This is a genomic window from Bacillus sp. LSHTCR4, from assembly GCF_057197025.1.
In genome coordinates this window covers 2,538,581-2,595,146 of sequence record NZ_JBXUNO010000001.1, presented here as the reverse complement: position 1 = coordinate 2,595,146, position 56,566 = coordinate 2,538,581, and the positions used below count along the sequence as shown (strand labels likewise).

62 protein-coding genes and 1 pseudogene (1 of these 63 only partly in view) are annotated in these 56,566 nt (G+C 35.4%); 45 read left to right on the top strand and 18 right to left on the bottom strand.

Features of this window, described 5'->3' with window-relative positions; translation table 11 throughout:
* Positions 1-167 precede the first annotated feature (167 nt).
* From AC2CGR_RS13275 to AC2CGR_RS13265, 3 genes and pseudogenes are all read left to right on the top strand, one after another.
* A pseudogene (locus AC2CGR_RS13275) lies at positions 168-311 on the top strand (peptidase T).
* A 16-nt stretch (positions 312-327) separates the two neighbouring features.
* Positions 328-1,035 (top strand): cytochrome c-type biogenesis protein CcdA, encoded by a 708-nt coding sequence (gene ccdA / locus AC2CGR_RS13270; protein WP_001152683.1) that lies wholly within the window; start codon positions 328-330, stop codon positions 1,033-1,035.
* A gap of 90 nt (positions 1,036-1,125) precedes the next feature.
* Entirely contained in the window at positions 1,126-1,632 is a 507-nt protein-coding gene (locus AC2CGR_RS13265) for a CcdC family protein (RefSeq protein WP_001028639.1), read from the top strand.
* A 130-nt stretch (positions 1,633-1,762) separates the two neighbouring features.
* Here AC2CGR_RS13265 and AC2CGR_RS13260 read toward each other — a convergent pair whose 3' ends face one another.
* Positions 1,763-2,194, bottom strand: a complete 432-nt coding sequence (locus tag AC2CGR_RS13260) for a DUF2621 domain-containing protein (protein ID WP_000889382.1) — start codon at positions 2,192-2,194, stop codon at positions 1,763-1,765.
* A 103-nt stretch (positions 2,195-2,297) separates the two neighbouring features.
* Positions 2,298-2,594: a hypothetical protein gene (locus AC2CGR_RS13255; RefSeq protein ID WP_000262403.1), complete on the bottom strand. Its 297-nt coding sequence runs from the start codon at positions 2,592-2,594 to the stop codon at positions 2,298-2,300.
* 244 nt (positions 2,595-2,838) lie between these two features.
* Here AC2CGR_RS13255 and AC2CGR_RS13250 point away from each other — a divergent pair, with 244 nt between their 5' ends.
* Together AC2CGR_RS13250 and AC2CGR_RS13245 are read left to right on the top strand one after the other, a co-directional pair.
* Positions 2,839-3,426, top strand: a complete 588-nt coding sequence (locus AC2CGR_RS13250) for an AAA family ATPase (protein WP_131100572.1) — start codon at positions 2,839-2,841, stop codon at positions 3,424-3,426.
* Positions 3,423-3,995 (top strand): DJ-1/PfpI family protein, encoded by a 573-nt coding sequence (locus AC2CGR_RS13245; protein WP_087967218.1) that lies wholly within the window; start codon positions 3,423-3,425, stop codon positions 3,993-3,995. Before AC2CGR_RS13250 ends, AC2CGR_RS13245 begins: the two co-directional genes overlap by 4 nt.
* Before the next feature lie 13 nt (positions 3,996-4,008).
* Here AC2CGR_RS13245 and AC2CGR_RS13240 read toward each other — a convergent pair whose 3' ends face one another.
* Positions 4,009-4,956: a class I SAM-dependent methyltransferase gene (locus tag AC2CGR_RS13240; RefSeq protein WP_087967220.1), complete on the bottom strand. Its 948-nt coding sequence runs from the start codon at positions 4,954-4,956 to the stop codon at positions 4,009-4,011.
* Between the two features lie 194 nt (positions 4,957-5,150).
* On the opposite strand from AC2CGR_RS13240, the gene hutP reads away from it, so the two are divergent.
* The 12 genes from hutP (at position 5,151) to AC2CGR_RS13180 (ending at position 19,498) form a co-directional block, all read left to right on the top strand.
* Positions 5,151-5,591 carry a histidine utilization transcription antiterminator HutP gene (hutP, locus tag AC2CGR_RS13235; RefSeq protein ID WP_087967222.1) on the top strand — a complete coding sequence of 147 codons (441 nt, stop codon included), beginning with the start codon at positions 5,151-5,153 and terminating at the stop codon, positions 5,589-5,591.
* Between the two features lie 104 nt (positions 5,592-5,695).
* Positions 5,696-7,213, top strand: a complete 1,518-nt coding sequence (hutH, locus tag AC2CGR_RS13230) for a histidine ammonia-lyase (protein ID WP_087967224.1) — start codon at positions 5,696-5,698, stop codon at positions 7,211-7,213.
* Positions 7,214-7,236: 23 nt separating this feature from the next.
* Complete coding sequence (gene hutU, locus AC2CGR_RS13225) at positions 7,237-8,895, top strand: urocanate hydratase (protein WP_000416952.1); 1,659 nt, start codon at positions 7,237-7,239, stop codon at positions 8,893-8,895.
* A gap of 12 nt (positions 8,896-8,907) precedes the next feature.
* On the top strand, positions 8,908-10,179 hold the full coding sequence (hutI, locus tag AC2CGR_RS13220) for an imidazolonepropionase (RefSeq protein ID WP_000887529.1): 1,272 nt from the start codon (positions 8,908-8,910) through the stop codon (positions 10,177-10,179).
* Complete coding sequence (gene hutG, locus AC2CGR_RS13215) at positions 10,158-11,129, top strand: formimidoylglutamase (RefSeq protein ID WP_087967226.1); 972 nt, start codon at positions 10,158-10,160, stop codon at positions 11,127-11,129. The genes hutI and hutG overlap by 22 nt, the downstream gene beginning before the upstream one ends.
* A gap of 282 nt (positions 11,130-11,411) precedes the next feature.
* Positions 11,412-11,873, top strand: coding sequence for a CarD family transcriptional regulator (locus AC2CGR_RS13210; protein WP_205687608.1), 462 nt, complete (start codon positions 11,412-11,414; stop codon positions 11,871-11,873).
* 565 nt (positions 11,874-12,438) lie between these two features.
* Positions 12,439-13,566: an alkene reductase gene (locus AC2CGR_RS13205; protein ID WP_087967230.1), complete on the top strand. Its 1,128-nt coding sequence runs from the start codon at positions 12,439-12,441 to the stop codon at positions 13,564-13,566.
* A 67-nt stretch (positions 13,567-13,633) separates the two neighbouring features.
* The gene (locus AC2CGR_RS13200) at positions 13,634-15,208 is read left to right on the top strand and encodes an FMN-binding glutamate synthase family protein (protein WP_131100569.1); all 1,575 of its coding nucleotides are present in this window, start codon (positions 13,634-13,636) and stop codon (positions 15,206-15,208) included.
* Between the two features lie 112 nt (positions 15,209-15,320).
* The gene (locus tag AC2CGR_RS13195; protein ID WP_131100566.1) at positions 15,321-15,809 is read left to right on the top strand and encodes a cytochrome c biogenesis protein CcdC; all 489 of its coding nucleotides are present in this window, start codon (positions 15,321-15,323) and stop codon (positions 15,807-15,809) included.
* Between the two features lie 296 nt (positions 15,810-16,105).
* Positions 16,106-17,584, top strand: a complete 1,479-nt coding sequence (gene putP, locus AC2CGR_RS13190) for a sodium/proline symporter PutP (protein ID WP_131100562.1) — start codon at positions 16,106-16,108, stop codon at positions 17,582-17,584.
* A 339-nt stretch (positions 17,585-17,923) separates the two neighbouring features.
* Complete coding sequence (locus AC2CGR_RS13185) at positions 17,924-18,862, top strand: ring-cleaving dioxygenase (RefSeq protein WP_029439730.1); 939 nt, start codon at positions 17,924-17,926, stop codon at positions 18,860-18,862.
* A 24-nt stretch (positions 18,863-18,886) separates the two neighbouring features.
* Complete coding sequence (locus AC2CGR_RS13180) at positions 18,887-19,498, top strand: alpha/beta hydrolase (protein WP_484480900.1); 612 nt, start codon at positions 18,887-18,889, stop codon at positions 19,496-19,498.
* Between the two features lie 55 nt (positions 19,499-19,553).
* On the opposite strand, the gene AC2CGR_RS13175 is transcribed toward AC2CGR_RS13180, so the two are convergent.
* A complete protein-coding gene (locus AC2CGR_RS13175) occupies positions 19,554-21,086 on the bottom strand; it encodes a BA3702 family sensor histidine kinase (protein ID WP_131100559.1) in 1,533 nt (510 codons plus the stop codon).
* Positions 21,087-21,320: 234 nt separating this feature from the next.
* Here AC2CGR_RS13175 and AC2CGR_RS13170 point away from each other — a divergent pair, with 234 nt between their 5' ends.
* A complete protein-coding gene (locus AC2CGR_RS13170) occupies positions 21,321-21,692 on the top strand; it encodes a VOC family protein (RefSeq protein WP_071722565.1) in 372 nt (123 codons plus the stop codon).
* A 20-nt stretch (positions 21,693-21,712) separates the two neighbouring features.
* Here the strand turns inward: AC2CGR_RS13170 and AC2CGR_RS13165 are convergent, their stop codons facing one another.
* The gene (locus AC2CGR_RS13165) at positions 21,713-22,522 is read right to left on the bottom strand and encodes a YitT family protein (RefSeq protein ID WP_087967243.1); all 810 of its coding nucleotides are present in this window, start codon (positions 22,520-22,522) and stop codon (positions 21,713-21,715) included.
* Positions 22,523-22,648: 126 nt separating this feature from the next.
* Here AC2CGR_RS13165 and AC2CGR_RS13160 point away from each other — a divergent pair, with 126 nt between their 5' ends.
* Genes AC2CGR_RS13160 through AC2CGR_RS13150 form a run of 3 tightly spaced genes read left to right on the top strand, consistent with a single transcriptional unit; the run spans position 22,649 to position 24,206 of the window.
* Positions 22,649-23,470, top strand: coding sequence for a protein phosphatase 2C domain-containing protein (locus tag AC2CGR_RS13160; RefSeq protein WP_131100556.1), 822 nt, complete (start codon positions 22,649-22,651; stop codon positions 23,468-23,470).
* Positions 23,471-23,484: 14 nt separating this feature from the next.
* Positions 23,485-23,943, top strand: coding sequence for a peptidoglycan recognition protein family protein (locus tag AC2CGR_RS13155; RefSeq protein WP_087967247.1), 459 nt, complete (start codon positions 23,485-23,487; stop codon positions 23,941-23,943).
* Between the two features lie 11 nt (positions 23,944-23,954).
* Complete coding sequence (locus tag AC2CGR_RS13150) at positions 23,955-24,206, top strand: DUF2164 domain-containing protein (protein ID WP_131100553.1); 252 nt, start codon at positions 23,955-23,957, stop codon at positions 24,204-24,206.
* 127 nt (positions 24,207-24,333) lie between these two features.
* Here the strand turns inward: AC2CGR_RS13150 and AC2CGR_RS13145 are convergent, their stop codons facing one another.
* Positions 24,334-24,762, bottom strand: coding sequence for a cytidine deaminase (locus tag AC2CGR_RS13145; RefSeq protein ID WP_087967251.1), 429 nt, complete (start codon positions 24,760-24,762; stop codon positions 24,334-24,336).
* Positions 24,763-25,292: 530 nt separating this feature from the next.
* Here AC2CGR_RS13145 and AC2CGR_RS13140 point away from each other — a divergent pair.
* Complete coding sequence (locus tag AC2CGR_RS13140; RefSeq protein ID WP_131100550.1) at positions 25,293-26,771, top strand: DUF4822 domain-containing protein; 1,479 nt, start codon at positions 25,293-25,295, stop codon at positions 26,769-26,771.
* A 135-nt stretch (positions 26,772-26,906) separates the two neighbouring features.
* On the opposite strand, the gene AC2CGR_RS13135 is transcribed toward AC2CGR_RS13140, so the two are convergent.
* Complete coding sequence (locus AC2CGR_RS13135; RefSeq protein WP_000160409.1) at positions 26,907-27,119, bottom strand: CsbD family protein; 213 nt, start codon at positions 27,117-27,119, stop codon at positions 26,907-26,909.
* Positions 27,120-27,290: 171 nt separating this feature from the next.
* A complete protein-coding gene (locus AC2CGR_RS13130) occupies positions 27,291-28,103 on the bottom strand; it encodes a GNAT family N-acetyltransferase (RefSeq protein ID WP_087967255.1) in 813 nt (270 codons plus the stop codon).
* A gap of 152 nt (positions 28,104-28,255) precedes the next feature.
* Here AC2CGR_RS13130 and AC2CGR_RS13125 point away from each other — a divergent pair, with 152 nt between their 5' ends.
* The 8 genes from AC2CGR_RS13125 (at position 28,256) to AC2CGR_RS13090 (ending at position 36,306) form a co-directional block, all read left to right on the top strand.
* On the top strand, positions 28,256-28,459 hold the full coding sequence (locus AC2CGR_RS13125) for a hypothetical protein (protein WP_000810212.1): 204 nt from the start codon (positions 28,256-28,258) through the stop codon (positions 28,457-28,459).
* A 448-nt stretch (positions 28,460-28,907) separates the two neighbouring features.
* The gene (locus tag AC2CGR_RS13120; protein WP_087967257.1) at positions 28,908-29,696 is read left to right on the top strand and encodes a helix-turn-helix domain-containing protein; all 789 of its coding nucleotides are present in this window, start codon (positions 28,908-28,910) and stop codon (positions 29,694-29,696) included.
* A 46-nt stretch (positions 29,697-29,742) separates the two neighbouring features.
* Entirely contained in the window at positions 29,743-30,594 is an 852-nt protein-coding gene (locus tag AC2CGR_RS13115) for an ABC transporter ATP-binding protein (RefSeq protein ID WP_087967259.1), read from the top strand.
* A complete protein-coding gene (locus tag AC2CGR_RS13110; protein WP_484480899.1) occupies positions 30,595-31,245 on the top strand; it encodes an ABC-2 transporter permease in 651 nt (216 codons plus the stop codon).
* Positions 31,246-31,380: 135 nt separating this feature from the next.
* Positions 31,381-32,994 (top strand): long-chain fatty acid--CoA ligase, encoded by a 1,614-nt coding sequence (locus AC2CGR_RS13105; RefSeq protein ID WP_087967262.1) that lies wholly within the window; start codon positions 31,381-31,383, stop codon positions 32,992-32,994.
* A 123-nt stretch (positions 32,995-33,117) separates the two neighbouring features.
* Positions 33,118-33,693, top strand: coding sequence for a biotin transporter BioY (locus AC2CGR_RS13100; RefSeq protein ID WP_001093341.1), 576 nt, complete (start codon positions 33,118-33,120; stop codon positions 33,691-33,693).
* 65 nt (positions 33,694-33,758) lie between these two features.
* Entirely contained in the window at positions 33,759-35,222 is a 1,464-nt protein-coding gene (locus AC2CGR_RS13095; protein WP_484480898.1) for an acyl-CoA synthetase, read from the top strand.
* Positions 35,215-36,306 carry an acetyl-CoA C-acyltransferase gene (locus AC2CGR_RS13090; protein ID WP_087967266.1) on the top strand — a complete coding sequence of 364 codons (1,092 nt, stop codon included), beginning with the start codon at positions 35,215-35,217 and terminating at the stop codon, positions 36,304-36,306. Before AC2CGR_RS13095 ends, AC2CGR_RS13090 begins: the two co-directional genes overlap by 8 nt.
* 8 nt (positions 36,307-36,314) lie before the next feature.
* On the opposite strand, the gene AC2CGR_RS13085 is transcribed toward AC2CGR_RS13090, so the two are convergent.
* Positions 36,315-36,896, bottom strand: coding sequence for a DUF6434 domain-containing protein (locus AC2CGR_RS13085; protein ID WP_484480897.1), 582 nt, complete (start codon positions 36,894-36,896; stop codon positions 36,315-36,317).
* A gap of 104 nt (positions 36,897-37,000) precedes the next feature.
* On the opposite strand from AC2CGR_RS13085, the gene AC2CGR_RS13080 reads away from it, so the two are divergent.
* A complete protein-coding gene (locus AC2CGR_RS13080; RefSeq protein WP_029439711.1) occupies positions 37,001-37,444 on the top strand; it encodes an NUDIX hydrolase in 444 nt (147 codons plus the stop codon).
* A 44-nt stretch (positions 37,445-37,488) separates the two neighbouring features.
* On the opposite strand, the gene AC2CGR_RS13075 is transcribed toward AC2CGR_RS13080, so the two are convergent.
* Complete coding sequence (locus tag AC2CGR_RS13075; RefSeq protein WP_165507112.1) at positions 37,489-38,691, bottom strand: alanyl-tRNA editing protein; 1,203 nt, start codon at positions 38,689-38,691, stop codon at positions 37,489-37,491.
* 137 nt (positions 38,692-38,828) lie between these two features.
* On the opposite strand from AC2CGR_RS13075, the gene AC2CGR_RS13070 reads away from it, so the two are divergent.
* A complete protein-coding gene (locus tag AC2CGR_RS13070) occupies positions 38,829-39,236 on the top strand; it encodes a hypothetical protein (RefSeq protein ID WP_000965133.1) in 408 nt (135 codons plus the stop codon).
* A gap of 68 nt (positions 39,237-39,304) precedes the next feature.
* Positions 39,305-40,543 (top strand): MDR family MFS transporter, encoded by a 1,239-nt coding sequence (locus tag AC2CGR_RS13065; protein ID WP_131100547.1) that lies wholly within the window; start codon positions 39,305-39,307, stop codon positions 40,541-40,543.
* Positions 40,544-40,592: 49 nt separating this feature from the next.
* Here the strand turns inward: AC2CGR_RS13065 and AC2CGR_RS13060 are convergent, their stop codons facing one another.
* Together AC2CGR_RS13060 and AC2CGR_RS13055 are read right to left on the bottom strand one after the other, a co-directional pair.
* Complete coding sequence (locus AC2CGR_RS13060; protein ID WP_000516744.1) at positions 40,593-40,973, bottom strand: Hsp20/alpha crystallin family protein; 381 nt, start codon at positions 40,971-40,973, stop codon at positions 40,593-40,595.
* Positions 40,974-41,097: 124 nt separating this feature from the next.
* Positions 41,098-41,220 carry a small acid-soluble spore protein P gene (locus AC2CGR_RS13055; RefSeq protein ID WP_000517649.1) on the bottom strand — a complete coding sequence of 41 codons (123 nt, stop codon included), beginning with the start codon at positions 41,218-41,220 and terminating at the stop codon, positions 41,098-41,100.
* Between the two features lie 121 nt (positions 41,221-41,341).
* On the opposite strand from AC2CGR_RS13055, the gene AC2CGR_RS13050 reads away from it, so the two are divergent.
* Together AC2CGR_RS13050 and pdaB are read left to right on the top strand one after the other, a co-directional pair.
* Positions 41,342-41,605 carry a hypothetical protein gene (locus AC2CGR_RS13050; RefSeq protein ID WP_001146294.1) on the top strand — a complete coding sequence of 88 codons (264 nt, stop codon included), beginning with the start codon at positions 41,342-41,344 and terminating at the stop codon, positions 41,603-41,605.
* 46 nt (positions 41,606-41,651) lie between these two features.
* Entirely contained in the window at positions 41,652-42,377 is a 726-nt protein-coding gene (pdaB, locus tag AC2CGR_RS13045) for a polysaccharide deacetylase family sporulation protein PdaB (protein ID WP_131100545.1), read from the top strand.
* Between the two features lie 40 nt (positions 42,378-42,417).
* Here the strand turns inward: pdaB and sspO are convergent, their stop codons facing one another.
* Positions 42,418-42,567 (bottom strand): acid-soluble spore protein SspO, encoded by a 150-nt coding sequence (sspO, locus tag AC2CGR_RS13040; protein ID WP_000518052.1) that lies wholly within the window; start codon positions 42,565-42,567, stop codon positions 42,418-42,420.
* Positions 42,568-42,860: 293 nt separating this feature from the next.
* Between sspO and acnA the strand changes: the two genes are divergently transcribed.
* Positions 42,861-45,584 carry an aconitate hydratase AcnA gene (gene acnA / locus AC2CGR_RS13035; RefSeq protein WP_087967273.1) on the top strand — a complete coding sequence of 908 codons (2,724 nt, stop codon included), beginning with the start codon at positions 42,861-42,863 and terminating at the stop codon, positions 45,582-45,584.
* A 116-nt stretch (positions 45,585-45,700) separates the two neighbouring features.
* On the top strand, positions 45,701-47,350 hold the full coding sequence (locus AC2CGR_RS13030) for an ABC transporter ATP-binding protein (RefSeq protein ID WP_484480896.1): 1,650 nt from the start codon (positions 45,701-45,703) through the stop codon (positions 47,348-47,350).
* Positions 47,351-47,373: 23 nt separating this feature from the next.
* Here AC2CGR_RS13030 and AC2CGR_RS13025 read toward each other — a convergent pair whose 3' ends face one another.
* Entirely contained in the window at positions 47,374-47,631 is a 258-nt protein-coding gene (locus AC2CGR_RS13025) for a hypothetical protein (RefSeq protein ID WP_001083879.1), read from the bottom strand.
* 249 nt (positions 47,632-47,880) lie between these two features.
* Between AC2CGR_RS13025 and AC2CGR_RS13020 the strand changes: the two genes are divergently transcribed.
* Both AC2CGR_RS13020 and AC2CGR_RS13015 read left to right on the top strand, forming a co-directional pair.
* The gene (locus AC2CGR_RS13020) at positions 47,881-48,456 is read left to right on the top strand and encodes a TlpA family protein disulfide reductase (protein ID WP_087967277.1); all 576 of its coding nucleotides are present in this window, start codon (positions 47,881-47,883) and stop codon (positions 48,454-48,456) included.
* Between the two features lie 117 nt (positions 48,457-48,573).
* Entirely contained in the window at positions 48,574-49,521 is a 948-nt protein-coding gene (locus AC2CGR_RS13015) for a 3'-5' exonuclease (RefSeq protein WP_087967279.1), read from the top strand.
* Positions 49,522-49,769: 248 nt separating this feature from the next.
* Here the strand turns inward: AC2CGR_RS13015 and AC2CGR_RS13010 are convergent, their stop codons facing one another.
* Complete coding sequence (locus tag AC2CGR_RS13010; protein WP_087967281.1) at positions 49,770-50,267, bottom strand: DAPG hydrolase family protein; 498 nt, start codon at positions 50,265-50,267, stop codon at positions 49,770-49,772.
* 588 nt (positions 50,268-50,855) lie between these two features.
* Here AC2CGR_RS13010 and AC2CGR_RS13005 point away from each other — a divergent pair.
* The 3 genes from AC2CGR_RS13005 to tlp all read left to right on the top strand — a co-directional run bounded on the left by AC2CGR_RS13005 (position 50,856) and on the right by tlp (position 51,474).
* Positions 50,856-50,999, top strand: a complete 144-nt coding sequence (locus AC2CGR_RS13005) for an FbpB family small basic protein (protein WP_001254697.1) — start codon at positions 50,856-50,858, stop codon at positions 50,997-50,999.
* Positions 51,000-51,042: 43 nt separating this feature from the next.
* Positions 51,043-51,177 (top strand): acid-soluble spore protein SspN, encoded by a 135-nt coding sequence (gene sspN / locus AC2CGR_RS13000; RefSeq protein ID WP_000527987.1) that lies wholly within the window; start codon positions 51,043-51,045, stop codon positions 51,175-51,177.
* A gap of 99 nt (positions 51,178-51,276) precedes the next feature.
* Complete coding sequence (tlp, locus tag AC2CGR_RS12995; protein ID WP_001133509.1) at positions 51,277-51,474, top strand: small acid-soluble spore protein Tlp; 198 nt, start codon at positions 51,277-51,279, stop codon at positions 51,472-51,474.
* Between the two features lie 28 nt (positions 51,475-51,502).
* Here tlp and AC2CGR_RS12990 read toward each other — a convergent pair whose 3' ends face one another.
* Positions 51,503-52,795, bottom strand: coding sequence for a glycoside hydrolase family 18 protein (locus AC2CGR_RS12990; protein ID WP_000614836.1), 1,293 nt, complete (start codon positions 52,793-52,795; stop codon positions 51,503-51,505).
* Between the two features lie 109 nt (positions 52,796-52,904).
* Here AC2CGR_RS12990 and AC2CGR_RS12985 point away from each other — a divergent pair, with 109 nt between their 5' ends.
* On the top strand, positions 52,905-53,324 hold the full coding sequence (locus tag AC2CGR_RS12985) for an acyl-CoA thioesterase (protein WP_000495816.1): 420 nt from the start codon (positions 52,905-52,907) through the stop codon (positions 53,322-53,324).
* A gap of 27 nt (positions 53,325-53,351) precedes the next feature.
* Here AC2CGR_RS12985 and AC2CGR_RS12980 read toward each other — a convergent pair whose 3' ends face one another.
* Together AC2CGR_RS12980 and plsY are read right to left on the bottom strand one after the other, a co-directional pair.
* Entirely contained in the window at positions 53,352-53,642 is a 291-nt protein-coding gene (locus AC2CGR_RS12980) for a HesB/YadR/YfhF family protein (protein ID WP_001054449.1), read from the bottom strand.
* A 108-nt stretch (positions 53,643-53,750) separates the two neighbouring features.
* Entirely contained in the window at positions 53,751-54,347 is a 597-nt protein-coding gene (gene plsY / locus AC2CGR_RS12975; RefSeq protein ID WP_000258966.1) for a glycerol-3-phosphate 1-O-acyltransferase PlsY, read from the bottom strand.
* Between the two features lie 225 nt (positions 54,348-54,572).
* Between plsY and AC2CGR_RS12970 the strand changes: the two genes are divergently transcribed.
* Positions 54,573-56,429 (top strand): anaerobic ribonucleoside triphosphate reductase, encoded by a 1,857-nt coding sequence (locus AC2CGR_RS12970; protein ID WP_087967283.1) that lies wholly within the window; start codon positions 54,573-54,575, stop codon positions 56,427-56,429.
* On the top strand, positions 56,426-56,566 hold the 5' end (the start) of the coding sequence (nrdG, locus tag AC2CGR_RS12965) for an anaerobic ribonucleoside-triphosphate reductase activating protein (protein WP_087967285.1). It continues 312 nt past the right edge of the window; the window shows 141 of its 453 coding nt (coding positions 1-141); the start codon lies at positions 56,426-56,428; its stop codon lies off the right edge, out of view. Before AC2CGR_RS12970 ends, nrdG begins: the two co-directional genes overlap by 4 nt.

Below are 56,566 nucleotides of genomic sequence, written 5' to 3'. Positions count from 1 at the left end.
AATAGAAGTATTGTAAAATCAGGTTTGTATTGTATAAAGACAGCATTTGAAAAAAATATTTTTTTAATCAATATGTATATAGATACATACTAGTAACATGCTAATCATTTGAGAAACTATGTTACCTTTGTTATGTTAATAACAATTAGAGGAGTTTTATAATTTAATTGAGATTTTTCTATATAATAGAAGGAAATGAAAACGTTTTTTTAGAAAGTGAGTGAAAGGGTGTTTTTTCTTATTGCCACGTTGGAAAAGTGATTTCACGAATTGTTCATAGTATTTTTACGTATTTTTGCTACAATATGTAAGGAGAGGAGTGGAATAATGCAAGATATTAGTATTTTTTTAGCGTTTGGCGCCGGGTTTTTATCATTTATTTCCCCATGTTGCTTACCGCTGTATCCGGCATTTTTATCGTACATAACAGGTATGTCGGTTTCTGAGTTGAAAGAAGAAAATGCAATGCTTCGCAAAAGAAGTATGATACATACAGCGTTTTTCTTACTTGGATTTTCAATTATATTTATTGCAATTGGATTTGGTACAAGCTTTATTGGAGGCATCTTTACAAATTATAAAGATTTAATTAGACAGTTAGGTGGTATATTTATCATCGTGTTCGGTCTTATTATTGTCGGTGTGTTTAAGCCGAAGTTTTTAATGCAAGACCGTAAATTTACGTTTAAAAATCGTCCGAGTGGTTATTTTGGATCTGTTTTAATTGGTTTAGCATTTGCTGCAGGATGGACGCCTTGTACAGGACCTATTTTAGTGTCTGTAATCGGATTAGCGGCAACAAATCCAGAATCAGCAATGATTTATATGATCGCATACATACTTGGATTCGCTATCCCGTTCTTCGTATTATCATTCTTTATTACGAAAATGTCTTGGATTAAAAGAAATAGTATGAAATTCATGAAAATCGGGGGATACGTTATGATTATCATGGGTATCTTCTTATACTTTAACTGGATGACGAAAATTATCGTATATTTCTCAAGTTTATTTGGTGGTTTTACCGGTTTTTAGTATTATTCTGTGAAACTGTTGGAAATACTAACGGAAAAGCATATAATGAAAGTATATTTTGCATATAGCCACAAAAAAGGATGAGAAAATATGAACATAGTTGTTTTATCCAGTATCGTTGCTGTTTGTATGGCTGTTGGTGCGATGTTTATTCGTTTAAAAGCAGCTAAGAAACCTGCAACATTGAAAAAAATTATACTTCCACCATTTTTTATGAGTACGGGAGCATTGATGTATGTTTTTCCTGAATTTCGATTAACTCCAGCAGAAATGTTAGAAGCAATTGGCGTTGGTTTGTTTTTCTCTATTTTTCTTATTAAAACATCTAAATTTGAAATTAGAGGACAAGAGATTTATTTGAAGCGTTCAAAAGCATTTGTTTTTATATTAATTGGATTACTTGTCGTGCGGATTGTATTCAAAACATACTTAAGTCAATCCCTTGATTTAGGACAACTTAGCGGCATGTTCTTCTTACTCGCGTTCGCGATGATAGTGTCATGGAGAATTGCAATGTACCGTTCCTTTACGAAATTACAGAAGGAAATGGAAAAAGAAGATGGTTTTTATAATGAAAAAGATATGAAATTAACGTGAAGTATATATCTGTACAGAAAAAACAGCGTCAAAGACGCTGTTTTTTTATTGATATTATTAATAATTTTTTGTTCCAATTTCAACCTATAAATTGTTTAGTCTTGCGGTTAACTTGTTTGAAAAATGAAGATTATTTTGCTAATAAAGTTTTATAATTTGAATAATCAATCTCTTTTTCTTGTAGTTTTTTTACTAAAAATTTATGATCACGTTTCGGTGTAGCGATAATATACCCTTTAATAATTAAATCTTGTGTAATTTGAGAGGCTTTTTCTTGTAATGCTAGTTCACCGATTTTGCCAGCAATTTTTGATTTAGCAACATCGCGAAACAGTTCTGGAACAGGACTTACGAGCTCTTCTAACAATTGTTTTTGTTCGTCATCCCATAAATGCCTCGTTTTATTAATATAGTGCTCTTCCCAATCTAAAATAGACATACCATCTTCTTTTGGTAATCGTTTTAAAAATTTTCTGAACATAAAGTATCCACCAATAGACATAAGTCCCAGTAAAATAACAGTCCATAGCACAATAAACCAACTGAACCATCCTTCGAGCAAGCGTATCCCCCCTTAATGATTGCGGTTTTCTTTTATTCATATTATAAACAGTGAGATTCATAGAAAGCAAGAACGCTTGGTCATTTTGACCAAGCGTTATCATTTAAACAAAGTATAGTTGTTCAACACATAAATTATTATTATCATCTTCTACATATTCGATGATTAATGTGCCAACTTTACGATCTTTATCTTCAGTTGTGAAAATAGAGTAAGAAGTAAAACGTGCTGTTGATAGGCCGCTTATATGTGTAGGTAAAGAAATGTAGTCGTTATCGCGGAAGAATTCCATCAGTTCAATATCCTCAAATTCTTTTCGGTCAACTTGTTTATTTGTATAGCGGCGTTGAAGTTGTTTTAAAGACTCATTCCAAGAAATTGCTTTTGTATCGTATACCATTGTTCTATCTCCTTACTGTATGTAATCATTAAGAACATACGTTCTAAACTAGTATACTCTTTTTATTAGAAAAGGGAAAGCAAAAAATAATGTAAGCTTGGGTTTCCAAGCTTACATTATTGATGCGTCCGTCATAATCTCTATTTTTATTATATGTTAGATAAGAATAAGAAACAAGATGATATATATACTGTTGATAGTTTTCAAAATTCTGTATATTATAGGTGTACTAAAATGCAAGGGAATGAGAGGAATGACATATGTAATTTCAATCCAAGGGCCGATGGCAAGTGGAAAAACGACATTGGCTAAAAGGCTAGAGCGACAAGGGCTTTCAGTTATATATGAAAATCCTTATCCAATTGTAAAAAAGCGAAAAGTATTAAATTTGGATATGAATTCAAAAGAAGGGTTTATTCTAAATCAAAAAATGTTTATGGAAGCAAAAATAAAGGAATTTCAAAATGTAAAAGATGCAGTTGTGATTTTTGATCGCGGGCCAGAAGACATTGAGTTTTTTACACTCTTTTATCCAACGATTATAGGAGAAGAGTGGGATATAGAAACCGAATTAAAAGATGAATTATATAAATTAAGAGAATGCCGTTCGGATGCAATTTTTTACTTAGATGCTACGAAAAAGAATGTATATAATAGAAAAAATAGTGATAGAACAAGAAATAGAAGTACATTCGAGGAGCAATTTAAATTAGTAGAAACTGAAAAAGATTGGTATAAACAATTTCCTGTAACTTATGTGGACACGAATAGATTAACAGCGGAAGAATTAGAGGTATATTTTATGAGATGGTTGAAGGAGAGAGAGTTATGAAAAAAATACTTTTATTCGTATATCCAACATTTGCGGAGTTTGAAATAACGGTAGCTACAGCATTGCTGAAAAATAAATTTGAAATCATTACAGCGAGTGTAACAAAAGAATTGATTATAAGTGAAACAGGTTTGCAAGTGCAACCACATATAGAATTAAGGGAAGTGCGTGTAGAAGAATATGTGGGAATTATTATTCCAGGCGGAGATGCGATACATATGAAGGCTGCAGACGGACTCTTTTCAGTTATCCGTCAATTTCACGAACAAGAAAAATTAATAGCTGCTATTTGTGCTGGACCGTATGCGCTAGCAAAAGCAGGCTTATTCAAAGAAATCTCGTATACAGTAACTATGGATTATAGAAAATTAGATTGTTTTCCAGTAGAAAATTTTGTGTATGAAGAAGTTGTGAAACATTCAAACATTATTACAGCGCAGGGGCATGCATTTGTACCATTTGGAATAGCGATTGCCTCTTATTTTGGAGTAACAAACGAACATAATATAAATTTTTACAGTGGTAAGGGGAATGTGATGATGGAGGAGCTTTTGCCTGAGAATGTATAAAAGCTAGCATTTGCTAGCTTTTTTCTTTTTGACATCGATAAATAGCTAACGTTTTCGGATCGCGCCATATACCGTTATGAAGTGTTAATTCATTTTCTACTTCTTCTTTTAGCCATTCCTTCATTTCGGCGTGAAGATATGTATTATCAGGTATATTTAGCGACGGAAACATGCTAGAAATATAGTTTACAATCGGAGTAGCATGATGGAAAACGAGTGCATTATGAATAATGGTTTCTTCAACAGCTGGAAACACAGAGTGTAATATCTCTTTACCATTTTCTAAACAAAATGGAGTGACTGATGATGTTGTTTGCGGCAAATCAAATGCGTCTAACATGCGGTTACACATTTCAACGATACGAGGTAATGTAACGTTAGAATTTGTTGTAGCTAACAGTGAGCCACCAGGACAAATTACTTTATGGAATCCTTGGACTGTTTTTTCGACATCTTTCATGTGGTATAACATATGTCTTGCGACGATCCAGTCGTAGCAATTAGCTTCAAAAGGAAGGTTACCAGCATCACCTAGTCTCCATTCAATTAAATTATTTGTTTTAGTGGCTTCAGAAAGCATGGCTTCTGATTGATCAAAACCAGTTAAGTGGCCTTTATGACCATTCGCTCGCAAAAGGGAAAGGAATTTTCCGTTAGCGCATCCAACCTCTAATATTCTTTCTCGCCCTTGAAGTTGTAAATGTTCAATAACGATTTCATCTAAATTCACTTGTTTTTCTTCGTAACGTTTATGCGTATCGATACGTGTTTGTAAATTGTTACTGACGCTATATTGACGTTTTACATCATTCATTTTTTCATATTCCACTTTCGTACAAAATTGTTGGATCGCATGTGTTAATACGTCAGTTTTCTTTAAACCTTCGTAATGGAGTGCAGATTCAAACCTTTCAAGTAATTTTTCTTCAATTCGAAAATGAATATCTTTTCGCTTTGTCATTAAAATCTCTCCCCTTTGTATCTGATAGTGAGACTATAGCACGCCTGAAAAATTTATGTAAATCATTTGTGTACACAAATGGAGGAGATGAAAAAATTGTTTGAATGTGAGTTTAAGCTATTGACGATTTAACCGTTTTCATATATTCTTAAATTAAGAAATATTCAAATAATTAAAAGAAATGAGAGAGTCACATGCTTCTTCAAGGAACACATCGAATTGGTCGTATGGCCATGCTGTTGGCACTTGCGGATGAGAATGAAAGCCTTGTATTATCTATCCCAAAAGGTTGGAAGTATTGTACTGGGAAAGTGGGTTCGATGAATTCGCAAAAGGTTGTCGCAGCAATGGAAACAGCGGCTAAGAGCAACCAAGTTATTGAAACAGACGTTTACAGAGAAACACATGCACTTTATCACGCAATTATGGAAGCTTTGTACGGAGTGACGAGAGGTCAAATTCAGTTAGCAGACGTTCTTCGTACAGTAGGACTTCGCTTTGCGATTGTGCGCGGTACACCATACGACGGAAAAAAAGAAGGCGAATGGGTTGCTGTTGCATTATATGGAACGATTGGTGCACCTGTAAAAGGATCTGAGCATGAGGCGATTGGTTTAGGAATTAATCACATATGATTTGCCCATAGTCTATTAGTTAGAAGGGGGCCTTACTTTTTTTAGGACAGCAGTCTGTCTTAAAAAGATAAGGCCCCCTTTTGCCTTTTTAAGGAGGAAAAAGAATGATTACATTAACGGGACATACATTGACAATTGAAGAAATGAAGAGGTTGTTACTTGAAGGGGAAGGTGTAACAGCTTGTCCAACTAGTATGCAAAAGGTGGCAGAGTGCCGCGAAGTAGTTGAGAAAATTGTAGAGGACGGAAAAGTCGTTTACGGTATTACAACTGGATTTGGAAAATTCAGTGACGTGCTAATTCAAAAAGATGATGTAAAGGCACTTCAGCACAATTTAATTCAGTCACATGCATGTGGGATAGGCGATCCATTCCCTGAAGAAGTATCACGCGGTATGTTAATTTTACGAGCGAACACGATGCTTAAAGGAGTATCTGGCGTTAGGCCGCTCGTTGTAAATATGCTTCTTGAGTTTGTGAACCGTAAGATTCATCCAGTCATTCCGCAACAAGGATCACTTGGTGCGAGTGGCGATTTAGCACCTTTATCTCATCTTGCACTCGTATTATTAGGCGAAGGTGAAGTGTTCTATAAGGGGAAACGTGTTCATGCGATGGTTGCTCTTACAGAAGAAGGGCTTGAGCCAATTGAACTTGAAGCGAAAGAAGGTCTGGCGTTAATTAATGGTACGCAGGCGATGACAGCGCAAGGAGTTCTTTCTTATATAGAAGCAGAAGCAACGGCGTATCAAGCTGAACTAATTGCTTCGATGACAATTGAAGGGTTACAAGGCATTATTGATGCATTTGATGAAAATGTTCATAAAGCACGTGGTTATAAAGAGCAAGTGGATGTAGCAAGCAGAATTCGTGACATTCTTCATGATAGTAAGTTAACAACAAAACAAGGAGAACTACGTGTACAGGATGCCTATTCACTTCGTTGTATCCCGCAAGTACACGGTGCTTCTTGGCAAGTTTTAAATTATGTGAAAGAAAAATTAGAAATTGAAATGAATGCAGCAACAGATAATCCGTTAATTTTTGATGGCGGAGAAAAAGTAATTTCAGGTGGTAACTTCCATGGTCAACCGATTGCGTTTGCGATGGACTTCTTAAAAGTAGGAATGGCGGAACTTGCAAATATTTCGGAGCGCCGTATTGAACGTTTAGTAAATCCGCAATTAAATGATTTACCACCATTTTTAAGTCCAGAACCAGGATTACAGTCAGGTGCAATGATTATGCAATATGCTGCAGCGTCACTAGTTTCTGAAAATAAAACGTTAGCACATCCGGCGAGTGTAGATTCAATTCCGTCTTCTGCTAACCAAGAAGATCATGTAAGTATGGGAACAATTGCTTCACGCCATGCACATCAAATTATTCAAAATGCAAGACGTGTTCTTTCAATTGAGATGATTTGTGCAATGCAAGCAGCAGAATATCGCGGTATTGAAAATATGAGTACAGTGACGAAGAGCTTCTATCATCAAGGTCGTCAACAAGTACCTTCTATTACTAATGACCGCATATTCTCAACGGATATTGAAAATATTGCGTATTGGTTAAAAACGAATTATTCAATAAAAGAAAGATTAGATGTAAACGCAGCACTATAAAATGAGAAAAGGGAGAGATTGAAATGGAAAAAGTACAACAAACAATTCGCGCGCCAAGAGGTACTGAGTTACAAACGAAAGGGTGGGTGCAAGAAGCTGCACTTCGTATGTTAATGAACAATTTAGATCCTGAAGTTGCTGAAAAACCAGAAGAATTAGTTGTATATGGCGGGATTGGCCGTGCAGCTCGTAACTGGGAAAGCTATCAGGCGATTGTAGATTCATTAAAAACGTTAGAAAGCGATGAAACGTTACTTGTTCAATCAGGAAAACCAGTTGCTATTTTTAAATCACATGAAGATGCGCCACGCGTTTTGTTAGCAAACTCAAACTTAGTACCGAAGTGGGCGAACTGGGATCACTTCCGTGAACTAGAGAAAAAAGGTCTTATGATGTACGGACAAATGACGGCAGGTAGCTGGATTTACATCGGAACACAAGGTATTTTACAAGGAACATATGAAACATTTGGTGAAGCTGCACGTCAACATTTCGGTGGTTCATTAAAAGGTACATTAACACTTACTGCTGGTTTAGGTGGTATGGGTGGTGCACAACCTCTTGCTGTAACGATGAACGGCGGTGTTGTCATTGCTATTGATGTTGATAAGCGCAGCATTGATCGTCGTATTGAAAAGAGATACTGTGATATGTATACAGAATCGTTAGAAGAAGCGTTAACGGTTGCGAACGAGTATAAAGAGAAGAAAGAACCGATTTCTATTGGTTTATTAGGAAATGCGGCAGAAATTTTACCAGAGCTAGTGAAGCGTAATATTACGCCAGATTTAGTTACGGATCAAACATCTGCTCATGACCCATTAAACGGCTATATTCCAGTAGGTTACACGTTAGAAGAAGCGGCAAAACTTCGTGAAGAAGATCCAGAACGTTACGTACAATTATCAAAAGAAAGCATGACAAAACATGTGGAAGCAATGCTTGCTATGCAAGAAAAGGGCGCAATTACATTTGATTACGGAAATAACATTCGCCAAGTTGCTTTCGATGAAGGTTTGAAAAATGCTTTCGATTTCCCTGGATTCGTTCCAGCATTTATTCGTCCGTTATTCTGTGAAGGAAAAGGACCATTTCGCTGGGTAGCACTTTCTGGTGACCCGGAAGATATTTATAAAACAGACGAAGTAATTTTACGTGAATTTGCGGATAATGAGCATTTATGTAACTGGATTCGTATGGCTCGTCAGCAAGTAGAATTCCAAGGTCTTCCATCACGTATTTGTTGGCTTGGTTACGGTGAACGCGCGAAATTTGGTCGCATTATTAATGAAATGGTGGCAAATGGTGAATTATCAGCACCAATTGTTATCGGTCGTGACCATTTAGATTGCGGATCAGTAGCATCTCCAAACCGTGAAACAGAAGCGATGAAAGACGGTAGTGATGCAGTAGCTGACTGGCCAATTTTAAATGCATTAATTAACAGTGTAAACGGTGCAAGCTGGGTATCTGTTCACCACGGTGGTGGCGTTGGTATGGGTTATTCACTTCACGCTGGAATGGTTATCGTTGCAGATGGAACAGAAGCAGCAGCAAAACGTATTGAGCGCGTATTAACTTCTGACCCTGGTATGGGTGTTGTTCGTCACGTGGATGCAGGATATGACTTAGCTGTGGAAACTGCGAAAGAAAAAGGCGTTAACATTCCAATGATGAAATAAGGAGGAGAAAACATGCTGGACACTTTACTAATAAATATCGGTCAATTGCTAACAATGGATCAAGAAGATGGCTTGTTAAGACGGGAAGCGATGAACACGCTTCCTGTTATCGAAAATGGTGCGGTTGGAATTGAAAACGGCGTAATTACTTTCGTTGGAACAGCGGAAGAAGCGAAAGGATTACAAGCGAAAGAAGTTATTGATTGCGGCGGGAAAATGGTTTCTCCTGGTCTTGTTGATCCACATACTCATCTTGTATTTGGTGGATCTCGTGAAAATGAAATTGCATTAAAATTACAAGGAGTTCCGTACTTAGAAATTTTAGAACAAGGCGGAGGTATTCTTTCAACTGTAAATGCAACGAAACAAGCGTCGAAAGAAGAACTTGTTCAAAAGGCGAAATTCCATTTAGACCGTATGCTATCTTTCGGAGTTACAACTGTAGAAGCGAAGAGTGGTTATGGATTAGATGATGAGACGGAATGGAAGCAATTGGAGGCAACCGCACAATTACAAAAAGAGCATCCAATTGATTTAGTTTCCACATTTTTAGGTGCTCATGCAGTTCCAAAAGAGTATAAAGGTAGATCAAAAGAATTTTTACAATGGATGTTAGATTTATTACCAGAAATGAAAGAGAAGCAATTAGCGGAATTCGTTGATATTTTCTGCGAAACAGGTGTGTTCTCTGTTGAAGAGTCAAAAGAGTTTTTATTAAAAGCGAAAGAGCTTGGCTTTGACGTGAAAATTCATGCAGATGAAATTGATCCACTTGGTGGTGCGGAAGCAGCGGCTGAAATTGGTGCAGCATCAGCGGACCATTTAGTTGGTGCTTCTGATAAAGGAATTGAAATGCTTGCAAATTCTAATACAGTAGCCACTTTATTACCAGGAACAACTTTCTATTTAAATAAAGAAAGCTTTGCTCGCGGTCGTAAAATGATTGATGAAGGTGTTGCAGTTGCGTTAGCTACAGACTTTAACCCAGGCAGCTGTCCAACTGAAAACATTCAGCTTATTATGAGCATTGCAATGCTCAAACTGAAAATGACACCAGAAGAAGTTTGGAATGCAGTAACAGTTAACTCTTCTTATGCTATTAATCGAGGCGATGTAGCTGGGAAAATTAGAGTGGGTCGTAAGGCAGATCTAGTGTTATGGGATGCTTACAATTATGCTTACGTACCATATCATTACGGCGTAAGTCATGTGAATACAGTATGGAAGAATGGTAATATCGCATATACAAGAGGTGAACAATCGTGGAGTACGGCCACTATTTAAAGAAAAATGCAAAGTTTATTGATCGTGAAGTGACGAAATGGAGTGAGATGATTAAAGACTGGGAGGAAGGTGTGGAAATATTCGGTGCTGCCATAATTGGAGCACCCCTTTCTAAACCGTCTATTAGTCATTCAGGAGCGAGTTTTGCGCCAAAAACAATTCGTGCGATGTTAGATGCATATAGCACGTACGCAATTACAGAAGAACACGATATGAAAGAAAGTGTTCTATATGATTGCGGCGATATTACGATGCATGTAACAGATATACAAGAAAGTCATAACCGAATTGCGAAAACAGTAAGTCATGTAACGAAAGTAAATCCGAACATGATACCAATCGTTCTTGGCGGTGATCACTCGATTAGTTTTCCAAGTATAACAGGATTTGCAAATAGTAAAGGGAAGATTGGCATTATTCAATTTGATGCCCATCATGATTTACGTAATTTAGACGATGGTGGTCCGTCAAATGGTACTCCGTTCCGTAGTTTACTAGAAAATGATATTATTACAGGAAAACAACTCGTTCAAATCGGAATTCGTAATTTTTCAAATGCACGAGCGTACCATGAATATGCAAAAGAACACGGTGTGACAGTGTATACAATGAAAGATGTACGAGAGCGAGAAATCAAAGATATTATTATAGAAAGTATTGAAGTATTAAGAAAGCAAGGCGTGACCTCTATTTACATTTCTCTTGATATGGATGTACTAGATCAAGTATTCGCACCAGGTTGTCCAGCAATCGGTCCTGGTGGAATGGACAGTACGACTTTACTTGATGCGATTGAATTGCTTGGTAAAGAACCGCTTGTGCAAGGGATGGATATTGTAGAAATTGATCCAACCCTCGATTTTAGAGATATGACGAGTCGAGTAGCTGCGCAAGTGATTATGAGTTTTCTTTTGGCCAGGGAAACAGTCCATAAGCAGGTTAGTATATAGGCGTGAAGTTAATGGAGAATTTTTACCGATTCCGTATAAAAAGACACATTACTACTCATATGTAGTAATGTGTTTTTGTGTAAAAAGAGAAGGCGAAATTAGAATGTATGTATGTGTGGAAAAGTTAATAAGATTGCGGATTTTTAGTGATATTTTACGAAGTCATTTTCTTAGTTTATAAGGATTGACACGAAAAATAATTTTATGATAAAATAAAAATTTTGCTAAAAAAACGAATGTGTGTTAAGCTTGAGAAGGTTACCATATATGGAGGTGGATTATTTGTTTCAAATTGGCGATAACATTGTTTATCCAATGCAAGGAGCAGGTATAATTAAAGCCATAGAAGAGAAGGAAATCGCAGGAAAAAAACAACAGTATTATGTTATAAAAATGTCGGCTAGTAATATGGAAATAATGATTCCTGAAGGAAAAATATTGAATTCAAATATACGACCAGTAACGGATATCGCGGCATTAATACACATAATAGATATTTTTCAACATGGAGAATCAGATAGATTACTTACGTGGAAACAAAGGTATAAATTGAACACTGATAAAATAAAAACGGGTAAAATGCAAGAAGGTGCTGAAGTTGTGCGTGATTTAATGCGTATACAGAAAGAAAAAGCACTTAATGCAAGCGAAAAGAAAATGTTAGATAATGCACATGAATTTTTGATTAGTGAACTGGGATTAATCGAAGGTATCACAGAAAATCAAATAAAAAGCTTCTGTTAAGGTTTATTACAAATAATGTATTGTATCCCAAAAAAGATTTTGAATTTTTTGGGAACGTAATTATAGACAATCAATCATTTCAAAGACATTCAACTCTTTTAAACCACTTTTAGAGCATTAACCTCTTTTGTTATTACTACACTCAAATCCATTTTTATTTTTTAATTCTTTTACGAATGTTCGAAGTTTAATTCAATACTTCGATAAAATAGTTACTTGATTTTTGCAATCCTGATTCACACTGGCACGGACGAGGAGCCGTAAGGATGAAAGAGAGGTAGGGCTTTCATTGTTTTAGGTATATAAGTTATTATTTTTAGAAGAATACTGAACCATTTTCACTTCTATTGATAAGGGATTCTTTATATTAAAGAGATAAAGAAATTGACAGCCATATATGATCAACTAAAAAAGGTTTCCTACTGAGGAAACCTTTTTAATTTTATTTATAGCATTCTATTTTTTTGATATTCGAATGTTTTATAGAAAAGTCGTATAAATTGACGTTACTATTTAAAAGTAAGTATGATGCGATTATAGCAAGAATTTTTAAGGGGGAAGAAAAATGGCAAGTTCTAATAATAAAGCGGCAAGTATTTATGAGGGAACAAATGTAAACGCTTGGGGATCTTTTGAAAAGATTGAAGAAACGAAGTTGTTTAATCCGATTCAAATTGGATCTTGGTCTCTTCGTAACCGTATCGCAATGGCACCGATGACAAGATGCTTTGCAAATAATGAGACTGGTGTAGTTGGTGTTGACGTAGTAGAGTATTACCGAAAACGTGCTGCTGACGGAGTTGGATTAATTATTACAGAAGGAATTGTCATTAGTCCGAGAGCGAAAGGGAATCCAGGAGTACCAGGGATTTATACGCAAGAACAAATCGACTCTTGGAAACCTGTTACAGAGGCAGTACATAAAGAAGGCGGGACGATTATTGCTCAAATATGGCATGTTGGACGTATGAGTCATCACGAAATAATTGGTGGGCAAATGCCGCAAGCGCCTTCTGCAATCGCTGCAGAAGGGAATGTTCCGCGTTTTCGTAAACCATTTGATACACCAGAAGCAATGACGTTAGAAGAAATACAAGAAGTTATCAGTCAATACGCACAAGCTGCGAAAAACGCGATCGAAGCTGGGTTTGATGGGGTAGAAATTCACGGTGCCCACGGATATTTAATTGATCAATTTACTTATGAGTTTGCAAATAAGCGTACTGATAAATATGGCGGTGACTTAAAGCAAAGATTAACGTTTATGAAAGAAGTAACGGAGGCTGTAATAGAAGCAGTTGGAGCTGATAAAACACTTCTTCGTTTCTCTGCTTTTAAAGGGGATAATCCTACTTATATGTGGGAAAACCCTGAGCTGGCAATTGAAACATTTGTAAATATGTTTAAAGAAGTTGGATTAAAGATGATTCATCCTTCAACGATGAATTATACGCAAGTGATTGCTGACGGAAAGAATTTTCATCAATTAGTAAGAAAATATTGGGATGGTACGATTGTTGGGGTTGGTAATTTGAATCCGAAAGAGGCAGAAGAAGCACTGCAAGAAGGAACAATTGACGTAGCTGCATTCGGAAGACCGTTAATTGCGAATCCAGATTTTGTTCATCGAATTAAACATGCGGAAAGTTTAGTTGAATATGACGCGAAAGAGCATCTTGCTACATTAATTTGAATAAAGATAAAAGGAGAACACATGGAGTGTTCTCCTTTTATTATGGAATTTCATAGGGGGAAGCGAGATGAGTGAAACGCTACTCGTTATTATTAGTATATTACTATTATTAATGTTGCTTTTAATCGTCTTTTTTATTATCACATTTTTTATAAAAAAACGGACGCATCATTCTATTTTAAAACTACATCCATACTTAGGAAGAATGCGTTACTTATTGGAAAAGATAGGGCCGGAATTCCGGCAATATTGGTTTGATCACGATACAGATGGAAAACCTTTTTCACGTTACGACTTTCAAAGTGTTATGTTTTTAGCGAAGTATCGCTCTGAAATACTTGGTTTTGGGTCGAAACGAGATTTTGAAGCATCTGGTTATTATATTGCTAATACGTTGTTTCCGGTATTAACAGAAGAATTAAGTGTGAACGTAACGCAAGAACGTGAAGGGAAAAAGTATGTGATTCATAAAGAAGGATTATTTTCAAGGAGAGAAAAATTGACAGCGGATACAACGAATCTTTGGTTATACGAAGAAGACGATGCAATTATCGTCGGCGAAAATCGTAAATATCCATGGAAACTGTATGGCATGTTTGGAGCGTCAGCAACTTCTTATGGTGCGATAGGTGAAAATTATATTTTAGCGAGCGGCTTTGGAGCAAAAATGGCAGGCGGATCGTGGATTAATACTGGTGAAGGTGGTGTTATTCCAGAACATTTACATACAGGAGCGAATATCGTTGCGCAAATTGGTCCAGGGTTATTTGGATACCGTGATGAGGACGGGAATTTTTCAATGGAGAAATTCATGGATAAAGTGAAAGAAAGTAATATTAAAGCATTTGAATTGAAATTTGGGCAAGGTGCTAAAATACGTGGTGGTCATTTAGAGGGGCAAAAAGTAAATGAGAAAATTGCTTCTGTTCGGAATGTACGAGTAGGAGAGACGATTAATTCTCCAAATCGATTTTCATTTTTGAATAATGCAGCAGATACACTTTATTTTATTCAGCGTTTGCAAGAAACTGGCGGTAAACCAATCGGTATGAAAATTGTAATCGGACAGCAGCAGCCGTTGGAAGATTTATTTAAAACGATGAAAGAATTAAATATCTATCCAGATTTTATTACAATTGACGGCTCAGAAGGTGGATCAGGAGCAACATATAAATCGATGGCAGATAGTATGGGGATGCCGCTTATTCCAGCATTACTGACGTGTATTGATACAGCGAATTATTATGATGTGCGGGATAAATTCAAAGTGTTTGCCTCGGGGAAATTAATTACACCAGATAAAGTGGCGATTGCTTTAGCGATTGGTGCAGATGCTGTAAATTCAGCACGTGGTTTTATGATGGCAAGTGGCTGTATAATGGCGCTTCAGTGTAATTCCGGACAATGTCCATCTGGAGTTGCCACGACGAATCCGCACTATCAAAAAGCGCTAGACCCGTATGAGAAGAAATGGCGCGTAATGAATTATGTTGTTAGTATGAGATATAGTTTGTTCTCACTTGCAGCAGCAGTGGGAGTAAAGAGTCCGCGTTATTTAACGAGAGAGCATATTGTGTTTAAAGATGAGGTGGGGCGGGTGGTACCTCTTTCAGAATTGTTTCCTATAATAAATCAAACCTAAAAATATATTTTATATGTAAAATTTTTTGAAGGAATAATCATATTCTTTAGAAAATATTAAGAGTATAATGGGAAAGGTTTTTAAAAATGACTATTTTTAGGGAGAGATTCACTTGGATCAAGGTTCGTACAGTATTACAATTTTTTTACTCGTCATAGGACTCGTTATATTTGGACGTATGCGTTCCATGAATCGACCAATTAAAAATAAAGGAAGACGACTATTATTTCCATTATTCTTTTTATTACCAGGTTTTTCTTTATATGCGGCACCGATACAACTTGCTGATTGGCAAATTGGGGTAGCTGCTGGGATTGGATTGTTATTATCAATTCCACTTATTATTTTAACTGGATATGAAGTGAGAGAAGATGGTCAAATTTATGCGAAAAAAAGTATTGCTTTTATTGCTACATTTTTAGTTATCGTTCTTTTACGTGCTTATTTTAGAAGACATTTACAAGGTTTAGATCCAAAGTCAATCGGCATTCTTTTCTATACCCTTGCGGTTTGTTATATAGTACCTTGGCGTATTGGCTGCTATATAAAATTTCGTAAAGTATACGTAGAGAAAGAGAAAATTACGATGTCAATAAGCTAAAAGTCATACATTTGTATGGCTTTTTCTTTTGGAAATTTGGCGGATAAATAAATAAAAATAAGGAGTGAAAAAGTGTTTTGTTTTCTGAATATTTTTACTTTAATTTATTTTGAAAACCGGGTAATCCACTGGGATAAAGGCGTTTATAAAGGTTTTTACATGTAGTAAAAAGTGCTTGTTCACTTGAAAGAACAAAAAATGTTTGTTAAGGTAGGGAACCATAAGCGAAAACAAGAAAATAGAAAAAGTCATTTTTCGAAATTTTGAATGGCTTATGTAACTAAGGGAGAGATTTGGTGAAGATTGAGATTATGGTTTCGCTTGCTATTTATATGGCAGGTATGTTGTATATCGGTTATTGGTCTTATAAGAAGACATCCGATTTATCAGATTATATGTTAGGCGGTAGGGGACTTGGTCCAGCAGTTACAGCTTTATCAGCTGGTGCTTCTGACATGAGTGGTTGGATGTTAATGGGATTACCTGGTGCAATGTATGCAACAGGATTATCAAGTGTATGGATTGCGATAGGGTTATTAATAGGCGCTTATGCAAACTATTTAATTCTTGCTCCACGTTTGCGAACGTATACAGAAGTGGCAAATGATTCAATTACGATTCCGGACTTTTTAGAAAATCGGTTTAAGGATCGTACGAAAATACTTCGTTTTGTCTCCGCTATCGTCATTTTAGTATTTTTCACATTTTATGCATCGGCTGGTTTAGTTTCAGGTGGACGTTTGTTTGAAAATTCTTTTAACCTGGATTATAAAATTGGTTTATTTGTAACTGTCGGTGTCGTTGTTGCTTATACATTATTTGGTGGCTTTTTAGCAGTAAGTTGGACTGACTTTGTGCAAGGTTGTATTATGTTTATTGCTCTCGTATTAGTGCCAATTGTTGCTTTTACAGATGTCGGTGGTGTAACAGAAACATTCAATACGATTAAGCAAGTTGATGCATCGCATTTGGATATGTTTAAAGGGACTACAGTATTAGGGATTATTTCCTTTTTAGCATGGGGTCTTGGGTATTTTGGTCAACCACATATTATTGTCCGCTTTATGGCAATTACCTCTATTAAAGATTTGAAAACTTCTCGTAGAATCGGTATCGGTTGGATGGCGATTTCAATTATAGGTGCAATGCTCACTGGTTTGGTTGGTATCGCCTACTATGCTAAAAATAATGGGACATTACAAGACCCAGAAATGGTCTTTGTAACATTCTCAAACATTTTATTCCATCCGTACATTACTGGGTTTTTATTGTCAGCTATATTAGCTTCTATTATGAGTAGTATTTCCTCACAATTACTTGTTATTTCAAGTGCTGTAACGGAAGATTTCTATAAAACATTTTTCCGTCGTAAAGCAAGTGATAAAGAACTTGTATGTATCGGTAGGCTGTCAGTATTAGTAGTAGCGATGATTGCAGTTGTTTTAGCGTATCATCCAAGTGATACAATTTTAACGCTTGTTGGATATGCTTGGGCAGGATTTGGATCAGCATTCGGACCAGCAATTTTATTAAGTTTATATTGGAAGAGAACGAACAAATGGGGCGTTCTTGCTGGGATGATTGTAGGTGCAATAGTTGTAATTACTTGGGTACAAATTCCAAGTTTAAAAGCAACTATGTATGAAATGGTACCTGGATTCTTCTGTAGCTTATTAGCTGTTATTGTTGTAAGTTTAGTAACAAAAGAACCAGTGAAAGCAATTCATCGTGAATTTACTGAGATGGAAGCAGTACTGGAAGAGGAAACGAAATAATTAGTGAAGAGAGTAAACGAAACTGGCGTTTACTCTCTTTTTATTTAAAATGAAAATAAGGAACTTGTTGACAACTATAAGTAAGTAACTTATAATAAATTTGAGTACAAAGTAATTTGTGCTTTGAATAAAGATTTCAAATGGAGTAAATATTTTTTGGAAATTATCTCGGATTTGAGATAATTTGATAAGCTGGAAGTTAATGTGTAATTTTATAATTAATATCTCGAATTCGAGATAAAATTATCATGACGGATTTTACTATGCAGTATGGACAAAATGAATACTGAGTTTTAATGTATAAAAATTTTTATAAAGGACTAAAAAGGAGTGAACGAAATGGAAAAGAAAACAATGGGGATCCATCACATTACAGCAATTGTAGGACATCCACAAGAAAATGTAGATTTTTATGCTGGTGTATTAGGTTTACGTTTAGTGAAACAAACAGTAAATTTTGATGATCCGGGTACGTACCATCTTTATTTTGGTAATGAAGGAGGAAAGCCTGGAACAATTATTACGTTTTTTCCATGGGCAGGTGCTCGTCAAGGAGTTATTGGTGACGGTCAAGTAGGAATCACTTCTTATGTTGTACCAAAAGGGGCAATGGAATTTTGGGAAAATAGATTAGAAAAATTCGATGTTTCGTATACAAAAATGACTCGATTTGGAGAGCAGTATTTAGAATTTGATGATCCACATGGTTTGCATATAGAATTAGTAGAAAGAGAAGAGGGCGAATTAAATAATTGGACTTTTGGAGAAGTTACGCCAGAAGTAGCAATTAAAGGATTTGGTGGTGCAGTTCTTTTATCGGCACAGCCTCAAAAAACAGCTGAACTGTTAGAGCATATCATGGGTCTTGAAAAAATGGGAGAAGAGGGTGAATTTATTCGATTCCGTTCTTCCGCTGATATTGGAAATATTATCGATTTAAGGTTATCGACAATTGGTCGTGGCCAAATGGGTGTTGGTACAGTGCATCATATTGCTTGGAGAGCGAGTGACGATGCTGATCAGCTAGACTGGAAAGAGCATGTGTCCCGTTTTGGATACCACGTAACTCCTGTACAAGATCGAAATTATTTTAACGCAATTTATTTTAGAGAACACGGTGAAATTTTATTTGAGATTGCAACAGATCCTCCTGGTTTCGCTCATGATGAATCGTTAGAGACAATGGGTGAGGAATTAAAGTTACCGGAACAATATGAACAACATAGAAAACAGATTGAACAAACGCTTTTACCATTTGAAGTGAGAAATTTAGATTAAAGTGATTGAAAGGGGAAAAGGATTATGATGAAACATGTTTTTCAAAAAGGAAAAGATACGTCAAAACCAGTTTTATTATTACTTCATGGCACAGGTGGTAATGAATTAGATTTATTACCACTTGCAGAAATAATTGATCCGGAAGCGTCGGTATTAAGCGTTAGGGGAAATGTATTAGAGAATGGGATGCCACGTTTCTTCCGCCGATTAGCAGAAGGTATTTTTGATGAAGAGGATTTTATTTTCCGTACGAAGGAATTAAATGAGTTTTTAGATGAAGCTGCAAAAACATATGAATTTGATAGAAACAACATTGTAGCTATCGGTTATTCAAATGGAGCAAACATTGCGGCAAGCTTATTATTCCACTACGAAAATGCGTTGAAAGGCGCTGTGCTTCATCACCCAATGGTGCCTAGAAGAGGAACACAATTGCCTAATTTAGCTGGGAAATCCGTGTTTATTGCTGCTGGGATAAATGATCCAATTTGTTCATCTTCTGAGTCAGAGGAATTGAAGCAACTATTAGAAAATGCAAAAGCTAATGTAACAATGCATTGGGAAAATAGAGGGCATCAATTAACGATGGGTGAAGTAGAAAAAGCAAAAGAATGGTATGGAAAAACAGTTCTATAAGTACAAATAATAAAAGAAGCATCTGCTAACAATTAGCAGATGCTTCTTTTATTATTTAAGACTGGATTGTAAGGTGAGATGAAGAAAGTGGTAGCTGAATATCAACGATTGTACCTTTATTTAATTCACTTGAAATGTGTAATTTACCATGATGCTCTTCAATTATTTTGTAACACATCATTAATCCTAGCCCTGTGCCTTTTTCTTTTAAACTATAAAATGGTTCGCCTAAACGGGAGATACGATCTTCTGGGATACCGCAACCTTCATCGATAATCCGTATTAAGATGAAAGTACCTTCTAATGGCTTTGTTTGGATGAAAATATTCCCACCATTTGGCATTGCTTCGATCGCATTTTTTAATATATTTATAAAAACTTGTTTTAATTGGTTACCGTCACATTGAATATCATATACGTAATCAAAATGATCCATAATGATATGAACGCTGTTCATAATAGCAGTCGGTAAAATAAATGTAACTACCTCTTCAATTAACGTTTGTATGTTACAAGTTTGGATTGCTAATACTTGTGGTTTAGACATCGCCATAAATTGACTCGTGATAGATTCCATCTGTGAAATTTCACTTAACATAACATCTATATACCACTTCTGCTCCTCATTTATTTCAGGGAGTAGCAATGTTAGAAAACCTTTTAGAGAAGTGAGTGGATTTCGAATTTCATGAGCAATTCCAGCTGTCAGTTGTCCGACTACTGCGAGCTTTTCTGATTTTCGTAATAACTTTTCTGTTTCTTTTAACTCAGTAACGTCTCTTCCCATTACGATAAGACCTTTACGGGAGCCGTCAGGATGATAGAGAGGAACTTTCGATATACTTAAGATTAGGTCGGAATCATCTCTATGAATAATAAATTCTTCGCCATGAAGAATTTGTCTTTGTTGCCATGCAAGTTCATCGACTTCTTCACAATGTAAAAAAGCTTCTCGGTACGCTTCATTATATTGAATGAGTTCACTATCTTTTTTTCCACGGTAAGGTACATGATGGAAATTGAAGCAAGAAAGTGCGTAGTCATTTGCCTCAAGCCAGCGCCCTTCATGATCTTTAAATATAACAAACGCAGGCATGGAGTTTACTAATGTACGCAACCTCTTCTCACTTTCTTTAAGCATTTTCTCAATTCTTTCTGATTTTTCAAGAGGCTTCATAATGGCATATACGCCAGTTATACGATTTTGGACAAAAATAGGAACTAATTTTGTCACGACGTCTAATAAGAATCCATTTTTATGATAAATAGATAAAATATATTCTTGTTGATTATCCGCTTTAGTAGTTTTTATGTTTTGTAATACTTGCTCAGAAATATGAGCTTCTAAAATAGAGGTAATGCTTTTTCGCTCTAATTCTGAAGAAGTGTAACCTAGTATTCTTTCGGCAGAAGGATTAGTGTGGATAATAATTCCCTCTAAATTTAATGAAAGAATACCATCAGGGTTGTGTTCGAACAGAGATGCATACATTTCTGTTAATGAACAATCTTGTATATGGTTGCGTAAACGTCTAGAAATGTTCGGATGACGTTTTCTTTGAGTTGATGAATATTTTTTACGACTCATAATAGTTCCTCCGTACAAATAGCATCTAAAAAGATTTGTCTATTCATAACTATAATATAGATGTAATGTGTATTTCTATAAAAAATGGAAGTTATAGAATAAATTTTGTTTTCTTTATTTTGGAAAAGTGCGTATAGGGTAGTAATAAGGGGAGCTTATATTGTTTTATAAATCATTTGTAAGTTACAGGAGTAGGTTTTCCTTATAACATTAGGGGAGAGAGGGGGAGAGAAAATGAGAAATTATATTCAAGGTATCGACCATGTACAAGTAGCTGCGCCTGTAGGGTGTGAAGAAGAAGCGCGAGAGTTTTATAGTAATAAAATTGGTATGGAGGAAATCCCAAAGCCGGAGGAATTAAAGAAGCGCGGTGGATGCTGGTTTAAGTGTGGAAATCAAGAGATTCATATCGGAGTTGAGCAAAACTTCAATCCAGCTAAAAAGGCGCATCCAGCTTTTTATGTTTTAAAAATAGATGAATTTAAACAAGAGTTAATAAAGCAAGGTATTGAAGTAATAGATGATCATGCACGACCAGATGTAATTAGATTCTATGTGTCAGATCCGTTCGGAAATCGAATTGAATTTATGGAAAATAAAAACTAGGTGGAAATCCACCTAGTTTTTTAACCTTTTCTAAACAATCCTAATACTTCAACCGTTTCTGTAATGTTAACGAATGCATGAGGGTCAATTTCAGAAATTGTTAATTTCATACTTGCTAATTCTTCACGAGAAACGACTGTCATAAGTACACGCTTCTTTTCGCTAGAATAAGCACCTTCACCATCAAGTAATGTAATTCCACGTACAACAGTTGAAAGAAGTTGTTTTTTCATTTTTTCTGCTTCATTTGTTACAATCATAAGTGTAACCTTCCGATGTTTCGTATGAATCGCATCGATGACTTTACCAGTTACATAAATCGAAAGTAAGCTTGTAAGAGCAACATCCCAAGTGAAGAAGAACCCTGCAATGATTACAACGACTGCATTTAAAATAATAAGGAATCCGCCAAGTTTAATGTCTCTTTTGCGAGATAACAACATACCGATAATATCGAAACCACCAGTTGATCCATTACAGTTAAAAACAAGACCGATACCAGCTCCGGCAATAACACCACCAAAGATAGATGATAAAAGCGGATCTGTTGCTACGACTTTCACTGGAACATAGTATAATGCAACAGATAATACAATCACAGAGATAATCGTGTTAAAAATGACTTTTTTTCCAAGACCTATGTATCCTAAAATAAGGATAGGTAAGTTTAATACAAAGTTAATAATACCTGTGTTTACAGGAGTTACAATCCCTAAAATAATAGCAATTCCGCCAATTCCACTACTTAAAATTTTGTGGGGGATAAGGAAAAGATTAAAGGCAATCGCAATAATAATAGAACCAATAATAACACCAAGAAATCTGACCATCTCTTTCCCGTCCTTCACTGAAAAATTCATATTATTTCAAGATTATATATGATATTGAAAGTTTTGGGTAAAAACAGTTTATTTCGGAAAATTAGATTAATCAAAAGAATTTGAGTATTTTATCATTTGAAAGGGGATACAGTTGTGAAGATAAAAACATATCAACAGAAAAGCCCGTTGAAGCAAGCATGTGAGGATTCTTATTTTTGTAATGAAGAAAAAAAGATTTATGGTGTATGTGACGGTGCAACACCACTTGTCCCGTTTCGTGATGAAAAGGGACATAATGGAGCATACATCGCTTCACATTTATTTGCAAGTTATTTTAATTCATTCCGCGAAAATCATAGTTTACAAGTTGCTGTTGCAAAAGCAAATGAAGCATTGCAAAGAAAAATGTTAGAATATGGAGTAGATACGAGAAAGAAAGAGCATTTGTGGTGCACATGTATCGCGGCAGTCCAAATAGTTGGTGAGAAAATTGAATATGCACAATTAGGGGACTGTATGATTGTTGCAATACTTCAAAATGGAACGATGCAAGTATTAACGAAAGACACGGTCGAAGGAATTAGTAAACGAGCAAAAAAGAAAAGAGAAGAAGATCGTAAAAAAGGGCTATCTGTACCAGAAGAACATGTTTTTCAAGATGTACGGGAACAGTTAAAATATAATCGTTATCTTGCAAATATGCAGGGTGGGTATTCCGTTGCAAATGGAATGAAAGAAGCGATTCATTATTTACAGCATGGGGAATTACATATAGATGAAGTAAGCGGCATTTTTATTTGTTCAGACGGATTATTCCACCCAGATTGGCCACTCGAACAAACTGTTGCATATATAAGAAAGAATAGTATAAATGAATATGTAGCAATTATTGAAGAGCTAGAAGGGGAAAAGAGAATAAGACCAGATGATAAAACAATTATGATTATTGAATTGTAAGGGAGGATGTTCAAATGGAAATTAAATGTGTTAATTTAACATTTCAAGATGAATTAGTTCCTTTAGAAAAAGTAAATAAACTGATTATCCACCACACATCCGAAGATGGATGGGATGTGTATAAAACACATGAATTTCATCAAAAAGTAAGAGGATGGAGCGGGATCGGTTATAATTATTTTATCGAAGCAGATGGAACTGTAGTCGAAGGACGTGGTTTACATATTGGAGCGCATGCGAAAGATAATAACAGAGATACAATTGGAATATGTATGACGGGTAATTTTGATAAATATGATCCAACTCCTGCTCAAGTGAATGCATTATATTCTGTATGTAAAAAGTTTATGAAGCAGTTTGCTATAAAGAAAGAAAATATACTCGGTCATAGGGAGCTCGAAGGTGTTACAAAAAGTTGTCCTGGCAATCGCTTTTCTATGGTAGAGTTAAGAAACGTACTATCTTACATATAGAGGAGTAATAAATGATGATGAATATAAAAATACCAAATGATAAAAAAGAAGAGCTTGTAGCACAAATTCAGCAATTTTTCGTTGAAGAAGATTTAGATGAAATTGGGCGTTTTCAAGCAGAGCGATTAATAGAAGAAATGATAAAATTAGTAGGACCGTTTGCATACAATCAAGCGCTTGGAGATGCTAGAAAGCTTGTAACAGAGAAACTATCTAATATTGAAGAAGATTTGTATGTGTTAGAGAAGAGTGAAGGGAAGTAAGAAGAAAAGTTTTTGTCGTCTTCTGTCAATTATAAAATAAGTATTATGTCACGGCTTTTTCCGATGTTTTATTTGGAAAAGGCCGTGAAATTTTTTTGTCGTCAGAAGGAAAAAATAGAGATTAATCCTATCTCGTACTCCATTCTTTTTCCATTTCATCATGATATGCTTCTGTCCAATGATATGGTTGCAGCTCTTTTAGAGGTTTAAAAATAATATCTTGTTTAGCATTTGTAATCGCGCACTGTACTTCTGGTCCCCAATAGAATAAACGTTCTTGGCATACACCACAAGGCGAGAGTACCTTTAATTCAGAATGCTCATTTTCTCGTGTAAGACAAATAGAATGTGTAACTTTCTTTTGAAATTTATGAGCTTCTAAAATTGCACCTGTTTCCATACAAAGTTCTGTTGAAGCGTTTATTACGTCCGGAGCAACACTTGTATAAATTGTTCCATCTTCTACACGAATCGCTGCGGCTCCACCCCAATCATTTGGATATCTTTGTTCAATTAAATGTTTCACCACATCATATAATTGTTGCTCAATATTCAATTTCTTTTCCTCTTTTCTGCCCAAATTTCGGTTTGTTATTTCGGAATATTCTTTCTTTTATCATGATAACATAAACAAAAAAATGGAATAAACATTTAATTTCAAACCATCTTTTTAAAGAACTATATTATCTTTTAAATGATTTTATTAATTTTTAAGCGACTTTACTATCACTCAACAATATAAAATAAAACTTCTTTTTGCTAAAAGGGACCCTAGAATTAAAAACGTTATTCTTTCTTAACAAGCTAGATGAGAAAGAATAACGTTTTTTTATAGATTGAGATTAAAAATATATTATCTTAATTTTATCTTTTTTTAATAATTTATTTATGGGTAGTTTATAGTTGCTATTTATAATTCTTTTATATAGCAGCTACGGATACTACGAAAACGAGCTTTGAAGGTGTAACACTTTGTATCCAATTAGCTGTAATGAAAATTTAGAACATGAATTGCTCACATAGAATCTTCTTTTGAAAGAAAAGTGGTGTAATTCTTTGTTAGATGAAGGAAGGGATTGGAAAGCTATGAATAAAACAATTTTAAAAACATGTATCATATCAGCAGTTCTAGGTGGAGTGCTATTAACTGAAAAAAATGGAGAAGTGAAAGCAGAAGAGAATACACCACAAACGAATCATACTGGTGTATTCAAAGATGTTCCAAAGGGGCACTGGGCATATGAGGCGATTCAGCAATTAACAGATGAGAAAATTATTTTCGGTTATGATGATGGGAGATTTGGTTTTGGAGATAACGTAACACGCGAACAAGTTGCAGCTTTACTATATCGTTATTTTAATCTAGCAGAAGACAAAAATTATCAGAACCCGTATGGGGACGTAAGTGAAGAGTCGACAAGCTATATAAAGGAAATCGTGTCTTTAACAGAAATGGGCGTTTTTAAGGGTGACGAGCATGGGAACTTTAGACCGAAGGCATCCTTAACGCGTGCAGAAATGGCACAGGTTCTTACAAATGCTTTTCATTTAAAGGCAAATAGTGATCACACTTTTAATGACGTTTCAACGAACTCATGGGCAAGAAATGCAATTAGTGCTGTTCAAACAAATAATATTGCAAAAGGAGTAGGCGGAGGGAATTTTGCTCCAAATATGGATGTGACGCGTGAACAGTATGCTCAATTTTTATACAATGCAATACAAGAAACTGAGCAAACCCAACAGACGAAGGGGCAACAACTAGCTAGTATACTTGGTGAAACAAATTGGCAAGGGACAAAAGTCTATGACAAAGATCATAACGATTTAACGAAAGAAAATCAAAATTTCATCGGGCTTGCAAAGTATGATGCTAAAACGGCAAGGTATGAATTTTTTAATGCAAAGACAGGAGAGAGTCGTAATGATAGCGGTACCTTTTTTATAACCAATGACGGAAAGAAAAGAGTACTAATTTCTGAGACGCAAAATTATCAAGCAGTTGTTGAATTAACGCAATTAGATAAGGAGAGATTTACATATAAAAGAATGGGGAAAGATGCAAAAGGAAACGATGTAGAAGTATTTGTTGAACATGTTCCTTATCATGAAAAAGAGCTTTCTTTCACGCGACCTGATAAAAATTTAGAAAGCTCGACTGGAAAAATAGTTACAGACGTTGATGGAGATAAAATATTATCTAGTACACTATGGAACGGAACGGTGGTATTAGACGAACAGGGTAATGATGTAACAAAATATAATTCAAACTTAATCAGTCTAGCAAAATATGATAAAAATACAAATAAATACGAGTTTTTTAATGTGAATACAGGAGAAAGTCGTGGAGACTATGGTTTCTTTGATGTTGTACATCGTAATAAAATTAGAGCCCACGTTTCATTAGGAAATAATAAATACGGTGCAGTTCTTGAACTTACAGAGTTAAATAAAGAGAAATTTACGTATACAAGAATGGGGAAAGATGCGAATGGAAAAGATATAAAAATCTTCGTTGAGCATGAACCGTATACAGGTGACCTAAAACCAAATTTCACAAAGTAAGATGTAAAATAGTTGTTTATAGAAAAAAGATGCCTGAAGGCATCTTTTTTTCGTTTTAAAATAATTTTATGGGCAAATATAAAATACAAACTTTAGTATCTTACTACTTGCACAACCATACATCTTTGTTCTTTTTTATTTATTCTCTTTATGCTCTTTATATTCATGTACTTTTTCTTTCACATTACCAACCGTATCTTTAGCAGTGCCTTTTACCTTATCCCATTTTCCTTCAGCTTGTAATTTTTTATTGTCAGTTACTTTCCCAACAACTTCCTTTACTTCGCCTTTTACTTTATCAATAGCACCTTCTACTTTTTCTTTTAAACCATGATCATGTTTAGTCATACATTTCTCCTCCTTGTAGTTTGATTAGAATTCTCTTTTCATATTGCAAGTTGAATGATGTATCTAGTAATATCGTAACAAATTTAGTTTGAATGTTCAAATGATTAATGGGGTAGAAAAGGAATTGTCATAGAATGTATAAGATTGTAATGGAAGGAGAAAGCATGTAAATTACATGTCTTTTGCAGTCCATATTGATTTTGTATAAGCAATTTTCATATGGGCACGTTCCATATTATTTTGACTGCCGCTACCGAATCTTGCTTGTCCGACTATTAAATGACAATTGGATTCAATAGCTGTCTCAATTCGCTTTTGAATTAAGGCAGTATGACAGCCTTTACGCTGAAATTCTGGCAAAGTAGCAGAAGCAGCTAATGAAGCGACACCTTTATTTATATAGAGAACTCCTATACTAGCAGGAGTGTTTTGAATTTCAGCTATGAAAAAATGCCATCCTGGTTTATTGTAAAGAATTTCGTTATTTTGGCGCACGCCATCTTTTGTAAAGGATGGCATGTTAAAACCACGTACATATATGTCAGCAAAAATATCAAATTCATTTTCTTTTAGTTTGCGTACTGAAATGTTAGAAGGAAGAAGAGATGGATCTTCTTTTGGTTTACTATATAAAGCGGTATGGAAGCTAGATTGGTAAAATCCTTTTTCAGATAAGTATTGAAATAATTCAGCTGTACCTTGTGCTGGTGTAATTTCAAAACGGCAAGGAATTTGTAGTGATTGATAATAAGAAATAATCGCATCTATCTCATCTGTATTTATAAAGGTAACGCCTTTTACTGTGTTAAAAGCAGGACCAGCAATTACTTTTGATGAAAAGGCAGTGGCACTCTCGAACTTTTTTATTTGTACTTGCATTGGATTTCCGTCCATTTCTTGTAGTAGTGCTAATCTAGAAGAAAGCATATGTATTTCTGCGTTTTCAATTTCTTGTGCGGTATTGATTGTCATAATTGTACTCATGAGATTCCCCCGTCAATAAATATATTTCATAGTACATATACGATTTTTGTTCTGAGATTCCTGTTGAAATGTAAGAGAATAAGAGGTTTTTTGGAAGGGAAATGGAAGTGAACTGTCGAAGGGAGTAGAAACAGATTAAAGGTGGTGCTCTCATGAAACAGAAAGACGTGCAGACATGCTCTAATTGTGGTTCTCAAAATATAGGAGAAGGTGAGTTTGTCGGTTATGCACAAATACGGAAAAAGGAGACGATGTTCACATCTTCACCAGTAGATGCTTATATTTGTACAGATTGTGGGAATGTCCTTTTATTAAAAGTAAGACATTATGAAAAGTTTAAGCAGAAGCCGTTATGATTATTGAAAAGTGTTTTTATTAGGTAAGTTAATAGGAGAAATATTTTACATATATATGAATATGCCTTATATAAAGAGATGACAACATATACTGTGTGGGATGCTTATGAATCGTTGCACAACATACAAAAATGTATAGAAGAAATTGTGAATTAGTATGAGAAAGAAAAATTAGCTCATCTTGGAATATTTCATATCGAAAACTCCTTTATAAATAAAGGAGTTTTTATTGTTTATAACAATAATTACCTTTAATTGTTATAATTGGTTATTGAGGTAGGGTGTTTTATAAACGCCATAATCATAGAAGAAAACGAGCTAAATCTTATAGAAAACCGCTATATAACACAATCGCAACTGTAAGTTGACAAAGTGCAACCGCGGGAAGATAGAGATAAGGGCAATGTTTACATACAATTTAGGTAAGAAAACAAAGGGGGACACACATATGGGATTTGGTGAAAAGCTTTTTAAATTAAGAAAGGAAAAGGGCCTTTCTCAAGAAGCGTTAGCTGAAAAATTAAACACAACAAGGCAAGCGGTTAGTAAATGGGAAAACGGTCAAGGTTTTCCTGAAACTGAAAAGTTAATAATGATTGGCAATGTTTTTGAAGTATCACTCGACTATTTATTAAAAGAAACTGCAGAGCAAAGTAATGAAAATGTGGAGGGCTATTACGTAAGTCAGGAAATGGCAGAAGGGTATATAGTGTATGGGCAAAAAATTTCTAAATATATTGCGTTAGGATTTAGTTTACTCATTTTATCTACAATACCGTATTTATTATTTAAAGAAAGTGCAACAATTTCGACATTCCTTGTTATTATTATTGCTGTCCTTGGAATTGGAGCAATGATGGTACCTGTAACGATAGAAGAGAGTCGATATAATGTATTGAAAAAAGAAGAACTACTATTTGATCAAAACTTTCTAAAAGAATTGACAAAAAGATATGCGATTATTAAGAAGAAGTATGCTGCAGTGATGATTGTTGGATTTTGTTTTATAGCCGCAGGTGCAATCCCGTTTTTGTTTGAGAAAAAGCATATCACTTCAGGAGAATTAGTGCAGTATTATCCGTACTGTGTTGTACTTATTGCTATTGGAGTCTATCTTTTTGTTCGTGTTGTAGGAGTGTGGGAGATGTATCGAATTTTAGTAGAAAATAAAGAATATAGCAATCGTATTATTTTTAAACTAAAAAAGAAAATGAGAGAAAAAGTGGATAATTTTTAATAGTAGAAAACCTATTTTTATGAAAAGTTAAGTTAGGAGTGAAATGATGTCAAACATTCTAGAAATTAAAAATTTAAGTAAATCATTTGGAAACAAATTTGTGTTAAAAGATGTTACATTCAATGTGCCATCAGGGTCAATAGTGGGATTCATTGGTGACAATGGCGCAGGTAAATCAACAACATTTAAAACAGTACTAGAATTAATTTCTAAAGATAGCGGTACAGTAAAAATATTTGGTAAAGAAAATATAAATAAAGATGCCAAGAATAAGGGGAAGATTGGAGTCGTATTTGATGCTATGAATCTCCCAGCTCATCTTACAATAAAACAACTAAATAAGGTTTTTGAAAAGATGTTTGAATCTTGGGATAGAGAAAATTTTTACCGATTAGTTCATTCTTTCTCTTTACCTACTTATGAAAAAGTAGGTAGGTTTTCCCGTGGAATGTCGATGAAACTATCCATAGCTGTTGCATTGTCACATAATGCCAAATTATTAATTCTAGATGAAGCGACGGGAGGTCTTGATCCTTCATCTAGGGAGCAGGTATTAGAGGAATTAAAAAGTTTTGTGAATAAAAGTAATGGTGGTATATTACTTTCTTCACATATTATGAGTGATGTAGAAAAAATAGCTAGTCACCTTATTGTGATAAAAGATGGAGAAATTTTATTGAATGAAGAAAAGGATAAGGTTTTGGACAATTATGTCATTGTAGATGTTGATGAGGAGCAACTAACTTTAATCAACAAAGATATAGTTGTGGTGAAAAGGAATAATGGTTCTTATTTCAATGTACTTGTATCAGATGTGCATAAACTACCAAATGGGATTGCTCATAGAACCATTTCGATAGAAGAAATAAGTGTTTTATTAACAAGGAGTGAAAAATAAATGAAAGGTTTATTATTGACAAACTATTATCTAGTATATCGAACTTTCTTTACGTTCATGGGAATAGCGATATTAGGATCGGGATTTGTTTTTTATTTTGGTAATGCTTCAATGTACCGTTTAATTGCTACATTCATTATCTTATTTGCTGCAATTCCTGCACTTGAAGTTATTAAGTATGAGAGTAAGTCGGGTTATGAAAAATATGTACTTACTTTACCGGTTACTAGAAATAACATTGTGCAAAGTCACTACCTTTTCTATTTTATAGTTGTAATTATTGGTACTTTATTATCGTATAGCATATTTTACATATATGCTTCAGTTTTAGATACGCCAATTGATGATGATATATTTAAGAGTGTTTCTTTAGGGACGTTCATCATCCTTAATGCCGGAGCAATAGCCTATCCACTCCTCTATATTTTTGGAGCAGAAAAATCTGATGCTATTACAATTGGAGGCGCATGCGGGGGACTTGTAACTTATTTTGGATTACAAAGTGTAATTGGCTATCTAATAGAACAATTTCCAATATCAAATTTAAATTTATTTGTATACGTTTCAATTCTATATACAATATTTGGCGTTATCATATATATCTTTTCTTTTGTTATTTCGGTATTTATATATCGTAAGAAGGAGTTTTAGTGTGTTTTCTCTTAGTATTTTCTGAATTATTTCCAAAGAAATAATTCAGAAAATACAGAAAAATGTCGTGAATATTTGTAGAAGTCTGTTATAATAAACAAAAATGAAAACGCTTTAAAGGGGGATATAACCAATATGATGATGAATGTACCGCTAACAATTAGTTCTATGATGGAAAGAGCAGAAAAACTGTTTTCAAAGAAAGAAATTGTTTCACGGACACATGATACAATTACGACGTTAACGTATAAGCAGTTAGGTGAAAGGACGAGAAGGCTTTCCAGTGCGTTAAAAAAATTAGGAATTAAAGAAGGCGAGCGTATAGGAACGTTAGCGTGGAATCATCATCGACATGTGGAAGCGTATTTTGCTATTCCTGGTATTGCTTCCGTTTTACACACAATTAATATTCGTTTATCTCCTCAACATATTTCATACATTATTCAGCACGCAGAAGATCGAATTCTACTTATTGATGAAGATCTCGTACCGCTCGTTGAAAAAATTCAATCTGAATTATCAACTGTACAAGCCTACATTATTATGACTGATAAAGATGAACTTCCAAATACTACGCTAGAACCTGTATATCATTATGAAAAGCTATTAGAAGAAGGCGATTCAAATTTCCAATTTGTAAAAGATATTGATGAAAATACACCTGCTGGTATGTGTTATACGTCAGCGACTACAGGAAATCCAAAAGGTGTTGTATATACGCATCGTAGTACTGTGCTGCATTGCATGGCACTCGGTTTAGCGGATACAGCTGCTTTATCGGAAAGTGATGCGGCGATGGCAATTGTACCGATGTTCCATGTGAATGCTTGGGGACTTCCTTTCGCTGCTACTTGGTTTGGATCAAAACAAGTTCTTCCAGGACCGATGTTTACGCCGAAAATTTTATTAGAAATGATCCAATCTGAAAAAGTGACGTTAGCTGCCGGTGTGCCGACAATTTGGCTTGGTGTATTACAAGAGTTAGAAAATAATAGTTATGATTTATCTAGTATGACGAGAATACTATGTGGCGGTGCAGCCGCACCGAAAAGTGTTATTAAAGCATTTGAACAGAAACACAATGTTCCTTTCATACATGCATATGGTATGACCGAAACAAGCCCGCTCGTAACGCTTGCACGTTTAAAAAGTTATGAAACAGAATTATCATATGAAGAGCAATTAGAAATTCGATCAAAGCAAGGGTATCTTGTCCCTGGTGTAGAGATGAAAGTAGTCGGTACAAATGGTGAAGTGAAGTGGGATGGTACGGAGATGGGAGAACTATGTTTACGAGCGCCGTGGATCGCTGAAAGTTATTATAACGATGAACGTACTGTCGAAGGGTTTCGAGATGGGTGGTTATATACAGGAGATGTTGTAACAGTGGATGAGGAAGGTTGCGTAAAGATTGTTGACCGTACGAAAGATGTGATTAAAAGCGGAGGAGAGTGGATTTCTTCAGTTGACCTTGAAAATGCTTTAATGGCACATGATGCTATATTTGAAGCAGCTGTCGTTGCTGTTCCTCATCCGCAGTGGCAAGAGCGCCCAGTTGCCTGCGTCGTTCAAAAGAAAAATAGTACAGTAACAAAAGAGGAAATATATGAGTTTTTAAAACCACAGTTTGCGAAGTGGTGGTTACCAGACGATATTGTATTTATGGAAGAAATACCGAAAACATCTGTTGGGAAGTTTTTAAAACAAGCGCTTCGGAAAGAACTTGAGCATTTGCATAAAGAGAAATAATGGAATCTATATTTGTCAACTTGAGATGAAAATAAGTTGACAAATGCTAGATAGAAAGATAATATAACTCCTGTAATATGTTACCTAAAAATCATTTTAAGTTTACAAATAGGAGAAGCAAATATGAATACAAAAAACTTAGTTTTCGTCGCTTTATTTAGTTCTATTATGGGAGTGTTAGGGTTAATTCCTCCAATTGCTCTTTCTATTACACCAGTTCCAATTACATTACAATCACTTGGTGTTATGCTTGCTGGTGGACTATTAGGATCACGTCTTGGTGCATTAAGTCAGCTAGTTTTCTTACTTATTGTAGGAGTTGGAGCACCATTACTTGCTGGTGGACGCGGTGGCTTTGGTGTATTTGTTGGGCCAAGTGCAGGATATTTACTTGGTTATATCGTTGGAGCATTTGTCATTGGTTATTTAATTGAGCGTTTACGTGAAGTTTCTATAATAAAGGTATTATGTATTAATATAATTGGTGGTATTTTCGTAGTTTATGTATTTGGTATTATTGTACAAGCTTTTGTAATGGATATTTCTATATGGCAGACGATGAAAGTAAGTGTCGCATTTTTACCAGGTGATTGCATAAAAGCAATTATAGCAGCAATTCTTGTAACAAAATTACATCGTTCATTGAAACATATTATTACGCCAGCTTTAAAGAATGGGAAATATACAAAAGCGGGATAAGAAAGAGAAGAAACACGTTCATTACGTGTTTCTTTTTATTATTTTGTCAAGAAAGGACGTCTCAAATGGGGATTACAAAAGAATATAAAAATTATGCCTCTTTACAACCGAATAAAATAGCAATAAAGGAAAATGATCGAGTTTTAACATATAAAGAGTGGTTTGAGTCAGTGTGTAAAGTAGCAAACTGGTTGGCTGAAAAAGAATCGAAGAATAAAACGATAGCAATTGTATTAGAAAATCGTATCGAGTTTTTACAACTATTTGCAGGTGCTGCTATGGCCGGATGGATTTGTGTACCATTAGATATAAGGTGGAAACAGGATGAGCTTAAAGAAAGGATTGCAATCAGTAATCCGGATGTGATTGTGACAGAGCGATATAAGGTAAATGATCTACCTGGTGAAGAAGGAAGAGTAATAGAAATTGATGAGTGGAAAAGAATGATAGAGCACTATCTTCCTACATATCAGTCCGTAAAAAATGTACAAAATGCTCCTTTTTATATGGGATTCACATCAGGATCAACTGGAAAAGCAAAAGCATTTTTACGTGCGCAACAATCGTGGGTTCATAGTTTCGATTGCAATATACATGATTTTCATATGAAAGAAGAAGATTCTATTTTAATAGCTGGGACACTCGTTCATTCTCTTTTTTTATACGGCGCAATAAGTGCATTATATGTAGGGCAAACGGTGCATATTATGAGGAAGTTTATTCCAAAACAAGTGTTGGACAAGTTAGAAATGGAACATATTTTGGTCATGTATACAGTTCCGACAATGCTAGAATCTTTATATAAAGAAAAAAGAGTAATAGAAAGTGACATGAAAATTATTTCGTCAGGAGCGAAATGGGAAGCTGAAGCGAAAGAAAAAATAAAGAATATATTCCCTGTTGCAAAAAAATACGAATTTTACGGTGCATCAGAACTAAGTTTTGTAACAGCATTAGTTGACGAAGAGAGCGAAAGAAAGCCAAGTTCAGTAGGGAAACCTTGTCACAATGTGCAAGTGCGAATATGTAATGAGGCAGGAGAAGAAGTACCGAAAGGCGAGATAGGAACTGTTTATGTGAAAAGTGATCAGTTTTTTATGGGATACATAATAGATGGGGTTTTAGCACGGGAGTTGAATGCAGATGGCTGGATGACAGTGCGAGATGTAGGTTATAAAGATGAAGAAGGCTTTATTTATATTGTCGGTAGAGAGAAGAATATGATTTTATTTGGAGGAATTAATATTTTTCCAGAAGAAATAGAAAGTGTATTACATGAACATCCAGCTGTTGATGAAATAGTTGTAGTTGGTGTGAAAGATAGTTATTGGGGTGAAAAACCTGTGGCCATCGTAAAAGGAAGTGCTACGAGGCAACAATTAATAAGTTTTTGCTTACAACGATTATCCTCGTTTAAAATACCGAAAGAATGGCATTTTGTAGATGAAATATCGTATACAGACAGCGGGAAAATCGCTCGTATTGCAGCAAAAAATATGATTGAAAACCGGGAGAAGATATATGAATAGAGCGGTTATTGTAGAAGCAAAAAGGACACCTATTGGTAAGAAGAATGGGATGTTAAAAGACTATGAAGTTCAGCAACTATCAGCGCCGCTTCTCACATTTTTAAGTAAAGGAATTGAGAGAGAAATAGACGATGTTATATTAGGGAATGTTGTTGGACCAGGAGGGAATGTTGCAAGATTATCTGCTTTAGCGGCAGGACTTGGCTATCATATTCCTGGTGTAACGATTGATCGGCAATGTGGTGCGGGTTTGGAAGCGATTCGCACCGCATGTCATTTCATTCAAGGCGGGGCAGGTAATTGTTATATTGCAGGAGGAGTAGAGAGTACAAGTACATCACCTTTTCAAAATAGAGCGCGATTTTCACCAGAAACAATTGGAGATCCTAATATGGGAGTGGCGGCTGAATATGTTGCAGAGCGTTATAATATAACGCGAGAAATGCAAGACGAATACGCTTGTCTTAGTTATAAACGGACACTGCAAGCATTAGAAAATAGATATATACAAGATGAAATACTTTCTTTTAATGGATCTTTTGACGAAGCTATAAAACGAGAAATGAAGTATGAAAGAATGATTAAAAGAACTAAGCCCGCATTTTTACAAAATGGTACAGTAACGGCAGGTAATTCGTGCGGTGTAAATGATGGAGCATGTGCCGTTCTTGTAATGGAAGAGGGGCAAGCCCGAAAATTAGGATACAAACCTGTACTTCGTTTCGTTCGTAGTGCTGTAGTTGGAGTGGATCCAAATCTTCCGGGGACTGGTCCAATATTCGCGGTGAACAAATTACTAAATGAAATGAATATGAAAGTAGAGGACATCGATTATTTTGAAATAAATGAAGCATTTGCTTCAAAAGTTGTAGCTTGTGCAAGGGAGTTACAAATTCCTTTCGAAAGATTAAATGTAAATGGTGGAGCAATTGCACTCGGTCATCCGTACGGTGCATCTGGGGCTATGCTTGTAACGCGCTTGTTTTATCAGGCGAAACGAAAGTATATGAAATATGGAATTGCGACGTTAGGAATTGGGGGCGGAATAGGGCTTGCGCTATTATTTGAGAAAGTAGAAGACTAGCGAGTTAACTAGTTCTCTACTTTTTGAGGAACATAAGCATTGCTACCAGGTTTTGCTTTTATTTCATTCCAAGCAGCGATCGCATCAGCTTTTGATTTTCCTTTGTTATTTGGATCTTCGAAAAAGTCACGAGTAAAGCGATTGTATTCAAACTGCGCGCTGATAGTTGTTTTATATGTAGGGTCTTTTTTTCGTTCGTTTTCTTCATACCAAAACGTTATCGCATCTTCATATGTTTTTCCAATATTCTCTTTAAAAAACTTTTGAAGAGCTACTGTAAAGCGGAAGTTTGTTCCGATTTTTTCTTTGAAAAAAGCACGAACATCTTCGCTACAGCGGTGATTGTTAGTAATAATCGTTTGAATAGAAAGGTCTTTATAAGAGAGGGAAGTTTTACTCGCTTTTGGACCAGAGCTGTTTTTTAATATTTTACCAGTATGTAAATAATGAGAGATACGATTGGCTATTTCAATCTTAGAGCCACTAGCTGGCAACCCATGCTCACGACAAAATGTTTGCAGTTCTTCTTTTAACCAATAATAGTTTTGGAAATCTTCAAGTGATATAGACTTTGTTAAAGGTGGACGCATGAATGTAACAACTTCTTTCTTCCATATTTTTCTTTAATTATAAAACGTACGTTCTTTTTGTGGAAGGATTAATTTGTAAATATAATGGGAAGAGGAGAATACATATGGAAAATGTAATGCAAGTTCGTGTTACCGGAATTTTAATTGAAGATGAAAAAGTATTGCTAGTAAAGCAAAGAGTTGCTAATCGAAATTGGTCTTTACCTGGAGGAAGGGTAGAGAATGGTGAAACGTTAGAAGAAGCGGTGATTCGAGAAATGAGAGAAGAGACAGGGTTAGAAGTTAACATTCAGAAGCTACTCTATGTTTGTGATAAACCTGATGCTAGCCCATCTTTATTACATATTACGTTTTTGCTTGAAAGGATTGAAGGTGAAATTAGGCTACCTTCTAACGAGTTTGATCATAATCCGATCCATGATGTGCAAATGGTACCGATTAAAGATTTAAGTCATTATGGCTTTTCAGATACTTTTATCACTCTTATAAGCGAAGGGTTTACAAGTGTCGGGAGTTATCAAGGCTTGAAACGAAATATAGGCCTGTAAATACAGTTGAAGGATAGCAGTTAGCTATCCTTCATAAACATGTTTTATACTGCTGACTGTAAAGAAGAAACAAGCTGATTTAAAAATTCATCTCCGCTCATAATTGCTTTCCCGCCGCCACGGGCACTCTTTTCATTTCCGCCACCTTTTCCTTCAATTGTAGGAAGAGCATCTTTTAAAAGAGCATTCATATTAAGCGTGACTGTTTTTCCGCAAGCGAGAATACATTGTAATTTTTCCTCGTTTTCAATAACGAAATATGTAATGGCATGTTCTTGTTGTTCTGTAATAATAGCGGATAGCTTTGCGATTTCTTGCATAGAACGATTTGTAAATACTTTAGAAATAAGTATGCCGGCATGTATTTCGGCAGGCTGTTGAAGTAGTTCATTTGCCTCTGCATATAATAATTTTTCATTCATTGTTTGCATAGCTTTTTCGTTTTCTTTTTGAGAAGTAAGCAGTTGAGCTACTTTTGCTGGAATATCACTCTCGCTACTGTTTAATTGTTTAGAAACATCCTTCATAATTTGTTGCTGTTGCCCCATTAATTTAAGTGTGCGCCAGCCGGCAATAAACGTTAGTCGTATGCCACCTTTATTGCGTTCCCAGCTAAGAACTTGCATAGGACCTACTTCACCAGTACGTTTCGGGTGTGTTCCGCCACAGCCGTTATAATCAAAGTTTTCGATCATAACAACGCGTATATTTTCTGTCATAGTCGGTTCTTTACGAAGGGGTAACGTTTTCGCTTCTTCTAGGTTCATCCATAGGATACGGATTGGATGGTTTTCGAAAACAATGTTGTTTGCAATTTGTACTGCTTTTTCAACTGTTTCTGTATGCAGATTTTCTGTTTCTAAATCGATTGTTACCGTTTCTTTACCAAGATGGAATCCAATCGTAGGTATGTTAAAATGGTCCCAAAAAGCAGCAGATAAAATGTGCTGAGCTGCATGTTGTTGCATATGATCAAAACGGCGCTTCCAATTGATTTTACCTTCTACTTCTTCTGTATGTAATTGTTCTGTAATGAAGTGGCGGATTTCTTCGTTGACTTCTTCAACACCAAATACAGTAATGCCATTTAAGGTTCCAGTATCATGGGGCTGCCCGCCACCGGTTGGATAAAATGCCGTTTCATTCAAAACAACGTATAAGTTACCGTCTTTATCATAATCTTGCTTTATAATTTTAGTAGTAAAGTCTTGCTTATAAGCGTCAGTGTAATATAATTTGTGCTCCAATTTTCTTTCTCCTCTCGCATTAACTAGTTTCATTGTAAAGCAATTGAAATTAGTTTCCTAATATTTCAGAAGAAAGAAACTATTTTTAGAATTTTCTTGCTATAATAAGAAAAAGAAAATGCGGGGGTGGAATGAATATGTTATATGAAAACGGCGTAGATAAACTGCTTAGTTTAAGCAAAAATATTTCCGAATTATATCGAGAATTAAACGAAATGACCCGGATTTTAACGGATTGTAATCGAGAAAGTGTGAAGTTTGATCGATTATATGTAAAAGAGTTACTTTGGAAGAAAGAAGATGTAATAGAGAAATATGACCAGCTACTTGTACAACTTTGTATTAACGAATGCTTTGATCTAAAAAGTGTTATTACAGGGGAATATAAGTATACATATGAAGAAGTAGAAAACATTGTTTTACAATTTAATGAAAAGTATAATGTAGCAATTTTAATTAAAGATGTTTGTAAAGAATTACAGTTTACATATGGCATAGATATGGATATAACGAGAACAGCTCGAGTATCAACAGCTCAAGTATAAAAAGGGAAAAGAAAGCAGATCCTTTGCTTTCTTTTTTTATGTGATAACAGGGAGAGTAGGTTTTTAAGATGAAGGGGAAGTTACAAAATATTCATCCGTTAGGAATGACAATTATAATAGGGACTTTATTTGCGAGGTTCGCCACGTCAATGAGTATTCCTTTTTTAGCAATTTATTTAACGACTGTTAAAGGCGTATCAGCTGGAATGACGGGTGCTATTATTGGAACGAGTGCACTTGTTGGAGTGTTTGCTAGTTTTATCGGAGGGAATTTATCTGATCGATTCGGTCGAAATATGATTCTAATATGGTCCATGATCGTTTGGGTGTTTGTATTCATAGGCTTTTCACTTGCAGATCATGTTTTAAGTTTCTTTTTATTAAACGCTTTGAATGGATTATGTAGGTCCTTTTTTGAACCGACGTCAAGAGCATTATTATCAGATTTAACGAAACCAGAGTATCGTTTACTCGTATATAATTTGCGTTACGGTGCAATCAATGTTGGAGTAGCGATTGGGCCACTTGTCGGATTACAAATCGGAAGCGCAAAATCTACAATTCCTTTTTTAGTAGCAGCGGGAGTATATATTCTATATACAGCTATATTAGCATTCCAATTTAAGAAGTATCCAATTGAAAAAAAGAAAGTAAATATAGAAAAGCCTGTCACAATGTTAAATGCAATTCGCATTTTGCGAAAGGATGTCGTATTTTTAGTTGCGTTAGTTGGTATTATTTTGAGTAATTGTGGTTTTTCTCACTTAACGACGACAGTATCACAATATTTTGCAAATGCACATATATTCCAGGATGGAGTGAAATTATTTTCGTATATGTTAGCTTTAAATGCGATTGTTGTAGTCGTAATTCAATATCCTGTTATTCAAATGTGTAAAAAGTATACACCATTAGCATCCATTATGGTGGGAACTTTATTTGTGAGCGGGGGATTATTTGGATTTGGAATAGTAGAATCTATGCTAGGTGCTGCTATTTGCACAATTATTTTTACAATTGGAGAAGTCTTAATGTTTTCGATGACGGATGTATTTATTGATGATATAGCTGTTGTGGATCTAAAAGGAACATACTTTGGAGCAATGGGCTTTTCAGGAATTGGAGCAGTAATTGGTCCATGGTTTGGGGGAGTACTTCTCGATTATTACGGGTACCAAAATGGATTTGTAGTATTTTCAGCGCTAGCTATATTTTCAACTGTAGCGTTTCCAGTTCTGTTAGTTACGAAAGGTTTATTGAAAAAAAGATATGATGGAAATTCTAATATGAAAGTACATGCGAAATAACATAAGCCCCAGTTACCAACTGGGGCTTATGTTTGTATTATATTAACTCTTAATTTGAAAAAAGAACTTGCTTTTCATGTTTATCAGCTACTTCATTTTTGGAAATATGAATGGCTAAATATCCATTCTCTAAGCAGGCTAGCATCTTCTTATAAATAATATTATCAGGTAAAGGAATGATCCTCTGCAAAGAAATATTTTTATGAAGTATGCAAATGTTTAGGCCTGTCTTCATCTTTTTAATGACTACATTTTGTTCTGTCACATTTGGTACATCTGTTTCCAAAATGTATTCTTGTTCCGTTTCACAAAGGTCAATATGAATTTGATTTGGGAAACTAAAGTTGCTACAAGAATCAGAACAAAACTGATCCATCCATTCTTCGAAACCATCAACATGAAAAAGACAATCCTTCTTTTTCTTGCCCATGTAAGACACCCTCCGTAAAATCTCAATTCATACTATGTTATGCATGAATGAAGTAGGGGTGAAGAATAAATGGAAAAATATAAACATTGTATGTGGAAAAGGTAGCTAGTGTGCACTTTTTGTTTTACATATCATGATGCGCATGATGTTTTTGGCGTGAATGGTTACGGTTTTTTACTTTATGAGATCCGCTTAACGGTTCAGGTTGTCCCTTTTTTTCTTTTGCTTCACGATTGTTTTTTCCCATTGTATGTGACACCTCCTCTTTCTCTTTAGAATGAGAGAAGTTTGCAAATTTATACGAGAATGTTTTTAGAAAAAAAGGTAAAGATAATTGGGACTAACTATTATGGAAAGGGGATTGTATAATGCCATATCATAAAGATAAACAACAAGCGTTTCAAGCAGCTCAGCAAGGCGTTACACAAGCAGAAAATGCATTTAACAACATTGTAAAAAATGATCCAAACTACGGTCATGATTTAAAAGAATTACGCCAAGAGGTTCAGGAAGCCTATGAACAGATTCAAAATGCACTAGAAGTAGCTTCGGAAACACAACGCCCACAACTTGAGCAATACGAAAATAATCTTCAAAATATTATGCAGCATGTAGATCAATTAGAAAAGTAAATGAGGTTGTTGTGTATTCGACAACCTCATTACTTTAACGAATATTATGCTAAAACAGAAAATTTTTCTACTCGTTTTTTCTTTATTATGCGCAGTACATATATTTCAAGTTGAAAAAGTGGAAGCGAAAATGTTGCTCAGAAAAGAGCTAGAACCAACTGGCTATGTAACATGGGAAGTACCTAATAATGAAAAGATTATTGCTATTACATTTGATGATGGACCGGATCCAACTTATACACCACAAATTTTACATTTATTACGTCAATATAAAGCAGAAGCGACATTTTTTATGATTGGATTTCGAGTTCAGCGTAATCCATATTTAGTGAAACAAGTGTTAAAAGAGGGACATGAAATTGGAAATCATACGATGAATCATTTGTATGCCAGTAATTCCTCAGATGAAAAATTAGAAAATGATATTTTAGATGGAAAGAAATTTTTCGAAAAATGGGTGAAAGAACCTTTGCTATTCCGTCCACCTGGTGGATATATTAACGATGCTGTATTTAAAACAGCGAAAGAAGCTGGTTATCAAACTGTTCTATGGTCGTGGCATCAAGATCCACGTGATTGGGCAAATCCAGGGGTTGAATCCATTGTAAATCATGTAGTGAAACATGCTAAAAGTGGAGATATCGTATTGTTACATGATGGAGGAAATGATCGTAGTCAAACAGTAGCAGCATTAGCAAAAATTTTACCTGAGCTGAAAAAACAAGGCTATCGATTTGTAACGGTTTCGGAATTACTACGTTATAAACATTAGAAAAAATCCCAAAAGGAAATGGACCTTTTGGGATTTTTCGTTACTGGTTCTTTTTGCGTTTCTTATTATTTTGTCGTTCTGCAGGAGTTAAGTTTTCATTTGCAAACTCTTCGTTATAACCAGCGCCTTGTCCTTGTGCAGATGCCGCATTCATCCCTGAAATAGTATGATTTGCTTTTCTTTTGCCCATTTTATTTCACCTCTATAATTTTTTTATAAGTTGCATGATGAGCAGTTCATAGTATGTATGAACTACTGTAAGTAAAGCGCTAATAGAGCACTTTACTTTATGGTAATAGTATTCATAAGGAGCATGAACACTATTCAAATTTAGAAACATAAAGAAAACTTATGATAATCTATAAGTTTCTTATTATTTACTTATTTAGAAAGTTGTAATAAGATATTATCGTAAGGTATTGAAAAGTTTGTCTACATTTTATATTCAGACAACTTAGTCACGTTTAACAGGGGGGAAACATAATGGTCAAACATAATCCATTTCAATCACGTGCAACTTTTGAAGTAGATGGAAAAACGTATCATTATTATGATTTGAAAGCGCTTGAAAATGCAGGGGTTGGCAACGTATCTCAATTACCATATTCCGTGAAAGTTTTACTTGAATCAGTACTTCGTCAAGTAGACGGACGTGTAATTACAGAAGAGCATGTTACAAATTTAGCGAAATGGGGAACGAAAGATGTGCAAGATATCGATGTTCCATTTAAACCATCTCGTGTAATTTTACAAGATTTCACTGGTGTTCCAGCTGTTGTTGATTTGGCTTCGCTTCGTAAAGCAATGGCAGACATGGGTGGGGATCCTGATAAAATTAATCCGGAAATTACTGTAGACCTTGTAATTGATCACTCTGTACAGGTTGATAGAGCGGGTACGGCAGACGCGCTTGCATTCAACATGGACTTAGAGTTTAAACGTAATGAAGAACGTTATAAATTTTTAAGCTGGGCACAAAAATCATTTGATAACTACCGTGCAGTTCCACCAGCTACAGGTATTGTACACCAAGTAAACCTTGAATATTTAGCGCCAGTCGTTCACGCGGTGAAAAATGCTGAAGGTGACTTAGTTGCATACCCAGATTCATTAGTTGGAACAGACTCACATACAACAATGATTAACGGTATCGGCGTTCTTGGATGGGGCGTTGGTGGTATTGAAGCAGAAGCAGGAATGCTTGGACAGCCTTCATACTTCCCAGTACCTGAAGTAATCGGTGTGAAATTAACTGGTACACTTCCAAGTGGTACTACAGCAACTGATGTTGCATTAAAAGTAACACAAGTATTACGTCAAAAAGGTGTAGTTGGTAAATTCGTTGAGTTCTTCGGTAATGGACTAAAGAGCATGCCTTTAGCTGACCGTGCAACAATTTCAAACATGGCACCAGAATACGGCGCAACTTGTGGATTCTTCCCAATCGATGATATTTCATTAGAATACTTACGTTTAACAGGTAGAGATGAAGAACAAATTCGCGTTGTTGAAGAATACTGTAAAGCGAACGGCTTATTCTATACAGCAGACAGCAAAGATCCAATTTACACTGATCTTGTTGAAATTGATTTAAATACAATTGAATCTAACCTTTCTGGACCGAAACGCCCACAAGATTTAATTCCACTTTCAGATATGAAAGATGCGTTCCACAAAGCTGTTGTAGCACCAGTTGGAACACAAGGACTTGGATTTAATGAGCAAGAGTTCGATAAAGAAGTGAAGGTTACATTAGAAAATAAAGAAGTAACGATGAAAACAGGTGCAATTGCAATCGCTGCAATTACAAGCTGTACAAATACATCAAACCCATACGTATTAATTGGAGCAGGTCTAGTTGCGAAAAAAGCAATTGAAAAAGGACTTGTAGTACCTGAATACGTAAAAACATCATTAGCACCAGGATCTAAAGTTGTTACAGAGTACTTAGATAAGTCTGGTTTAACAACATATTTAGATCAATTAGGTTTCCAAACAGTTGGTTACGGCTGTACGACTTGTATCGGTAACTCTGGTCCATTAGCGCCAGAATTAGAAGAAGCAATCGCAGCAAATGACTTATTAGTAACATCTGTTTTATCTGGTAACCGTAACTTTGAAGGTCGTATTCACCCGCTTGTAAAAGCGAACTATTTAGCATCACCACCACTTGTTGTTGCATATGCACTTGCAGGTACTGTTGATATTGACCTGAAAAATGATGAAATCGGTAAAGATGTAAATGGCAATGCTGTTTACTTCAATGACATTTGGCCATCAGCTAAAGAAATTGAAGATGTAGTCCAAAGTGTTGTTACATCTGAACTGTTCAAGAAAGAATATGCACAAGTATTTAACAGTAATGAGCGTTGGAATGAAATCCAAACTTCAAATGAAGCTTTATATACTTGGGATAATGATTCAACATACATTCAAAACCCACCATTCTTTGAAGGTTTATCTAAAGAGCCAGGTGAAGTTGAAACGTTATCAGGCTTACGCGTAGTTGGTAAATTTGGTGACTCTGTAACGACAGACCACATTTCACCAGCAGGTTCAATCGGTAAGCATACACCAGCTGGACGCTACTTATTAGAAAACGGTGTACAACCAGTTGACTTCAACTCTTATGGTTCTCGTCGTGGTAACCATGAGGTGATGATGCGTGGTACATTCGCGAACATCCGCATTAAAAACCAAATCGCACCAGGAACAGAAGGCGGATATACAACATATTGGCCAACTGGTGAAGTAACATCAATTTATGATGCTGCTATGAAATATAAAGAAGATGGCACAGGCCTTCTAGTTGTTGCTGGTAAAGATTACGGTATGGGAAGTTCTCGTGACTGGGCTGCAAAAGGTACAAACTTACTGGGTATTAAAGCAGTAATCGCAGAAAGCTTTGAGCGTATTCACCGCAGTAACTTAGTGTTAATGGGCGTATTACCACTTCAATTTAAAGATGGCGAAAGCGCTGAAACATTAGGTCTTGTTGGTAATGAGTCATTTGAAATTCAAATTGACAAAACAGTTAGACCGCGCGATCTTGTAAAAGTAGTTGCAACTGATGCAGATGGCAACGAAAAACAATTTGAAGTAGTAGCTCGTTTCGATAGTGAAGTTGAAATTGACTACTACCGTCACGGTGGTATCTTACAAATGGTTCTTCGTGAGAAAATTGAAGAATCTAAAGTGTCGAACTAAATAATTGAAATAAACGAGAAGGAAGCTAACAACTGTTAGCTTCCTTGTTTTATGGAAAGGGATGAAACCATTTGGTTTCATCCCTTTCTTTTTACTATAAAAATGGAGGGGATATTATGAAAGAATATAAAAGAATTTTGTTACCGTTACAGAAAGAAAAAATATTAGTAATAGCAGCTGTATGCAGTGGGCTTTTTGCAGCTATTTTAAATCTCTCCCGTCCACTATTCATGGGACTAATTGTAGATAACCTGATTCAACGAGAGCTGAAAGGAGCGTATCTTTACATTACTTTGTTTACAGTTAGTCGCTTGTTAATGTGGGTGAATAATCTTTCATTTGATTATGTAAGTTCAAAAGTGAGTCAGCGAATATTACGAGAGAAGCGTATAGATGTATTGCGCCATTTTTTCCTATTACCGTTTGAAGAGAGTGAGAAAATAAAACAAGGAGAGCTAGAAACGTTAGTTGTGTCTGATATTCCAAACTGGGTCAGATTATATGGTTCTATATTAATAGAATATATACACGCCATTGCGCAATTTATAGGTGCGTTCATAGCACTACAACATATAGATATACAGTTTATATTGTGGGTAACTCCGTTTTTATTTTTAAGTGCAACGGTTCCGATGTTGTTTGGGGAAAAGGTAAGAAATATCGCAAGCATTGCTCAAAAAAATCAGTCAAGTGTCGTAGAGGTGGTGTCACAGTTTGTAAAAGGAGTACAAGATTTGCGTAGTTTGCAAAAAGAAAAATGGGCCATTCGCTTATTTAAGGGAGTAACGGCACAATCGTATAAAACAGAAGTAAAGAAGACGATGATGCAACATTGCATTGGAGTAGTTGGAACGGTGATTGAAACAGGAGCATATATCGTTGTTCTCATTATAGGTGCACAAAAAATAATGGGGGGAGAAATAGAAGTTGGTTCACTTGTTGCAGTGTTAGCGACAATAGAGATGCTCTTTTTCCCTATCCGTTATGTGGGCGATTTATTGATAATGACACAAGTTGCAGTCGCTTCGGCAAGTAGAGTTTTTTTCTTTTTAGATAAACGAGTGGCAAATAGTAATGTAGAAAGAGCGATGGGGATGACAATAACAAATGTTTCATTTCAGGAGAATGATGAAGAGAAATGCAGAATTCATAGTATTGATTTGCAAATTAAACCTGGTGAATTCGTTATCATTGTAGGAGAAAGTGGTGCAGGAAAAACAACGCTTTTAAAATTAATGACAGGCTTGTATAAACCATCGAATGGTAGCGTTGCTTATTATGGAAATGAGGCTCGATTGACTACAGTGTGGCAAGAACCTCGTTTTTTTCGGACGACAGTAAAAGAGAATATATATTTCGAGGAAGAGAGGGGAGAAAACGAGTTAGAAAAAAATGCTGGACTTGTAAATGTAACACCGATTATTAGGGGGTTACCTGAAGGAATTCAAACTGTACTACATAAAAGCGGTGGAGAGTTTTCGGGAGGAGAAAGAAAACGTCTTGCATTATTGCGAGCAATTGGTTCAAATCCGAATTTTATTATTTTAGATGAACCGACTGCGGGATTAGATCCAAGCAATCAAGAATGTGTTTGGAATATGATAGAAGGACTAGGAAGAGAGGTCACGAGAATTGTGGCGACACATGATGTAGAGAAAGTAATACTAGCAGATCGCGTTTTCATCATGAAAGAAGGAAGTATTGTAGCATGTGGAAGCCCTGAAAAATTAATACATAGTCATTCATTTTTTAAGAGATGTGAATAAAGATAAGAGCAATACTCTTATCTTTATTCAGCGTCATTTATTTGATACTCGATAGATTCTGAATGATTCAGATCAACGTTAAAAGTAGCAGTCATAAGGAAAGTTGCAATTCCAAGAATTAAGAAAAGGACGAATGAGACTAGAGAAACGTAGAGACAAATACGCCCTACTTTCTTTTTCTCAAGATCGTTACTAAAGAGTGAAATGATCCATGTAATAATACCGATTGGGTATAAAAGAAAGCTAAGAATATATAATGTTATTTTTTCGAATGAATTCATAAAAAATCCCCCTTTTGTTGAAGTTTATATAACTATGAAAGTAAAAAGGTGAATGGGCCCATAAGAAGATAAACAACACTTTATTTGTGTTTCTAATTATATGATAAAAAGGAAAAAAATACACTTTAAATAAGAATTTTCTAATTATTTCGACTGTGAATATTTCCAAGCTTGTCCGTATAAGCTAAAATAAGGTATATAGTATTTGGGTGAATATGTTAGAAGACAAACACGTTAGGGTGATATAAAATGTGGCGGAAGCTTACGATTATTGTAGTGTTACTTTGTTTAGCGGGATATGCAGCTTATGAACAGTTTGGTAAGAAAGATCAAGTAGTACAAGGGAAGCAAGAAAAAAGTGAAGCTGCTATGAAAGAAATGATTGCAAGTAACGGTATTGAAATAGGAAAGAGTGCGCCAGACTTTGAATTAACGAAGTTAGATGGAACGAATGTAAAGTTATCGGATTTAAAAGGAAAGAAAGTGATTTTAAATTTTTGGGCAACGTGGTGTGGACCTTGTCAGCAAGAAATGCCAGATATGGAGGCTTTCTATAAAGAACATAAAGAAAATGTAGAAATTTTAGCAATAAATTATACGCCTTCAGAAAAAGGCGGGGGGATAGAAAAGGTGAGTAATTTTGCTAAGGAGAAAGGGATTACTTTTCCTATTTTATTGGACAAGAATATTGATGTGACAACAGCGTATAAAGTCATTACGATCCCAACTTCGTATTTTATAGATACGAAAGGTGTCATTCAAGATAAGTTTATTGGACCGATGACGCAAAAAGAGATGGAGAAACGGATTGCTAAATTAAAATAACAGTGAAAAGGTAGAGATGGAATATAATCATTTCTGCCTTTTCTTTTTCACGTAGTGAAAGCTTCATGATATGATGAAAGAAATATAAACGTTGAGAGATAAAGGAGTGTATTTGGAGTGGGGAATATATCCTTACCGTTAGATTATGTTGTAATTGACTTTGAAACAACAGGATTTAACCCTTATAATGATAAAATTATTCAAGTCGCAGCAGTGAAATATCGTAATCATGAACTAGTAGATCAATTTGTTTCCTATGTGAATCCAGAGCGTTCAATTCCGGACCGAATAACGAGTTTAACAGGTATTACAAATTATCGTGTTTCGGATGCACCGACGATTGAAGAAGTGTTACCTTTATTTTTAGCATTTTTACATACAAATGTAATTGTCGCTCATAATGCATCTTTTGATATGCGCTTTTTGAAAAGTAATGTGAATATGCTTGGTTTACCGGAACCGAAAAATAAAGTGATTGATACTGTATTTTTAGCGAAGAAATATATGAAGCACGCGCCTAATCATAAACTTGAAACGTTAAAGCGAATGCTTGGAATTCGTTTAAGTTCTCATAATGCATTTGATGATTGTATTACGTGTGCAGCAGTTTATCAAAAATGTGCCTCTATTGAAGAAGAGGCGAAAAGGAAATTGAATACAGAAGTACTTGATGAAACAGCAGTATATGAAGCGGTAAAAGAGATACTTGTACGAAATAAACGTGATATTGAATGGATTCGTTGCATGAATGTAGGAAGCTATTTAGATATAAAAGCTTTTTATCCAGTTATGAGATTAAAGGTAAAAGGGCGAAAGAAATACGTATTAGCAGACATATTAGAAGATGATGTGAAAGAAATATGTACGAGTTTAGCCTGTGAACCGGCGTTAAAAAGTGAAGTTGGTAACACGAGAATTATGCTTAATTGCTTAGAGGACGTCCTGAAATTAGAAAGTTATATTTTAGAACAGTATGATTTCGTACTGCAAGCGCTGCATGATTATAAACAAAGTGAAATGAATGCAGATGAAAAGTTAAAAGAGTATTTAAACGTTATGGTATAAAAACTCCGTGTGCTATTTTGAAGTGAACCCGAATCGAGGTATAGGAAAAACATCTCCTGAATCCGCATACTAAGTATGTAAATTTGACGTAGGTGTTTTTCATTTGAAGGGCAGAGTGCATTACTGAGAAGAAATATTGTGATTGGTTTGATATTGAAAGCCCCCATCATTTTAGGCATATCTAAAATGATGGGGGCTAATTTGTTTTCTAGTTAGTCACTTATTCAAAGAAAATTTGTTTAGTTACCTTACAAATTTTCTTTGAAAAGTTCTGGTAAAAAATTACTGAATTCACTCATTTCTTCTACGTTGTGTTTATATAAACCACTTAGATTAATAAATGGTGGTAATCCTTTCGGGAAAATGAATGTAGAAGTCATTACTGTACCGTTATCGGATTTTTCATATTGATGTATTACTTGCGAAATTACATCGTCATTATCATCTAAACATGAACCCATTAAAATATGGCTGTAATGTGTATTTATAGGACAATTTTTAGGATCTTCCCATCTAATTCTTAGCGGAAATTCTAGTCCGCCCCCAGCAGATTCAATTGAAGCTGATATCGCTCCTACATGCCCATGTACTTTAGGATCAACTAACCATTTAAAATCAACATGTTCTTCTGGGTGCCATAGTTTATATCGTTCAGAGTTATCAATATTGTCCCACCACCAGTCAATCATTTCTGGTGTTACGTTATTCAATTCATGTTCAACTACTATTGATACTTGGTTTTTCATTTTAGTGCCTCCTATTTTTTAATCAACATAGTGTTGGTTATTTATATTGTTATTATAGTTTGCATATTTCATGTGTTCAATAAACAGAAATAGCCGATCTGTTGTATTTTGAACACTTTATAAAAATATGTCTAAAAAAATTTATGAGGTAAAAATTGGGGGGAGAAGACACTAAGTTACGTATAGCTCGTACTAAAGAAGTAATACGTAATGCACGAACTAAATTAATATATGAAAAAGGAGTGGATTGTATACGATAAAGGATAATACAACTAAAGCCAATTTTAGTCTAGGGACATTTGCTTGGGAGTCAAAATATTTTTCGAATTAAGATATGGATTAATCAAACTTATCGTTATATATAAAGAAGGATACCATTCTGGGAATATGTCAAAAGTACCAAGTGAATTGCAGCGGATGGTTTAGGTGTTTTGATATGTGTCCAGATTTCGTGAGTGTTGCAATTTATTGTACACAGAGTTTTTTAGGAGTACTAAAAAATAAAATTTTCTTGCAAATCTGATTAAAGAGTTTTTGCTTTGCTCATACTATGTATAGTAAGAATGCGAAGGAGAGAGGGTGAACAGCATGAGAAGAAGTCGCCGTAAATCGTTTGACGAGCTTGTGAAAGAAAATAAACAACAATTATTAAGCGATCGCGATGCAATCGATCGCATTGAAGAGCGTATTGAAAAACGTTATGAAATGAAACTTTTTAAGCAAGCTGAATAATTCTTAACACTAGTACGATACTAGTGTTAAGGAGGCGATAGTAATGGGTAATCCGAAAAAGAATTCAAAAGACTTTGCACCGAATCATATTGGTACACAATCAAAAAAAGCTGGTGGCAATAAAGGAAAGCAAATGCAAGACCAAACGGGTAAACAACCGATTGTTGATAACGGTTAAAGAAAAGGAGAATATTGTATTCTCCTTTTTTATGTATAAATTTGAGGGAAGATAGGTAATTTAAGATGGTGTGTATATACAATATTAGGAGGAAAGTACATGCCAAATCCAGATAATCGAAGTGATAACGCTGAAAAGTTACAAGAAATGGTGCAAAATACAATTGATAACTTTAATGAAGCAAAAGAAACAGCGGAACTTTCTAATGAAAAAGATCGTTCTGCTATTGAAGCAAAAAATCAAAGACGTTTAGAAAGTATTGACTCATTAAAAAGTGAAATCAAAGATGAATCTTAACAGAATGTACAAAAAGGGCTGACTTTTGTCAGCCCTTTTTCGTAATCGTAAAGTTTTCAACGAGTAAACGCCAATTTTGTGGGAATGGTAAACCGATCTTCCAGTAGCTAATACCGCCTATACCTTGTTCTTTCATTAAATTGAATTTACTTTGAACAGAACGTGAATCTTCAAACCAAACTTCGTGTTGTACACCATTTTCATCAAAATAATTAAAATGAGGAGCTTGAGCAGTGAAGTCATAGCGAATAGGAACATTGTATTTACGAGCTAGTGCAACAGCTGCGACAGAGCTAATTGCTTTTGCAGGCGGATTTCCTTGTTTGAACGGTAGTTTCCAATCGAATCCGTACAAATTTTGCCCCATCATAATTTTTTGGGGAGGCATTTGAGATTTTGCGTATTGAAGTACTTCTTTTACAGGACCGATAGGAGAAATAGCCATCGGTGGCCCGCCTTGCCAACCCCAGTCATATGTCATAATGACGACGAAATCAACAATTTGTCCTTGTGCTTTATAATCGTGAGCTTCAAAAAATTTTCCCTTTTGATTTGAACTTGTTTTCGGTACAAGTGTTGTACTTAATGTGTACCCGTTAGGTAAGCGTGTTTTCACATTTCGTAAAAAGCGATTATACGCTTCGCGATCTTCAGGTGCCACGCTCTCAAAATCAAAATGAATGTCTCGCATACCGTACTTCTCAGCAGTTTGCAAAATGTTAGTAATAAATTTATTTTGGATTGTCGCGTCCCGTAAAATAACGGAAGTCAGATCGGCACTGAAATTTCCATTTTCAATATTTGTAATAACGAGCATAGGAATGGTGTTGCCTTGTGTTGCAATATTCGCGATTTTAGCTGTTTCAGTTGGTTCTTTTAACGTACCATCTCTTTTTGCCTCGAAACTGAAGTAAGCTAAGTATGTTAAAAATGGATTAATAGCACGTGTAGCATTAACTAAACTTTCTTTGATGGGTATAGTTGAAGGTTGTAAATAAGCGATGGATTCTACTGCTCGTTTTGTTCCTTTCGGTATATATAATTGCTGTCCAACATGGAGAATGGATTTTAAAGATAAGTTATTCACCTTAGCTAAACTAGCGAGAGGAACGTTATATGTTTGAGAGATTCGATATAAGCTGTCGCCAGGCTGTACATAATAATTATTCCCTTTCGTATTCACAATTAGTGCCTGACCAACAACGAGTGTTTCAGCTGGATTGAGTCCATTGTCTTTTACTATTTCGTCAGGTGTTGATCCATATTTAGATGCCAAGCTATATACGCTATCACCGCTACGAACCGTTACAATTTGAATCATGTGCTTGCTCCTTTCGGGAAAAGATTCACTGTTTTTATTTTATTTTTGATTCCGCTGTATTATGATTAAATGTATGCAAGGTAGCAGAAGTGAAAGAAGGCGAATACATATGTTTGTAGCAGAACATGAAGTTGAAATCCGTTATGCGGAAACAGATCAAATGGGTGTTGTTTACCATTCAAACTATTTGGTGTGGCTTGAATTAGGTCGCACGAAACTTATACAAGATTTAGGGTTTTCATATGTTGAAATGGAGAAAGAGGGAATTATTTCTCCTGTGTTAGACTTGCAAATTTCATATCGTAAAGCGATGCGTTACGGTGAAAAAGCAATTGTGAAAACGTGGGTGGACACTGTGAGCCCGCTTCGCGTTGTATATGGTTATGAAATATATAATGGTGAAGGTGAACTTTGTATTACGGCAAGTACGACAAATATTTGTGCGAAAAAAGAAGGGTTCAGGCCTGTATCATTTAAAAAGTTATATCCAGAGTGGTATGCGAAATATGAGGAGATTAAGAAAAAATAAAAAAGCGTGGCAGATGCCACGTTTTTTTTATTTTTCATAATTAAATTGCGGGAAATCATCACCGTCGTTAAATGTAACAGATAAATTATGTCCATCGAAGAACCACTCATCATCGCCTTCAATAAAGAAGTTAATACCTTCTTCTTGAGTTTGCACAGCAGGATGTGCAGGATCATCTTTACGAATACCTAAAGAAAGTCCTTTTTGCACAGTACTGCAACCGCCGTATTGTACGAAAAGGCGCAGTGTTTCACCCGATTGTAAGTTTAATTCGTTTTTATACCATTGTGCTGCTTCTTTTGTTACGGAAAGATTCATGTATAGTTCCTCCAAATTATGTTGCTTTTTCTTTAGTATAAAAAATAACGCAAAAAGACGCTATTAATATGCTTCACGTTTTCTTTTTGCGTTATGTGGGTTACGATCTTATTTTTGCTTTTTTGAAAAGTTTGCTTTCGGTTCAGTTTTATTTATAATTCGTCCAATATTTGCACGGTGTTTATAAATAACCATACCTGCTAATAAACACATCGCAATAATGAAGATTTTATCCCCGCTAACAATTGATGCGATAACGGCAACGACAGCTGTTACCATAGAAGAAAGTGATACGTATCTTGTTGTAAATAAAAGGCTGAAAAAGACAACAGCTAATATTGCAAAAACAACTGGTGAGTAGCATAATAGCACGCCAGCAGAAGTTGCAACTGCTTTACCACCACGGAACTTCGCGAAGATCGGATACACATGTCCAAGAACAGCTGCTAATCCAAACCATAGTGGATGAACATCTAACGCGAAAATAATCGGTAGACTCGTTGCTAATGTACCTTTTAAAATGTCAGCAATTGTAACGATAAAACCTGCTTTTTTCCCTAGTGTACGGAATGTATTTGTTCCGCCTAAATTACCGCTTCCGTGCTCACGAATGTCAATTCCGTAACCAATCTTTCCAACGACTAGTGCAAATGGAATCGAGCCAAGTAAGTAGGCAACGATAAATAAAAGATATGTAGTAACCATAAGTTCAGTCTCCTTTATACAAATGTGTTGATAAAGGGTAAAAAGAGTTTTTCCCGTATATTGTACCATACATTTGTAAAGAGCACATTTCTTTTTTGTAAATGAAAAATTCATTATTTCGTGCAAAAAATTTCACAGGAATGTTACATTTCTCACAGAAATAACAAGACTATATGTAGTAACATTTTAATCAAAAGACAACAACATATTGGTGGAGGGTTATAAATGTTACAACGAAATGTACGTGGAGAAGAATTAATGAGAGTGTTTGAGACGATTGTCCACGGGAATGAGCAAGATTTAATGCAAGAAAATGCAAATGTAGATGGCCGCTCTCCAATGGGAGTAATGGGAACGTTCGCATCAGAGAGTGCGAAATATTATGCTGTTGAAAATTTATTGTCAAATCAAGTGAAAAAAGCGATAAATCAAAATATATTATATCCGCATGACTTAGATTTTTATGCGACTGGAACAACGACTTGTTCGCAAATTCCGTTAGCGCAAATGCTTGCGAACGGTTTTCATACCGGACATGGACATATGAGACAACCGCAAGACATTAAAAGTGCATTGGCTCTTTCGTCTATTATTTTTCAAGCGAATCAAAATATGCAGCACGGTGGTCAATCGTTTGCACTCTTTGATGTCGATTTAGCTCCATATGTGAGAAAAACAGTAGAGAGACATAAGAAACGATTACAGTCATATCCGCTTACGAAAGAACAAATAGAAGAATTTGCGTGGAAAGAAACAGAAAATGATACGTATCAGGCTTGTGAAGCTTTCATTCATAATTCAAATAGTATGCATAGTCGGGGCGGGGGGCAAGTACCGTTTATTTCTATTAATTATGGAACAGACACAACAAAAGAGGGACGATTATTAGTTAGACAGCTTTTAAAAGCAACACAAGCTGGTCTTGGTAAAGGGGAAACACCAATTTTTCCCATTCAAATTTTTAAAATGAAAAAAGGTGTGAACTTTGAAGAAAGTGATCCAAACTATGATTTATTTGAATTAGCGTTAGAGACAACGGCTGAACGATTATTCCCGAACTTTTCATTTTTAGATGCGCCATTTAATGCTGTGCATTATGATGGACGACCGGAAAGTGAAGTATGTTACATGGGATGCCGTACCCGTGTTATGTCTAACATACATGGAGAAGAAACGGCGATTGGAAGAGGGAATTTATCATTTACGTCTATTAACTTAGTGAAATTAGGGTTAATTAGTGGTTCAAAAGAAGCGTTTTTTGAAGCGTTAAATTATTACTTAGATTTAGGAATTAAGCAATTATTAGAGCGATTTGAGTATCAATGTACGAAGCGAGCAAGAGATTTTCGATTTTTATATTCACAAGGTGTATGGCGCGGTGGGGAAAAGTTACAGCCTGAAGATTCTGTAGCATCCATTTTAAAGCAAGGGACGTTAAGTCTTGGTTTTATCGGTCTTGCGGAGTGTTTAGTAGCTTTAACAGGAAAGCATCATGGAGAAGATGAAGAATCATGGAAACTTGGGTATGAAATCATTTCCTTTATGAGAGATAGAATGGATAAAGCGACAGAAGAACATAAACTGAATTTCTCAGTAATTGCAACTCCTGCAGAAGGGTTATCAGGAAAGTTTGTGAAGAAAGATAGAGAAGAATTTGGCGTGATTAGCGGTATAACGAACCATAATTATTATACGAATTCATTCCATATACCAGTTTACTATAACATGCAAGCGATAAATAAAATTCGTTTAGAAGGACCTTTCCATGCCCTATGTAACGGGGGACACATTACGTATATTGAACTAGACGGAGCAGCTATGCATAACAAGAAGGCGTTAAAACAAATTGTGCAAGCGATGGCAGAACATGGCGTTGGATACGGTTCGATTAATCATCCTGTTGACCGTTGTAAGTGTTGCAATTATCACGGAGTTATCGGAAATGAATGTCCAAGCTGCGGAAATGAAGATGAGGCTAATATAGAAAGAATTCGCCGCATAACAGGTTATCTTGTAGGAGATATGTCGAAGTGGAATAGTGCGAAACGTAGTGAAGAGATGGATCGGGTGAAGCATAAATGAAAGTGATGAACATCATTCATGATAGTGTAGTAGATGGAGAAGGGTTGCGGACAGTCGTGTTTTTTGCGGGCTGTCCGCATCGTTGTTTCGGCTGCCATAATCCGAAATCGTGGAATATTTGTAATGGAACTGAAATG

Excerpts from the sequence above, each read along its gene's own strand:
- ccdA (WP_001152683.1), top strand. The coding sequence starts at position 328 with ATGCAAGATATTAGTATTTTTTTAGCGTTTGGCGCCGGGTTTTTATCA.
- AC2CGR_RS13265 (WP_001028639.1), top strand. The coding sequence starts at position 1,126 with ATGAACATAGTTGTTTTATCCAGTATCGTTGCTGTTTGTATGGCTGTT.
- AC2CGR_RS13255 (WP_000262403.1), bottom strand. The coding sequence starts at position 2,594 with ATGGTATACGATACAAAAGCAATTTCTTGGAATGAGTCTTTAAAACAA.
- AC2CGR_RS13250 (WP_131100572.1), top strand. The coding sequence starts at position 2,839 with ATGAGAGGAATGACATATGTAATTTCAATCCAAGGGCCGATGGCAAGT.
- AC2CGR_RS13245 (WP_087967218.1), top strand. The coding sequence starts at position 3,423 with ATGAAAAAAATACTTTTATTCGTATATCCAACATTTGCGGAGTTTGAA.
- AC2CGR_RS13240 (WP_087967220.1), bottom strand. The coding sequence starts at position 4,956 with ATGACAAAGCGAAAAGATATTCATTTTCGAATTGAAGAAAAATTACTT.
- hutP (WP_087967222.1), top strand. The coding sequence starts at position 5,151 with ATGCTTCTTCAAGGAACACATCGAATTGGTCGTATGGCCATGCTGTTG.
- hutH (WP_087967224.1), top strand. The coding sequence starts at position 5,696 with ATGATTACATTAACGGGACATACATTGACAATTGAAGAAATGAAGAGG.
- hutU (WP_000416952.1), top strand. The coding sequence starts at position 7,237 with ATGGAAAAAGTACAACAAACAATTCGCGCGCCAAGAGGTACTGAGTTA.
- hutI (WP_000887529.1), top strand. The coding sequence starts at position 8,908 with ATGCTGGACACTTTACTAATAAATATCGGTCAATTGCTAACAATGGAT.
- AC2CGR_RS13205 (WP_087967230.1), top strand. The coding sequence starts at position 12,439 with ATGGCAAGTTCTAATAATAAAGCGGCAAGTATTTATGAGGGAACAAAT.
- AC2CGR_RS13200 (WP_131100569.1), top strand. The coding sequence starts at position 13,634 with ATGAGTGAAACGCTACTCGTTATTATTAGTATATTACTATTATTAATG.
- AC2CGR_RS13185 (WP_029439730.1), top strand. The coding sequence starts at position 17,924 with ATGGAAAAGAAAACAATGGGGATCCATCACATTACAGCAATTGTAGGA.
- AC2CGR_RS13180 (WP_484480900.1), top strand. The coding sequence starts at position 18,887 with ATGATGAAACATGTTTTTCAAAAAGGAAAAGATACGTCAAAACCAGTT.
- AC2CGR_RS13175 (WP_131100559.1), bottom strand. The coding sequence starts at position 21,086 with ATGAGTCGTAAAAAATATTCATCAACTCAAAGAAAACGTCATCCGAAC.
- AC2CGR_RS13170 (WP_071722565.1), top strand. The coding sequence starts at position 21,321 with ATGAGAAATTATATTCAAGGTATCGACCATGTACAAGTAGCTGCGCCT.
- AC2CGR_RS13165 (WP_087967243.1), bottom strand. The coding sequence starts at position 22,522 with ATGGTCAGATTTCTTGGTGTTATTATTGGTTCTATTATTATTGCGATT.
- AC2CGR_RS13155 (WP_087967247.1), top strand. The coding sequence starts at position 23,485 with ATGGAAATTAAATGTGTTAATTTAACATTTCAAGATGAATTAGTTCCT.
- AC2CGR_RS13150 (WP_131100553.1), top strand. The coding sequence starts at position 23,955 with ATGATGATGAATATAAAAATACCAAATGATAAAAAAGAAGAGCTTGTA.
- AC2CGR_RS13140 (WP_131100550.1), top strand. The coding sequence starts at position 25,293 with ATGAATAAAACAATTTTAAAAACATGTATCATATCAGCAGTTCTAGGT.
- AC2CGR_RS13135 (WP_000160409.1), bottom strand. The coding sequence starts at position 27,119 with ATGACTAAACATGATCATGGTTTAAAAGAAAAAGTAGAAGGTGCTATT.
- AC2CGR_RS13130 (WP_087967255.1), bottom strand. The coding sequence starts at position 28,103 with ATGAGTACAATTATGACAATCAATACCGCACAAGAAATTGAAAACGCA.
- AC2CGR_RS13125 (WP_000810212.1), top strand. The coding sequence starts at position 28,256 with ATGAAACAGAAAGACGTGCAGACATGCTCTAATTGTGGTTCTCAAAAT.
- AC2CGR_RS13120 (WP_087967257.1), top strand. The coding sequence starts at position 28,908 with ATGGGATTTGGTGAAAAGCTTTTTAAATTAAGAAAGGAAAAGGGCCTT.
- AC2CGR_RS13115 (WP_087967259.1), top strand. The coding sequence starts at position 29,743 with ATGTCAAACATTCTAGAAATTAAAAATTTAAGTAAATCATTTGGAAAC.
- AC2CGR_RS13110 (WP_484480899.1), top strand. The coding sequence starts at position 30,595 with ATGAAAGGTTTATTATTGACAAACTATTATCTAGTATATCGAACTTTC.
- AC2CGR_RS13105 (WP_087967262.1), top strand. The coding sequence starts at position 31,381 with ATGATGATGAATGTACCGCTAACAATTAGTTCTATGATGGAAAGAGCA.
- AC2CGR_RS13100 (WP_001093341.1), top strand. The coding sequence starts at position 33,118 with ATGAATACAAAAAACTTAGTTTTCGTCGCTTTATTTAGTTCTATTATG.
- AC2CGR_RS13095 (WP_484480898.1), top strand. The coding sequence starts at position 33,759 with ATGGGGATTACAAAAGAATATAAAAATTATGCCTCTTTACAACCGAAT.
- AC2CGR_RS13090 (WP_087967266.1), top strand. The coding sequence starts at position 35,215 with ATGAATAGAGCGGTTATTGTAGAAGCAAAAAGGACACCTATTGGTAAG.
- AC2CGR_RS13085 (WP_484480897.1), bottom strand. The coding sequence starts at position 36,896 with ATGCGTCCACCTTTAACAAAGTCTATATCACTTGAAGATTTCCAAAAC.
- AC2CGR_RS13080 (WP_029439711.1), top strand. The coding sequence starts at position 37,001 with ATGGAAAATGTAATGCAAGTTCGTGTTACCGGAATTTTAATTGAAGAT.
- AC2CGR_RS13070 (WP_000965133.1), top strand. The coding sequence starts at position 38,829 with ATGTTATATGAAAACGGCGTAGATAAACTGCTTAGTTTAAGCAAAAAT.
- AC2CGR_RS13065 (WP_131100547.1), top strand. The coding sequence starts at position 39,305 with ATGAAGGGGAAGTTACAAAATATTCATCCGTTAGGAATGACAATTATA.
- AC2CGR_RS13060 (WP_000516744.1), bottom strand. The coding sequence starts at position 40,973 with ATGGGCAAGAAAAAGAAGGATTGTCTTTTTCATGTTGATGGTTTCGAA.
- AC2CGR_RS13055 (WP_000517649.1), bottom strand. The coding sequence starts at position 41,220 with ATGGGAAAAAACAATCGTGAAGCAAAAGAAAAAAAGGGACAACCTGAA.
- AC2CGR_RS13050 (WP_001146294.1), top strand. The coding sequence starts at position 41,342 with ATGCCATATCATAAAGATAAACAACAAGCGTTTCAAGCAGCTCAGCAA.
- pdaB (WP_131100545.1), top strand. The coding sequence starts at position 41,652 with ATGCTAAAACAGAAAATTTTTCTACTCGTTTTTTCTTTATTATGCGCA.
- sspO (WP_000518052.1), bottom strand. The coding sequence starts at position 42,567 with ATGGGCAAAAGAAAAGCAAATCATACTATTTCAGGGATGAATGCGGCA.
- acnA (WP_087967273.1), top strand. The coding sequence starts at position 42,861 with ATGGTCAAACATAATCCATTTCAATCACGTGCAACTTTTGAAGTAGAT.
- AC2CGR_RS13030 (WP_484480896.1), top strand. The coding sequence starts at position 45,701 with ATGAAAGAATATAAAAGAATTTTGTTACCGTTACAGAAAGAAAAAATA.
- AC2CGR_RS13025 (WP_001083879.1), bottom strand. The coding sequence starts at position 47,631 with ATGAATTCATTCGAAAAAATAACATTATATATTCTTAGCTTTCTTTTA.
- AC2CGR_RS13020 (WP_087967277.1), top strand. The coding sequence starts at position 47,881 with ATGTGGCGGAAGCTTACGATTATTGTAGTGTTACTTTGTTTAGCGGGA.
- AC2CGR_RS13010 (WP_087967281.1), bottom strand. The coding sequence starts at position 50,267 with ATGAAAAACCAAGTATCAATAGTAGTTGAACATGAATTGAATAACGTA.
- AC2CGR_RS13005 (WP_001254697.1), top strand. The coding sequence starts at position 50,856 with ATGAGAAGAAGTCGCCGTAAATCGTTTGACGAGCTTGTGAAAGAAAAT.
- sspN (WP_000527987.1), top strand. The coding sequence starts at position 51,043 with ATGGGTAATCCGAAAAAGAATTCAAAAGACTTTGCACCGAATCATATT.
- tlp (WP_001133509.1), top strand. The coding sequence starts at position 51,277 with ATGCCAAATCCAGATAATCGAAGTGATAACGCTGAAAAGTTACAAGAA.
- AC2CGR_RS12990 (WP_000614836.1), bottom strand. The coding sequence starts at position 52,795 with ATGATTCAAATTGTAACGGTTCGTAGCGGTGATAGCGTATATAGCTTG.
- AC2CGR_RS12985 (WP_000495816.1), top strand. The coding sequence starts at position 52,905 with ATGTTTGTAGCAGAACATGAAGTTGAAATCCGTTATGCGGAAACAGAT.
- AC2CGR_RS12980 (WP_001054449.1), bottom strand. The coding sequence starts at position 53,642 with ATGAATCTTTCCGTAACAAAAGAAGCAGCACAATGGTATAAAAACGAA.
- plsY (WP_000258966.1), bottom strand. The coding sequence starts at position 54,347 with ATGGTTACTACATATCTTTTATTTATCGTTGCCTACTTACTTGGCTCG.
- AC2CGR_RS12970 (WP_087967283.1), top strand. The coding sequence starts at position 54,573 with ATGTTACAACGAAATGTACGTGGAGAAGAATTAATGAGAGTGTTTGAG.